At 71.3% G+C, this 57,671-nt stretch carries 48 protein-coding genes and 2 tRNA genes (1 of these 50 running past the window's edge); 12 read left to right on the forward strand and 38 right to left on the reverse strand.

Features of this window, described 5'->3' with window-relative positions:
- Window positions 1-322: 322 nt before the first annotated feature.
- The 18 genes from RM446_RS03560 to RM446_RS03645 all read right to left on the reverse strand — a co-directional run bounded on the left by RM446_RS03560 (window position 323) and on the right by RM446_RS03645 (window position 22,581).
- Window positions 323-589: a hypothetical protein gene (locus tag RM446_RS03560; RefSeq protein ID WP_311543629.1), complete on the reverse strand. Its 267-nt coding sequence runs from the start codon at window positions 587-589 to the stop codon at window positions 323-325.
- Between the two features lie 106 nt (window positions 590-695).
- Complete coding sequence (gene proB, locus RM446_RS03565; RefSeq protein ID WP_311543933.1) at window positions 696-1,832, reverse strand: glutamate 5-kinase; 1,137 nt, start codon at window positions 1,830-1,832, stop codon at window positions 696-698.
- Between the two features lie 162 nt (window positions 1,833-1,994).
- On the reverse strand, window positions 1,995-3,359 hold the full coding sequence (obgE, locus tag RM446_RS03570) for a GTPase ObgE (RefSeq protein ID WP_311543630.1): 1,365 nt from the start codon (window positions 3,357-3,359) through the stop codon (window positions 1,995-1,997).
- 141 nt (window positions 3,360-3,500) lie between these two features.
- Entirely contained in the window at window positions 3,501-3,767 is a 267-nt protein-coding gene (gene rpmA / locus RM446_RS03575) for a 50S ribosomal protein L27 (RefSeq protein WP_311543632.1), read from the reverse strand.
- A gap of 14 nt (window positions 3,768-3,781) precedes the next feature.
- On the reverse strand, window positions 3,782-4,102 hold the full coding sequence (gene rplU, locus RM446_RS03580) for a 50S ribosomal protein L21 (protein ID WP_311543633.1): 321 nt from the start codon (window positions 4,100-4,102) through the stop codon (window positions 3,782-3,784).
- A gap of 275 nt (window positions 4,103-4,377) precedes the next feature.
- A complete protein-coding gene (locus RM446_RS03585) occupies window positions 4,378-7,320 on the reverse strand; it encodes an Rne/Rng family ribonuclease (RefSeq protein ID WP_311543634.1) in 2,943 nt (980 codons plus the stop codon).
- Window positions 7,321-7,473: 153 nt separating this feature from the next.
- Window positions 7,474-8,244 carry a TIGR03936 family radical SAM-associated protein gene (locus RM446_RS03590; RefSeq protein WP_311543934.1) on the reverse strand — a complete coding sequence of 257 codons (771 nt, stop codon included), beginning with the start codon at window positions 8,242-8,244 and terminating at the stop codon, window positions 7,474-7,476.
- A 542-nt stretch (window positions 8,245-8,786) separates the two neighbouring features.
- Window positions 8,787-10,721 (reverse strand): TIGR03960 family B12-binding radical SAM protein, encoded by a 1,935-nt coding sequence (locus RM446_RS03595; protein ID WP_311543636.1) that lies wholly within the window; start codon window positions 10,719-10,721, stop codon window positions 8,787-8,789.
- A 145-nt stretch (window positions 10,722-10,866) separates the two neighbouring features.
- A complete protein-coding gene (rodA, locus tag RM446_RS03600; RefSeq protein ID WP_311543638.1) occupies window positions 10,867-12,045 on the reverse strand; it encodes a rod shape-determining protein RodA in 1,179 nt (392 codons plus the stop codon).
- 22 nt (window positions 12,046-12,067) lie between these two features.
- The gene (gene mrdA, locus RM446_RS03605; RefSeq protein WP_311543639.1) at window positions 12,068-14,248 is read right to left on the reverse strand and encodes a penicillin-binding protein 2; all 2,181 of its coding nucleotides are present in this window, start codon (window positions 14,246-14,248) and stop codon (window positions 12,068-12,070) included.
- Entirely contained in the window at window positions 14,245-14,790 is a 546-nt protein-coding gene (gene mreD / locus RM446_RS03610; RefSeq protein ID WP_311543640.1) for a rod shape-determining protein MreD, read from the reverse strand. The genes mrdA and mreD overlap by 4 nt, the downstream gene beginning before the upstream one ends.
- Window positions 14,787-15,782, reverse strand: a complete 996-nt coding sequence (gene mreC, locus RM446_RS03615) for a rod shape-determining protein MreC (RefSeq protein WP_311543641.1) — start codon at window positions 15,780-15,782, stop codon at window positions 14,787-14,789. Before mreC ends, mreD begins: the two co-directional genes overlap by 4 nt.
- Window position 15,783: 1 nt before the next feature.
- Window positions 15,784-16,818 carry a rod shape-determining protein gene (locus RM446_RS03620; RefSeq protein WP_311543642.1) on the reverse strand — a complete coding sequence of 345 codons (1,035 nt, stop codon included), beginning with the start codon at window positions 16,816-16,818 and terminating at the stop codon, window positions 15,784-15,786.
- Window positions 16,819-17,018: 200 nt separating this feature from the next.
- Window positions 17,019-17,429 carry a nucleoside-diphosphate kinase gene (gene ndk / locus RM446_RS03625; protein ID WP_311543643.1) on the reverse strand — a complete coding sequence of 137 codons (411 nt, stop codon included), beginning with the start codon at window positions 17,427-17,429 and terminating at the stop codon, window positions 17,019-17,021.
- A 222-nt stretch (window positions 17,430-17,651) separates the two neighbouring features.
- Window positions 17,652-18,026 (reverse strand): DUF4233 domain-containing protein, encoded by a 375-nt coding sequence (locus RM446_RS03630; protein ID WP_398694391.1) that lies wholly within the window; start codon window positions 18,024-18,026, stop codon window positions 17,652-17,654.
- Window positions 18,023-19,369, reverse strand: coding sequence for a bifunctional folylpolyglutamate synthase/dihydrofolate synthase (locus RM446_RS03635; RefSeq protein WP_311543936.1), 1,347 nt, complete (start codon window positions 19,367-19,369; stop codon window positions 18,023-18,025). The genes RM446_RS03630 and RM446_RS03635 overlap by 4 nt, the downstream gene beginning before the upstream one ends.
- A gap of 139 nt (window positions 19,370-19,508) precedes the next feature.
- Entirely contained in the window at window positions 19,509-20,927 is a 1,419-nt protein-coding gene (locus tag RM446_RS03640) for an LVIVD repeat-containing protein (protein ID WP_311543644.1), read from the reverse strand.
- A gap of 232 nt (window positions 20,928-21,159) precedes the next feature.
- Window positions 21,160-22,581 carry an LVIVD repeat-containing protein gene (locus RM446_RS03645; RefSeq protein ID WP_311543645.1) on the reverse strand — a complete coding sequence of 474 codons (1,422 nt, stop codon included), beginning with the start codon at window positions 22,579-22,581 and terminating at the stop codon, window positions 21,160-21,162.
- A 323-nt stretch (window positions 22,582-22,904) separates the two neighbouring features.
- Here RM446_RS03645 and RM446_RS03650 point away from each other — a divergent pair, with 323 nt between their 5' ends.
- Window positions 22,905-23,615 carry a DUF305 domain-containing protein gene (locus tag RM446_RS03650; RefSeq protein WP_311543646.1) on the forward strand — a complete coding sequence of 237 codons (711 nt, stop codon included), beginning with the start codon at window positions 22,905-22,907 and terminating at the stop codon, window positions 23,613-23,615.
- Between the two features lie 144 nt (window positions 23,616-23,759).
- Here RM446_RS03650 and clpX read toward each other — a convergent pair whose 3' ends face one another.
- The 5 genes from clpX to RM446_RS03675 all read right to left on the reverse strand — a co-directional run bounded on the left by clpX (window position 23,760) and on the right by RM446_RS03675 (window position 28,613).
- Window positions 23,760-25,040 carry an ATP-dependent Clp protease ATP-binding subunit ClpX gene (gene clpX, locus RM446_RS03655; RefSeq protein ID WP_311543647.1) on the reverse strand — a complete coding sequence of 427 codons (1,281 nt, stop codon included), beginning with the start codon at window positions 25,038-25,040 and terminating at the stop codon, window positions 23,760-23,762.
- Between the two features lie 252 nt (window positions 25,041-25,292).
- Window positions 25,293-25,952, reverse strand: a complete 660-nt coding sequence (locus tag RM446_RS03660; RefSeq protein ID WP_311543648.1) for an ATP-dependent Clp protease proteolytic subunit — start codon at window positions 25,950-25,952, stop codon at window positions 25,293-25,295.
- Window positions 25,953-25,999: 47 nt separating this feature from the next.
- Window positions 26,000-26,569, reverse strand: coding sequence for an ATP-dependent Clp protease proteolytic subunit (locus tag RM446_RS03665; RefSeq protein WP_311543649.1), 570 nt, complete (start codon window positions 26,567-26,569; stop codon window positions 26,000-26,002).
- A 309-nt stretch (window positions 26,570-26,878) separates the two neighbouring features.
- Window positions 26,879-28,312, reverse strand: coding sequence for a trigger factor (gene tig, locus RM446_RS03670; RefSeq protein ID WP_311543650.1), 1,434 nt, complete (start codon window positions 28,310-28,312; stop codon window positions 26,879-26,881).
- A gap of 226 nt (window positions 28,313-28,538) precedes the next feature.
- Window positions 28,539-28,613 (reverse strand) — tRNA-Pro (locus RM446_RS03675).
- A 113-nt stretch (window positions 28,614-28,726) separates the two neighbouring features.
- Here RM446_RS03675 and RM446_RS03680 point away from each other — a divergent pair.
- A tRNA-Gly gene (locus RM446_RS03680) sits at window positions 28,727-28,797 on the forward strand.
- Between the two features lie 244 nt (window positions 28,798-29,041).
- Here RM446_RS03680 and RM446_RS03685 read toward each other — a convergent pair.
- From RM446_RS03685 to RM446_RS03695, 3 genes are all read right to left on the reverse strand, one after another.
- A complete protein-coding gene (locus tag RM446_RS03685; protein ID WP_311543651.1) occupies window positions 29,042-29,419 on the reverse strand; it encodes a hypothetical protein in 378 nt (125 codons plus the stop codon).
- A 387-nt stretch (window positions 29,420-29,806) separates the two neighbouring features.
- Window positions 29,807-30,250, reverse strand: coding sequence for a hypothetical protein (locus RM446_RS03690; protein ID WP_311543652.1), 444 nt, complete (start codon window positions 30,248-30,250; stop codon window positions 29,807-29,809).
- 150 nt (window positions 30,251-30,400) lie between these two features.
- Complete coding sequence (locus tag RM446_RS03695; RefSeq protein ID WP_311543653.1) at window positions 30,401-30,838, reverse strand: DNA-binding protein; 438 nt, start codon at window positions 30,836-30,838, stop codon at window positions 30,401-30,403.
- A 198-nt stretch (window positions 30,839-31,036) separates the two neighbouring features.
- Between RM446_RS03695 and RM446_RS03700 the strand changes: the two genes are divergently transcribed.
- From RM446_RS03700 to RM446_RS03715, 4 genes are all read left to right on the forward strand, one after another.
- Window positions 31,037-31,540 carry an adenylyltransferase/cytidyltransferase family protein gene (locus RM446_RS03700; protein WP_311543654.1) on the forward strand — a complete coding sequence of 168 codons (504 nt, stop codon included), beginning with the start codon at window positions 31,037-31,039 and terminating at the stop codon, window positions 31,538-31,540.
- A 337-nt stretch (window positions 31,541-31,877) separates the two neighbouring features.
- On the forward strand, window positions 31,878-33,770 hold the full coding sequence (locus tag RM446_RS03705) for an ABC transporter ATP-binding protein (protein ID WP_311543655.1): 1,893 nt from the start codon (window positions 31,878-31,880) through the stop codon (window positions 33,768-33,770).
- 241 nt (window positions 33,771-34,011) lie between these two features.
- On the forward strand, window positions 34,012-34,647 hold the full coding sequence (locus RM446_RS03710) for a TetR family transcriptional regulator (protein WP_311543656.1): 636 nt from the start codon (window positions 34,012-34,014) through the stop codon (window positions 34,645-34,647).
- Window positions 34,648-34,751: 104 nt separating this feature from the next.
- A complete protein-coding gene (locus RM446_RS03715; RefSeq protein WP_311543657.1) occupies window positions 34,752-36,383 on the forward strand; it encodes an MDR family MFS transporter in 1,632 nt (543 codons plus the stop codon).
- A gap of 168 nt (window positions 36,384-36,551) precedes the next feature.
- On the opposite strand, the gene RM446_RS03720 is transcribed toward RM446_RS03715, so the two are convergent.
- The gene (locus tag RM446_RS03720; RefSeq protein WP_311543658.1) at window positions 36,552-37,187 is read right to left on the reverse strand and encodes a (2Fe-2S) ferredoxin domain-containing protein; all 636 of its coding nucleotides are present in this window, start codon (window positions 37,185-37,187) and stop codon (window positions 36,552-36,554) included.
- A 144-nt stretch (window positions 37,188-37,331) separates the two neighbouring features.
- On the opposite strand from RM446_RS03720, the gene RM446_RS03725 reads away from it, so the two are divergent.
- Window positions 37,332-38,135 carry an ABC transporter ATP-binding protein gene (locus tag RM446_RS03725; RefSeq protein ID WP_311543659.1) on the forward strand — a complete coding sequence of 268 codons (804 nt, stop codon included), beginning with the start codon at window positions 37,332-37,334 and terminating at the stop codon, window positions 38,133-38,135.
- A 106-nt stretch (window positions 38,136-38,241) separates the two neighbouring features.
- Here RM446_RS03725 and RM446_RS03730 read toward each other — a convergent pair whose 3' ends face one another.
- The 4 genes from RM446_RS03730 to RM446_RS03745 all read right to left on the reverse strand — a co-directional run bounded on the left by RM446_RS03730 (window position 38,242) and on the right by RM446_RS03745 (window position 42,257).
- Window positions 38,242-39,150: an IS5 family transposase gene (locus tag RM446_RS03730; protein ID WP_311543660.1), complete on the reverse strand. Its 909-nt coding sequence runs from the start codon at window positions 39,148-39,150 to the stop codon at window positions 38,242-38,244.
- A gap of 116 nt (window positions 39,151-39,266) precedes the next feature.
- Entirely contained in the window at window positions 39,267-39,533 is a 267-nt protein-coding gene (locus tag RM446_RS03735; RefSeq protein ID WP_311543661.1) for an antitoxin, read from the reverse strand.
- Between the two features lie 129 nt (window positions 39,534-39,662).
- Entirely contained in the window at window positions 39,663-41,006 is a 1,344-nt protein-coding gene (mgtE, locus tag RM446_RS03740; RefSeq protein WP_311543662.1) for a magnesium transporter, read from the reverse strand.
- A gap of 147 nt (window positions 41,007-41,153) precedes the next feature.
- Window positions 41,154-42,257 carry a PP2C family protein-serine/threonine phosphatase gene (locus tag RM446_RS03745; RefSeq protein WP_311543663.1) on the reverse strand — a complete coding sequence of 368 codons (1,104 nt, stop codon included), beginning with the start codon at window positions 42,255-42,257 and terminating at the stop codon, window positions 41,154-41,156.
- Window positions 42,258-42,560: 303 nt separating this feature from the next.
- Between RM446_RS03745 and RM446_RS03750 the strand changes: the two genes are divergently transcribed.
- The gene (locus tag RM446_RS03750; protein WP_311543664.1) at window positions 42,561-43,835 is read left to right on the forward strand and encodes a GNAT family N-acetyltransferase; all 1,275 of its coding nucleotides are present in this window, start codon (window positions 42,561-42,563) and stop codon (window positions 43,833-43,835) included.
- A gap of 81 nt (window positions 43,836-43,916) precedes the next feature.
- On the opposite strand, the gene RM446_RS03755 is transcribed toward RM446_RS03750, so the two are convergent.
- The 5 genes from RM446_RS03755 to RM446_RS03775 form a co-directional block, all read right to left on the reverse strand.
- Entirely contained in the window at window positions 43,917-44,393 is a 477-nt protein-coding gene (locus tag RM446_RS03755) for a ribose-5-phosphate isomerase (protein ID WP_311543665.1), read from the reverse strand.
- Between the two features lie 105 nt (window positions 44,394-44,498).
- Window positions 44,499-44,660, reverse strand: coding sequence for a hypothetical protein (locus tag RM446_RS03760; RefSeq protein ID WP_311543666.1), 162 nt, complete (start codon window positions 44,658-44,660; stop codon window positions 44,499-44,501).
- A gap of 111 nt (window positions 44,661-44,771) precedes the next feature.
- Window positions 44,772-46,199, reverse strand: coding sequence for an aldehyde dehydrogenase family protein (locus RM446_RS03765; protein WP_311543667.1), 1,428 nt, complete (start codon window positions 46,197-46,199; stop codon window positions 44,772-44,774).
- 66 nt (window positions 46,200-46,265) lie between these two features.
- Window positions 46,266-46,421, reverse strand: coding sequence for a hypothetical protein (locus RM446_RS03770; RefSeq protein ID WP_311543668.1), 156 nt, complete (start codon window positions 46,419-46,421; stop codon window positions 46,266-46,268).
- A gap of 220 nt (window positions 46,422-46,641) precedes the next feature.
- Window positions 46,642-47,280, reverse strand: a complete 639-nt coding sequence (locus RM446_RS03775; RefSeq protein ID WP_311543669.1) for a mycothiol-dependent nitroreductase Rv2466c family protein — start codon at window positions 47,278-47,280, stop codon at window positions 46,642-46,644.
- 268 nt (window positions 47,281-47,548) lie between these two features.
- Between RM446_RS03775 and pepN the strand changes: the two genes are divergently transcribed.
- Window positions 47,549-50,095, forward strand: coding sequence for an aminopeptidase N (gene pepN / locus RM446_RS03780; RefSeq protein ID WP_311543670.1), 2,547 nt, complete (start codon window positions 47,549-47,551; stop codon window positions 50,093-50,095).
- Window positions 50,096-50,204: 109 nt separating this feature from the next.
- Here pepN and malQ read toward each other — a convergent pair whose 3' ends face one another.
- Window positions 50,205-52,256 (reverse strand): 4-alpha-glucanotransferase, encoded by a 2,052-nt coding sequence (gene malQ / locus RM446_RS03785; protein ID WP_311543671.1) that lies wholly within the window; start codon window positions 52,254-52,256, stop codon window positions 50,205-50,207.
- A 151-nt stretch (window positions 52,257-52,407) separates the two neighbouring features.
- Here malQ and RM446_RS03790 point away from each other — a divergent pair, with 151 nt between their 5' ends.
- Complete coding sequence (locus RM446_RS03790) at window positions 52,408-53,706, forward strand: MFS transporter (RefSeq protein ID WP_311543672.1); 1,299 nt, start codon at window positions 52,408-52,410, stop codon at window positions 53,704-53,706.
- On the opposite strand, the gene RM446_RS03795 is transcribed toward RM446_RS03790, so the two are convergent.
- Window positions 53,627-55,051, reverse strand: coding sequence for an amidase (locus RM446_RS03795; RefSeq protein ID WP_311543673.1), 1,425 nt, complete (start codon window positions 55,049-55,051; stop codon window positions 53,627-53,629). The two genes, RM446_RS03790 and RM446_RS03795, sit on opposite strands and share 80 nt — an antisense overlap.
- Before the next feature lie 209 nt (window positions 55,052-55,260).
- Here RM446_RS03795 and RM446_RS03800 point away from each other — a divergent pair, with 209 nt between their 5' ends.
- Window positions 55,261-56,058 (forward strand): nuclease-related domain-containing protein, encoded by a 798-nt coding sequence (locus tag RM446_RS03800; RefSeq protein WP_311543674.1) that lies wholly within the window; start codon window positions 55,261-55,263, stop codon window positions 56,056-56,058.
- Window positions 56,059-56,302: 244 nt separating this feature from the next.
- A protein-coding gene (ilvD, locus tag RM446_RS03805; RefSeq protein ID WP_311543675.1) for a dihydroxy-acid dehydratase crosses the window boundary here: on the forward strand, window positions 56,303-57,671 show its 5' portion. The gene runs 494 nt beyond the window's last position; the window shows 1,369 of its 1,863 coding nt (coding positions 1-1,369); the start codon lies at window positions 56,303-56,305; the stop codon falls past the right edge of the window.

The following is a 57,671-nucleotide window of genomic DNA, read 5'->3' on the forward strand; positions in this document are numbered from 1 at the left end:
GGGGGTCCGCCTCCGGGGGGGCGCGGCCCCCCCCGCCCGCCCGCACGCCAGCCCTTCTTCCGCGTTCTCCGGACAACCGCCCTGCGCAGCCGGTACGGTGACGGCGCCAGATCGCTCGAGCTAGAGCTTAGGTGGTGTCGATGTCGGCATGTCCCAACGGTGGTGAACACGACTGGGTCCTAGGAGGGGATCGGAAGTTCCACTGCTCCAAGTGCGGAGCAGAGAGCGCTCGCAGACTCTGAGGCGCCGGCGGACGGCATAGCAGACCCTCTCCTGACCACGGAACGGGCCAACGGCCCCCGCGAGCGCCGGTGCACTCCGCTCAGCGCCCCAGTCCAGGCTCCTCCTCGACGGTGCGCCCGGCGGGGTGCACCGTCCCCTCATCCACAACGTCCCCCTCGGAACTGGCACGCCAGGTGACCGGGCCGCCGAGCTGGTCGGCGAGATCCTGCGCCCACCTCCGCAGCGGCGCGAACCGGTCGGGACCGGGATGGAGCACCGTCCTGCCCTGGTACGTCACCGCGCCAAGCGTGACCACGCGGCCGTCATGGCGCAGCTCGGTGTCGAACTCGTGCGTGGAGGACCTCATAGCCTGACACCCTACTGCGGGATCGCCGCAGGCCCGGGGCAACGCGCGGGATCCGATCCCCCGATACGGACCGCCGGAACGGCCTACCCGCAGGCCGGCCGCGCGGCTACCCGCGGCCGTGGCGCGCCCGCTCGCGCACCGCTCCCAGCAGGACCAGGTCGTCCCGGTGCACGATCTCACGCTCGTACCCGGGCCCGAGCTCGCGCGCCAGCCAGCGGGTGGACCGCCCCATCAGGTCGGGGATCTCGCCCGCGTCGAAGTTGACCAGCCCGCGGGCGATCGCGGTGCCCTCCTCGTCGCGCAGGTCCACCGGGTCGCCGGCCGAGAAGTCCCCCTCGACCTTGACCACGCCGGCCGGCAGCAGCGACGCCCGCCCCTCGGCGACCGCGCGCACCGCGCCCGGATCCAGCACGACGCTGCCGCGCGGCGTGGTGGCATGGGCCAGCCACAGCTGGCGGGTGGACGGGCGCCGCCTCCCGTGGGCGGCGAACAGCGTGCCGACGCTCGCCCCCGACAGCGCGGCGCGCGCGTCCGCCGCCGAGCTCAGCACGGTCGGCACCCCCGCCTCGGTGGCGATGCGGGCCGAGGCCACTTTCGTCACCATGCCGCCGGTGCCCACCCCGCGCCGACCGGCGCTTCCGATGTCGATCCCGTCGAGGTCGGCCGGGTCGGCGATGCGCGGGATCCGGCGGGCGCCGGGCCGCGCAGGGTCGCCGTCGTAGAGCGCGTCGACGTCGGAGAGCAGTACCAGCGCATCAGCGCGCAGGAGGTGGGCCACCAGCGCGGCGAGGCGGTCGTTGTCGCCGAAGCGGATCTCGTGTGTGGCCACCGTGTCGTTCTCGTTCACGATGGGCATGGCGCCGATGTCCAGCAGTCGGCGCAGCGTGCGCTGGGCGTTGCGGTGCTGGACGCGGCGCATCATGTCCTCGGCGGTCAGCAGCACCTGCGCGGCCGTGAGTCCGTGGCGGGCGAAGGCCGCGGTGTAGTGGGCGATCAGCAGCCCCTGGCCGACACTGGCGGCGGCCTGCTGGGTGGCCAGGTCGCGCGGGCGCGCGGCGAGCCCCATCGGGGCGATGCCCGCGGCCATGGCGCCCGAGGACACCAGCACCACCTCGGTGCCGGCGGCGCGGCGCTCGGCCAGGACGCCGGCCAGCTCGGCGATGCGATCGCGGTCGATGGTCCCCTCGGGAGAGGTCAGCGAGGAGGAGCCGACCTTGACGACGACCCGCCGGGCGCGGGTCAGTTCGGTGCGCTCGCCGAGCGCGTCGTTCCCTTCGGACGATGACGGATCTGACGGTGCGTTGCGCACGTCGCACTTCTTTCCATGGGTATCGGTCGTATCGGCGGCCGGGCCACCCATACCCCGCGCGACACGGGATCAGGACGCGTGCGGCGCCCCGCGCCCTCAACCCAGCCGGGAGTCGGTGCCGCGCGGGCCGATCGGTGTCTCGTCGGCGTCGATCGACGGGTCCCAGTCGAACACCACGGAGTCCTCCTCGTCGCCGATGTAGACCTCTGCGCCCTCGCTCGCGCCGGCCTCGGCGAGCGCCTCCTCGATGCCGAGCCGGTTCAGCCGGTCCGCGAGGTAGCCGACGGCCTCGTCGTTGGCGAAGTCGGTCTGGCGCACCCAGCGCGCGGGCTTGCTGCCGCGCACCCGGAAGGTGTTCTCGCCCAGCGGCACGACCTCGAAGCGCGCTTCCCCGATCTCGCGGGGGCGCAGCACGACGCGGCTCGGCTCGGGCTCGGGCCGGGCGAGGCGGGCCGCCTCGACCTGCTCGGCCATGGCGAACGAGAGCTCGCGCAGGCCTTCGCGGGCCGCCGCCGAGACCTCGATGACGCGCAGGCCGCGTTCGCGCAGCATCGGCGCGACCATCTCGGCCAGCTCGCGCCCGTCGGGCACGTCCACCTTGTTCAGCACCGCGATGCGCGGCCGGTCGGTGAGGTCGATACCGGTGGCCTCGCCATAAGCCGACAGCTCGGCCTCGAGCGCGTCGAGGTCGCTGAGGGGGTCGCGATCGGACTCGAAGGTCGCGCAGTCGAGCACGTGCACCAGTGTGGAGCAGCGCTCGACGTGGCGCAGGAACGCCAGCCCCAGGCCCCTGCCCTCGCTCGCGCCCGGGATGAGCCCGGGCACGTCGGCCACCACGAACTGGGTGGAGCCGGCCTCGACCACGCCGAGGTTGGGGATGAGGGTGGTGAAGGGGTAGTCGGCGATTTTGGGGCGGGCCGCCGAAAGCGCCGCGATCAGCGACGACTTGCCCGCGCTGGGGAAGCCGACCAGACCCGCGTCGGCGATGGTCTTGATCTCCAGGCGCACGTCCAGCGCCTCGCCGGCCTCGCCCTTGAGCGCGAAGCCCGGCGCCTTGCGCTTGGGCGAGGCGAGGGCCGCGTTGCCCAGCCCCCCGTTGCCGCCGCGGGCGAGGACCAGCCGGGTGCCCGGCCCGACGAGGTCGGCGATCACCTCGCCCGCGGCGTCGAGTACGACGGTTCCGTCGGGCACCGGAAGCACGGTGTCCTCACCGTCGCTGCCGGAGCGGTGCGAGCCCTGGCCGGGCGTGCCGTTCTGCGCGCGGCGGTGCGGCCTGCGCTTGTACTCCAGCAGCGTGGCGGTGTTGCGGTCGACCTCCAGGACGACGTCGCCGCCGGTGCCGCCGTTGCCGCCGTTCGGGCCGCCGAGCGGCTTGAACTTCTCGCGGTGCACGGAGGCGCAACCGTGCCCGCCGTCACCGGCCTTGATATGCAAGACCGCTTCGTCGACGAAGTCAGGCATGTGTCCTCTCCCCCGTACATACTCCTGCCCGACCAGCCTATTCGCTGCGGCCGCCCGCAGCGGGCCGGACTCGTTACACGCGTAAGGCGGGCCAGGTCGACCTGGCCCGCCTTACGCGTATCAGCTTCCGCGCCGCCGGCCCTATTCCGCGGGGGCCGGGGCGGGGACGATGTTGACGGCTTTGCGGCCGCGCCGCTTTCCGAACTCCACCTCGCCCGCGACCAGCGCGAACAGGGTGTCGTCGCCACCGCGGCCGACGTTGTCGCCGGGGTGGAAGTGGGTGCCGCGCTGGCGGATGAGGATCTCGCCCGCCCGGACGGACTGGCCGCCGAAGCGCTTGACGCCGAGCCGCTTCGCGTTGGAGTCACGGCCGTTCCGGCTGGACGATGCGCCCTTCTTGTGTGCCATCTCGCGCCCCTCCCCTACTTGTTCTTGTTCGACGCGATACCGGTGACGCGCACCTGGGTGTACTTCTGCCGGTGGCCCATGCGCTTCTTGTAGCCGGTCTTGTTCTTGTACTTCACGATGTTGACCTTGGGGCCCTTGGCCTCGCCGAGGACCTCGGCGGTGACGGCGTAGCCGCTCAACTCCGAGGCGTCGCTGATGACCTTGCCGTCGTCGACGACAAGCAGCGGCTCCCAGGTAAGGGTGGCGCCGGCCTCGTCGGAGACCTTGTCGATGGTCAAGACGTCGTCGACAGTCATCTTCTCCTGCCGGCCGCCCGCTCGCACGATCGCGTACACCGGGGAACTCTCTTCCTGCTCGTGTGGACCAGCCCCGCCGAGGCGGGGGCGGAAATGCGCTCAAAATCGACCTTCGACCAGCGCGCTCACACCGCTGCGGCGCAAGGTCGAGAAGTAGGTCTCGGGCGCGCGAACGATGGGGGCGCGCCGACGCACCGTCTTCTAGGTTACCACCGCTCGGCCGGGGCACGGCACGCTCGGCGGTTCGCGCGGAAGGGGCGCGGACCGGACCGGCGCGGGCCGGTCCGCGCGGCGGCGGATGCCGCCGGCCCTCCTCAGGTGGCCTCGGCCACCGCCGACTCGGCGGCGGCCGCGGTCTTGGTCCGCCGGGTGCGGCGCCTGCGGGGGCGCTGCTCGGCGGAGTTCTCGGAGTCGGCCGCCTCGCCGCCGGACTCGGTTCCGGCGTCGGCTCCGGACTCCGCCGAAGCACCGCCGCCGGAGGCCTCGGCCCCGGAGTCGGCGCTCGGCGCCGCGCCCTCCTGCGCGGAGGCGTCACCCTCCGCAGCGGAGGCCGCGGTGTCGTCCTTCTTGGTCCGGCGGGTGGTCTTGCGGCCCGTGGACTTGGTGCCGGACTTGGGGGCCGAGGCCGTCTTCGACTTGGCCGCGGTCTTGCCGGAGCCGCGCTTGCCCTTGGCGGGCGCCGCCTCCTCGACGGCGTCCTCGGCCTCGGCTGCGGCGGAGGCTCCCGCCGCGGGTTCCAGGTCTGCGAGGTCGGAGGCGGCCTCGGATGCGGGCTCGGCCGACTCGGCGGCCGGCTGGTCGGCGCGGTCCTTGTCGCCCTTGCCCTTCTTCTTGCGGCCGCCGCCGCTGCCACCGCCGTTGCCGTTGCCGTTGCCGCCCGGCTTGGCGCCGACGGGCTCGGTGGAGACCGTCAGGCCGCGGCCGCCGCAGTGCTCGCAGCTGTGCGAGAACGCCTCCAGCAGGCCCTGGCCCACCCGCTTGCGCGTCATCTGCACCAGTCCCAGCGAGGTGACCTCGGCGACCTGGTGCTTGGTGCGGTCGCGCGAGAGGCACTCCAGCAGGCGGCGGAGCACCAGGTCACGGTTGCTCTCCAGCACCATGTCGATGAAGTCGATCACGATGATGCCGCCGATGTCGCGAAGCCGCAGCTGGCGCACGATCTCCTCGGCGGCCTCCAGGTTGTTCTTGGTGACCGTCTCCTCGAGGTTGCCGCCCTGGCCGGTGAACTTGCCGGTGTTCACGTCGACGACGGTCATGGCCTCGGTGCGGTCGATGATCAGCGAGCCGCCGCTGGGCAGCCAGACCTTGCGCTCCAGCGCCTTGGCGATCTGCTCGTCGATCCGGTAGGCGGCGAACACGTCGCGCTCGTCGGTCCAGTGCGAGAGCCGCTCGGACAGGTGCGGGGCCACGTACTCGACGTAGTCGTGCACGGTGTCCCAGGCCTCGCCGCCGGAGACCACAAGGCTGGCGAAGTCCTCGTTGAAGACGTCGCGCACCACCCGGACCGTGAGGTCGGGCTCGCTGTTGAGCAGCGACGGGGCGCTGGCCGACCGCGACTTGCGCTTGATGGAGTCCCACTGCTTGGCCAGCCGGTTGATGTCGCGCTCCAGCTCCTCCTCGCTGGCGCCCTCGGCGGCGGTACGCACGATCACGCCGGCGTTCTCGGGCATGACCTTCTTGAGGATCTGCTTGAGGCGCGCGCGCTCCTTGTCGGGCAGCTTGCGGCTGATCCCGGTCATCGAGCCGTCGGGCACGTACACGAGGTAGCGGCCGGGCAGGCTGATCTGGCTGGTCAATCGGGCGCCCTTGTGGCCCATCGGGTCCTTGGTGACCTGTACCAGCACCGACTGGCCGGACTTGAGCACCGACTCGATGCGCTTGGGCTGGCCCTCCATGCCCGAGGCGTCCCAGTTGACCTCGCCGGCGTAGAGCACGGCGTTGCGGCCCTTGCCGATGTCGACGAAGGCCGCCTCCATGGACGGCAGCACGTTCTGCACGCGGCCCAGGTAGACGTTGCCGACGTAGGACTTGTGCGTCGCGCGGTCGACGTAGTGCTCGACGAGGACGTCGTCCTCCAGCACCGCGATCTGGGTGCGCTCACCGGTGCGCCGGATGACCAGGTCGCGCTGGACCGCCTCGCGGCGGGCCAGGAACTCCGACTCGGTGATGACGGGCGCGCGCCGGCGGCCCTGCTCGCGGCCCTCGCGGCGGCGCTGTTTCTTGGCCTCCAGCCGGGTGGAGCCCTTGACGGCCTGGACCTCGTCCTGGGCGGCCTTGCCGCTGCGGGGCTCGCGCACCCGCACGACCGTGTTGGGCGGGTCGTCCTGGGTCGCGTCCTCGCCGTCGCCGCTGGAGCGGCGCCGCCGACGCCTGCGCCGACGGCTGCCGGCCGCCGAGTCCTCGGCGGACTCGTCTTCGGCGGAGGAATCGTCGGCAGTGGCCTCGTCGGTGCGGGCCTCGCCGCCGTCGGACTCGTCCGCGGCGCCGGACTCGGCGTCCTCCTCGCCCCCGCGGGTGCGGCCGCGGCCGCGGCCGCCGCGGCGCCTGCGGCGGCGCGAAGGGCGCTCGTCGTCCTCGTCGTCCTCGTCGTCGGCACGGACGCCCTCGTCGTCCTCGGCCTGCCCGGCCTCCTCGGTCTCGGCCGCGGCCTCGGACCGCTCCGGCGCCGATCCGTTGCTGCGGGCCTTGGACTCCGGTGCGGCGGGGGCCACCGGCGGCTGGAACAGCACCATCGGCGATTGGAAGGCGCCGGACTCGGAGGCTTCCGGCGCGACGTCCGCATCGGCGCCGGAGGAAGCGGGCTCGGCTTCTCCGACGGCGTTGCCGCCGTCGGAGGCGTCGGCCGGTTCAGCGGCAGCCCGGCCCTCATCGGCGGGAGCGGCGGGGCGCGAGCGCGCGCCGGTGGTGCGGGTGCGGGTGCGCCGCTTGCGTGCCGGCTCCTCCGCCTGCGGCTGCTCGTCGGCCGCCGCGTCCGCTGCGGCGGGCTCCGCGGCGGGATTCGTGTCCCCGCCCTCCAGCGCCGACTGGCCGGCGACGGTGGTGAGAGGGCGTTCGGGCGGCGCCACCGGTTCGGGCTCGGGCGGCGGGCCGGCCGAGCGCAGGGCGCCGCTGCGGCGCGCAGGCCCGCTGACCTTCACCTCGCTCTCCTGCGGTGGCGCGAAGGTCGCGGCCTGGGACGCGGGTGTCGGCGTCGCTTCAGTCGTTTCAGTTGTGCCCTCGGCGCCTTCGGCGCCGGTGCTGGGCTCGTTGTCGAGCATCCGGGCGGTCTCCCGTCAAGTCCGCGGGCGCGGCGTGGGCGCAAGGCTTCGGCCGCTGCGCGCGCGGACTGTCGTCGCTATGTCGTCACCGGCAGCCGTTTACCGGGCTGGCCGGGGAAAGTCGTTTCGGGCCGCCCGCGTCCCCTAAGGAGCTCACGCATCGGACGCGCTCCGCGCGGGCGGGTTCGGCCGCGATGTGTCCATCGCAAGTCCGGCCGCGTCGGCCTGGGCATCCGCGGCGAGCGGATCGGCGATCGCGTCGGACTCATCGCTGAGCGGCCCCTGCGCCAGCCGGGTCATCACCGGCGATGACAGCGGCGCGAGGTCGGCCACCTGGCGAAGGCCTTTCACCACGTCGTCCGGTCGTACGGCAGGTGTCGTGTGCCGGACGACCATCCGAAGTATGGCATATGTCTCGTCTCCACCCCGTGTGGCGCGCCCGTCGACCCCCAGGTGGAGGACGGCCGCTCGGGCATCGAAGCGGCGGAGGCCCTTCTTCGTGGACCTCTCCACCTCGACGGTATCGGCCGCGATGAACGCGGCCGCCGCAGCCGCGGCGCCGTCGGGGCCGACGCCGGGCAGTTCCACCCGCCACTCCGACGCCTCCAGGCGGTCCGCGAGACCGCCCGGCGCCGCCGCCTCCACGACCTCTGCCACGTCAAGCCCGTCGGGCAGGGCGCCGTCGAGCCGGACGCGGACCTCGTCGCACGCAGCGGGCTCGGCCAGCGTGATCTCGAAGTACTCCGCCTCGCTGGCCACCCCGGTCGGGGCGGCGTTGACGTAGGAGATCTTCGGGTGCGGCGTGAACCCCGCTGAGAATGCGACGGGGACACCGGCCCGGCGCAGCGCCCGCTCAAGCGCGCGTGCGATGTCGCGATGGCTCGCGAAGCGCATCCTGCCGCGCTTGGTATAGCGGACTCGCAGCCGCGGTCCGGGGCGTCCGGTGGAGGGCGGGGTGGTGCCCTCGGTTGCGGGGGGCAGCTCTTCTCCTTTCCTCGGTAACTCCGCGGTGGGCCAGCCGATTCCTCCCTGACTCACCCACCTGGGAGATTCACGTCCTACTTCAGACTACGGTGCCCGCCAAGGGACCCGCGCCAGCGGTGCGGGGCGGGGCGGGGCCTCTACTGGCCGGATGACCCGACGACACTGTGACGGCCACCGCGCCGCGATCTGGATCACCCACGTATGTGCTGTTCCCACCCGCTGACCGGTTGAAAAGCGTTCGCCCTGCTTCGCTCACGCGGGTGCCGCGCGGGCGCCTCACGCCGTACTCCCGGCTGACCTGCGATGACGCTCAGGCCAGAAATTTCTTCGAGGAAATCGCGCAGCCATGCAAACCTTCTGCGCCACCCGTCCGTCTTACATCACGTATGGCCCGGCGCGAGCGGGGCGCCGGGCCATACCTCGCACTCGCCCCTCATCGCAGAGCATGCGGCCCGGCGCCCCGCATCGCGCGCCAGGAGGCCTCACACCACCGTCAGCGGCAACGAGCGCCCCGGGGCGCTCGGACCGATCTGGATCTCGGTGCCCATGGTGGGGCAGACCCCGCAGTCGTAGCAGGGGCTCCACCGGCAGTCGTCGACCTCGACCGACTCCTCGCCGTGCAGCGCGTCCTGCCAGTCCTGCCACAGCCAGTCGCGGTCGAGGCCGGCGTCCAGGTGGTCCCAGGGCAGCACCTCGTCGGCGCCGCGTTCGCGCACGGTGAACCAGTCCAGGTCCACCGGCTCGTCGGCCAGCGCCTTCTCGGCGCACTCGGCCCAGCGCTCATAGGAGAAGTGCTCGCTCCAGCCGTCGAATCGCCCGCCGGCGCGCCAGGCCTCCTCGATGACGCGGCCGACCCGCCGGTCGCCGCGCGAGAGCAGCCCTTCGATGACGGAGGGCCGCCCCTCGTGGTAGCGCAGGCCGATCGCCTTGCCGTAGCGGCGGTCGGAGCGCAGTTCGGCCTTGAGCTTGTGCAGCCGCGCGTCGACCAGCTCGTAGGGGGTCTGGCCCGCCCACTGGAACGGGGTCTGCGGCTTGGGCACGAACCCCCCGATGGAGACCGTGCAGCGGATGTCGGTGCGCCCGCTGACCTCGCGACCGGTGCGGATGACCTCCTTGGCGAGGTCGGCGATGGCGAGGACGTCCTCGTCGCCTTCGGTGGGCAGCCCGCACATGAAGTACAGCTTCACCTGGCGCCACCCGGCGGCGTAGGCCGCGGTGACGGTGCGGATCAGGTCCTGCTCGGTGGCCATCTTGTTGATGACCCGGCGCATCCGCTCGCTGCCGCCCTCGGGAGCGAAGGTCAGACCGGAGCGCCGGCCGTTGCGGGTGAGCTCGTTGGCGAGGTCGATGTTGAAGGCGTCGACCCGCGTCGAGGGCAGCGACAGACCGGTGTTGGTGCCCTCGTAGCGGTCGGCCAGCCCCTTGGCGACGTCGCCGATCTCGGTGTGGTCGGCGCTGGACAGCGAGAGCAGCCCCACCTCCTCGAACCCGGAGGAGCGCAGCCCCTGGTCCACCATCTCGGTGATGGTCTCCTTGCTGCGCTCACGCACCGGGCGGGTGATCATCCCGGCCTGGCAGAAGCGGCACCCGCGCGTGCAGCCGCGGAAGATCTCCACGCTGTAGCGCTCGTGGACCGACTCCGCCAGCGGCACGATCGGGTTCTTCGGGTAGGGCCACCTGTCGAGGTCCATGACCGTGTGCTTCTGCACGCTCCAGGGCACGCCCTCGCGGTTGGGCGTGTAGGAGGCGATGCGCCCGTCGGGGTGGTAGGCCACGTCGTAGAAGCGCGGCACGTACACGCCGCCGCCTTCGGCAAGCCGCAGCAGCAGTCCGTCGCGCCCGCCGGGCCGGCCCTCGCGCTTCCATTCGCGGACGACCTCGGTGATGGCCAGCGCGATCTCCTCGCCGTCGCCGAGGACGACCGCGTCGAGGAAGTCGGCGATGGGCTCGGGGTTGAACGCCGAGTGCCCGCCGGCCAGCACGACGGGGTGGTCGTCGGTGCGGTCGGCCGCATGCAGCGGGATGCCGCCCAGGTCCAGCGCCGTGAGCATGTTGGTATAGCCCATCTCACTGGCGAAGCTGATGCCGAGGACGTCGAAGGCCGCGACCGGCCGGTGGGCGTCGACCGTGAACTGGGGCACGCCGTGCTCGCGCATCAGCTGCTCCAGGTCCGATCCGACGGCGTAGCTGCGCTCGGCGAGCACGCCTTCACGCTCGTTGAGGACCTCGTAGAGGATCTGCACGCCCTGGTTGGGCGCGCCGACCTCGTAGGCGTCGGGGTACATCAGCGCCCAGCGGACCTCGGCGTCGTCCCAGTCGCACACGACGGAGTTGAGCTCGCCCCCGACGTACTGGACCGGTTTCTGCACACGTGGAAGCAACGCTTCCAGCTGCGAAAAAACGCTTTCGATGGGCATCGTGGTTCCCCTGCGTCGGCTCTCGCGGAATCTCTCTTTCGAGCTTCCCAGCTTAGCCACCGGACGCGGGCGCACTCTGCAGTGCGCAGGCCGGGCGGAGCGAAAGCGGTGCCGGGCGGAGTACGGCGCGGTGGCGGGACGCGGCTCAGTGGACGCCGCGTTCGCGGGCTTGCACGTTGAGCACCAGCCCCAGCACCGCCATATTGGCCACGGCCGCGGTGCCGCCGTAGGAGACGAACGGCAGCGGGATGCCGGTGATGGGCGCCACGCCGAGGGTCATGCCGATGTTGATCAGACTCTGGAACCCCAGCCAGGTCGCCGCGCCGATGCACAGCAGCCGGGCGTAGGGATCGCCGCTCCGGCCGGCCGTGCGCAGGATGCGCCACATCACGAACGCGATCAGCCCGATGATCGCGACGCCGCCGACGAAGCCCAACTCCTCCCCTGCCACGGTGAAGATGAAGTCGGTGTGCTGCTCGGGCACGAACCGGCCGCGGGTGTGCTCGCCTTCGAGGACGCCCGTGCCGTTGAGCCCGCCCGAGCCCACCGCGATCATCGACTGGTTGGCGTTGTAGCCGGTGCCCCGCGGGTCGGCGCTGGGGTTGAAGAAGGTGGTGAAGCGCTCCATCTGGTAGTCCTTGAGCAGGCCGAACCACCACACGCTGAACGCCGCGAGCAGGCCGCAGCCGACCAGGCCGCCCACCCACCGCACCGGCGCTCCCGACAGCAGCAGCATGCCCATGTAGGTGCCCGTGAGCACCATGGCGGTGCCCAGGTCGGGCTGAGCGAGGATCAGTCCCAGCGGCGCCGCCAGCACCAGCAGGCTGAACAGCACGTCGCGGGACGTGGGCGCGAACTCGCCGTCGCGGGGTTCGCCCAGCAGGACGGCCACCGCCAGGAGCAGGCCGAGCTTGGCGAGCTCGCCGGGCTGCATCTGCAGGCCGGCGACCACCAGCCAGGAGCGCGAGCCGTTGATGGTCTCCCCCAGCGGTGACAGCACCAGGGCCAGGCCCAGCACGGCGGCGAGGTAGACGAACGGCGCGTAGGCGCGGGAGACCCGGAAGTCCACGGCCGCCACCACCAGCAGCGCAACCGCGCCGACGGCCAGGTGGCCGACCTGGCGCTCGACGTAGCCCAGTGCGCCGTCGGGGTCGGACGGGTCGTAGGTGGCCGACCAGACCAGCAGCACGCCGATCCCCGACAGGGCGGCGACGGCGAGCAGCATCGGCCAGTCGAGCCGGCGCGGTGCGGTGGTGGCGACGAAGCGCCCGGCGCGTCCGGCCAGAGTCGGCGGGCTCGGTTGCGGGCTGGGAAGTGTGGTCATCGGCTACCGCCAGCGGTCGTCATCAGTGGTCGTCGAGCTGGTCGACGGAGCCGTCCGCGCGGACGTCGGGCAGCTTCGAGGGTGGTGCGCCGGAGGGCAGGGCGGGCCCGCTCGGCGCGCCGCCGTCCTGCTCGTCCCCGCCGGTGGCGGAGAAGCCGTAGATGCCTTCGTAGATCTTGCGCGCCACCGGCGCCGCGGCGGCTCCGCCGGTGCCGGCCTGCGGGATCAGCACCACCACCGCGAACTGCGGGTCGTCGGCGGGGGCGTAGGAGGCGAACCAGGCGGAGTCCTCGCGGTTCTGCATGGTGGCCGTACCGGTCTTTCCGGCGACGGAGACCTCGCCCTGCGGGAACCCGCCGAAGGCGCCGGCCGCGGTGCCCTCCTTGGGCACCTGGGTCAGCGCGCGCTGGATGTACTTCAGGGTGCGGTCGTCCATCGGCAGCTCACCTGCCTTGACGGGCTCGATCTCGTCGACCCGCTCACCGTCGGCGGAGAGGAAGGCGCGGCCCACCCGCGGCTCGTAGACGGTGCCGCCGTTGGCGATGGCCGCGTAGGCGCGCGCCAGCTGGAGCGGCGTGAGCAGCATGTCGCCCTGGCCGATGGCGCGGTTGATGGCGTCGCCCGCACGCCAGCGGTCGCCGTCGAGGCAGTGCTCGCGGGCCAGGCGCTCCAGGTAGGCCGCCTGGGCGGGCTCCTCGTCGTCATAGCCCTTCTTCGCCATCTTGCAGCTGTGCTCGCGGGTGTCCTTCCAGTACTCGTGCTTCCACGCGCGGTCGGGGACGCGCCCGCTCGACTCGTGGGGCAGGTCGATGCCGGTCGGCTTGCCGTACCCGAAGCCGTGCGCCATCGCGGAGACGGGGTCCTTGCCGCCCTGTTTGGCCCCGTTCCTCTTATAGTCGTGGTACATCTCGTCGCCGAGCTTGTAGAAGACGGTGTTGCAGGAGACCACGATGGCCTTGTGCAGGTCGATGGTCCCGTAGCCGCCGCCCGCGAAGTTCTGCCAGGAGCGGCCGGCCAGGCCGATCGAACCCGGGCAGCTATAGGCGCCGTGGAGTGGCGATCCGCTCTCGACCGCGGCGGCCAGGGTGGTGGGCTTGAACGTGGATCCCGGCGGGAACTGCCCCTGGAGCGCGCGCGAGACCAGCGGCTCGGCGGCGTCCTCGCTGAGGAGCCTGTCGTAGGTCTCGGCGTCGATGCCGCCGTTCCACACCTCGGGGTTGTAGGTGGGCCGGCTGGCCATGGCGACCACACCGCCGGTACGCACGTCCAGGACCACCGCCGCGCCGGAGTCGGTGGGCTTGCCCTGCGCCTGCGCGCCCTCCACGGCGCTCTCCAGCGCGTCTTCGACGATCTGCTGCACTCCGGTGTCGATGTGGGTGACCAGGTGCATTCCCGGCTCGGACGGAGCGTCCTTGAGGACGCCGCTCACGTCGCCCTGACTGGAGACCGACAGGATGCGGGTGCCGGAGTCGCCGCGGAGCCGCTCGTCGTAGACGGCCTCGACGCCGCCGCGGCCGACCCGGTCCACGCCGCTGAACTCGGCACGCAGGTCCTCGCGGGCCTCGAACTCCTCCTGGGTGATGGGCTGGAGGTAGCCGAGCATCTGCGCGGCGAGCTCGTCGTGGGGGTATTCGCGCACCGCCATCTGCTGGGCGGAGATGCCGGGGAACTCGCTCTTGCGTTCCATGATCTGCAGGGCCACGCGCGGGTCGACGTCCTCTGCCAGCGGGATGGGCTGGTAGGGCGAGCCCTGCCAGCAGGGGCGCCCGGTCTCGGGCCCGCACAGGCGCACGCGCCCGCTCAGCTTCTCGTAGGGGAGCTCGACCAGCTTGGCGACCTTGCGCAGCACAGCGGCACCGTCGTCGTCCTGGTTGAGCAGGGTGTGGAAGTCGGCGGTGACCGTCAGCTCGGTGCGGTTGGTCACCAGAGGACGGCCGCTGGAGTCGAGGATGCGGCCGCGCACCGCGGGCTGGATGAGCTTCTGGGTGTGGCTGGCCAGGGCGAGCTCGCGGTAGTGCTCGGCCTGTGGCACCTGCATGTACCACATGCGTGCGGTCAGCGCGGCGAACAGCACCAGGACGAGCAGCTGCACCGCGACCATGCTCGCCCGGCGGGCCGTGGGCGGACGCACGGGGCCGGTCTGCGGCCGGGGGCTCCGATGCCGCCGCCCGCTGAGCATCCTGCGCCTGCGGTGTGGGCTCATCTCGCCCTTCCCTTCGCGCTGATCCACGGAGTGGGCAGGTCGGCGTAGGGGTCGAAGGTGACCCGCCGCATCAGCGGCGTCACGGGCCCCAGGACCAGCGGGCTGAGAAGGACTGTCAGTGCGGCTCCGATGAGGACCTGCCACAGGGCGTCCGGCAGCGCGGCGCGGGGGTCGCCCAGGACGACTGCGATGAGCAGGAACCCTGCGGGCACGGCGAGCGCGGTTGCGGCCGCGGCCAGGTAGGGGCCCAGGCCCGAGCGCGCGCTGGAGTCGTGGATCCGTGCCACCAGGTAGCCGGCCAGGCACAGCAGCAGCGCGGTCCGGCCGACCTCGTGGTCGGCCGGCGGCAGCACGTCCACCGCCAGCCCTGCGGCGAATCCGGTGACCGCCCCGGCGGCCGGCGTCGACCACAGCGCGATCGCGACGACGGCGAGCAGTACGACGTCGGGCGCCACGCCCCAGGGCAGCGGCAGCCGGTTGATCACGACCGTCTGGACGAGCACGGCGGCCAGTACCAGCAGCGCCGAAACCGTCGCCTTCATCGTCCGTCCTCCTCGCCGGAACCGGACCCGCCGTCCGCGGCCTCGTCTCCGTCCCGCTGGTCCTGTTCGTCCTTCTTGTTCTTCTTGTCTCCCTCGTCACCCGGTGCCTCGGACGGCGGGTCGGGCAGGAGGGAGTCGCGGGGGTCATCTTCGGGTCCGGCCACGATGACCCCCACGACGTCCAGTGAGCCGAAGTCGACGGCGGGCTCGGCTCTGCCCGTGCGGGTGAGCCGTCCCGGCGTCTTGTCGACCGATGTGATGGTTCCGACGGGCACGCCCGGCACGTACGGAGTGCCCTCGAGCGAGCCCAGGGTGACGATGCGCTGTCCGGTCTTCAGCCGCGTGTCCGCGCTCATCAGCTCGAAGCGCAGCGGATCTCCGTCCCCCGACCCCTCGGAGCCCCCGTCGGCGACCCCGATCTCGTGGGAGTCCTCCAGCCGGGCGCCTACGGACGAGGCGTGGTCGGTCACCAGCACGACGGTGGAGGTGCCGGCCCCGGCCCGGACGATCCGGCCCACCAGGCCGTCGCCGCTGACGACGGTCATGTTCCGGCGGACGCCCTGATCGCGCCCCACGTCGAGAGTGACGGTGTCGGAGAACCCGCGCGCGGTCACGCGGGTGACCGCCTGGGCGGGCACGATCTCGTACCCGCCCATTCCAGACAGGTGCAGCAGTTCGTCCAGCTGCGCGGCGCGCTCGGAGTCGTACTCGCGGGTCTGCAGCCGCGCGCGCAGCGCCTCGTTCTCCTGCTCCAGGTCCTCGGCGCGCTCGGCGGCGCCGAAGGCGGCGGCGGCCGTCCGGTAGACGCCGCCGATCGGCGCGCCCGCGACCGAGACCCCCGCCGAGACCGGGCGGAAGGCGACCTCGCCGACCGTTCGCGCCGCGCTGGTGACAGGGTTGGCGCCCTCCCGGGAGTCCAGCACCACCAGCACGAGCGAGAGGGCGGCGAGGATCCCCACGACGAGCCGGGCCCGGGATCCGTCGTGGCGCATGTCAGCGCCGCCGCTCGGGGACGAGGACCTGGCTGAGCCGTTCGTAGTTCTCCACGCAGGTGCCCGAACCCACCGCCACCGAGTCCAGCGCGTTCTCGGCCACGTGGATGGGCATGCCGGTCTCGTGGCGCAGCCGGCCGTCGAGCCCGGCCAGCAGCGCGCCGCCGCCCGTGACCGCGACGCCGCGGTCCATGACGTCGCCGGAGAGCTCGGGCGGGCACTTGTCCAGCGTGGTGCGCACCGCATCGACGATGCTGGTGACCGGCTCCTCGACGGCCTGGCGGACGTCGCCCGCAGACATCACGACGGTCTTGGGCAGACCGCTGATCAGGTCGCGCCCGCGCACCTCCGCGTGCAGCTCCTCACCGCCGGTGGGAAACGCCGAGCCGATGGCGACCTTGAGCTCCTCCGCGGTGCGCTCGCCGATCATCAGCGAGTACTCCTTCTTGACGTAGGTCATGATCGCCTGGTCGAGCTCGTCGCCGCCCACGCGGATGGACTGCGACGTCACGATGCCGCCCATGGAGATGACCGCGACCTCGGTGGTGCCTCCGCCGATGTCGACGACCATGTTCCCGGTGGGCTCGTGGACGGGCAGCCCGGCGCCGATCGCCGCGGCCATGGGCTCTTCGATGATGTAGACCCGCCGGGCGCCCGCCTGGTAGCCGGCCTCCTTGACCGCACGGTGCTCCACAGCGGTGATCCCGCTGGGTACGGCGACGACGATGCGCGGCTTGGCGAAGTGGCGGCGGCGGTGGATCTTCTGGATGAAGTAGCGCAGCATGCGCTCGGTGATCTCGAAGTCGGCGATGACACCGTCCTTGAGGGGCCGCACCGCCGTGATGTTGCTCGGCGTGCGTCCGATCATCTGCTTGGCGTCGATGCCGACAGCGACGATCTTCCCCGTGGAGGAGTTGAGTGCCACGACGGAGGGCTCGTTGAGCACGATCCCCCGGCCGCGGACGTAGACGAGTGTGTTGGCTGTCCCGAGGTCGACCGCCATATCGCGGCCCAAGAAGGCGAGGTTATTGTTCATGAAGCGTCCTCAGCGGCACCAAACGGGTGAGGCCCCCACGGGGCGGTCAATACGGACTCGTTCCAGTACGGATATGGATCCAGTACCCGTATCGTAACTCTGCGCAGTCATCCGACTACGCAAACACACCGATCGGATCAGGTGCTCGCACACCAAAAAAGCGCCGGGCACAGGCCCGGCGCTTGGGGACGCGACGTCGCTCAGACCCCCAGATCGGGGAAGAACAGCTTGATCTCGCGCTCGGCGGAGTAGGTCGAGTCCGACCCGTGCACGATGTTCTGCTGGACCTCCAGCGCGAAGTCGCCGCGGATGGTGCCCGGGCCCGCCGATACGGGGTCGGTGGCGCCGGCCAGCGCGCGGAACGCCTCGACGGCGCGCTCGCCCTCGACGACCATGGCCACCAGCGGCCCGCCGGTGATGAACTCCACCAGCGATTCGAAGAACGGCCGCTCGGCGTGCTCCTCGTAGTGGGTCTTGGCGGTGTCGGCGTCCAGCGTACGCAGGTCCATCGCGACGATCCGCAGGCCGCGGCGCTCGATGCGGGAGATGGTCTCGCCGATGATGCTGCGCCGCACGCCGTCGGGCTTGATCAGAACAAGGGTCCGCTCCACGGTGGTGACACTCCTCGGAAATCGGTGCGCAGGTCTCGGGGGGGATGCGGCGGGGTCGACACGTGGCTGCGTCCGACGCGCGGCGATGCGGCCGCCCCTGGCCGTGGCAACCTTATCGCGTCCGCAACGCCCGCGGAGCCGCTCCGCCAGACCCCGGACCAGCGCGGACCGGGGCGGTGCGGCCGCGCCCGCGCGGCCCTCCGACCCGCGGCGCGGGCCGGACTACCCCGCTGCGCCGGCCTCGCCCGGGCTCTCCTGCTGCGCGCGGCGCGCCTGCGCGGCCTCCTGGGCGTCGGTGCGCCGACCCAGCATCACGGCCGTCACCCACAGCGCCAGGAAGAGGACGCCCAGCACCGCCAGGCCCGGCACGACGAACCCCGTGGCCAGGAACGCCGCCTGCAGCACCCAGCCCGCGTAGTGGGCCCAGGCGAACCGCTGCAGCATCGACAGCACGAGCGCGCCCAGGGACAGCCCGCCCCACACGCCGCCGGCCGTGGCCGGCGGAATGCCGACGATCTGGACGGCCACCGGGACGGCCAGCAGGATGACGATGAACTCCAGGGAGAGCACCATCGCGCACATCCGCCGCATGGTCATTCCCCCTTGATCAGGTGGCGGGCGTCGCCGGCCGTGACGACCGAACCGGTGATCAGCACGCCGGCGCCACTGGGCTCGCCGTCGGCCTCGGCGAGCGCGATCGCGGTGTCGATGGCGTCGTCGAGGCGCTCGGACACGTGCACCCGCTCCGAACCGAAGACCGGCTCGGCGATGTCGTGCAGCTGCTCGGACGTGAGGCTGCGCGGCGAGGAGTTGGTGGTCACCACGACTTCGGCGAGCAGCGGCTCAAGGGGCTCCAGGATGCCCTCGACGTCCTTGTCGGCCATGATCGACAGGACGCCGACGAGCCGGATGAACCCGAACTCCTCCTGCACGGCCTCGGACACGGCGGCCATCCCGGCCGGGTTGTGCGCGGCGTCGACCAGGACCGTGGGCGTGGTGCGCAGGACCTCCAGGCGCCCCGGGGACTCGACCCCGGCCAGCGCCTCGGAGACCAACTGGGGGTCGAGCCGCTCGTCGCCCTCGCCGGGACCGGCGAACGCCTCGACCGCGGCCACCGCCACAGCGGCGTTGCCGGCCTGGTGCGCGCCGAACATGGGAAGGAACAGGCCCTCGTAGCCGCCGCGCAGCCCCTTCAGCGAGAACTGCTGGCCGCCGACGGCGATCCCGCGGTGGGCGACGCCGAACTCCAGGCCTTCGCGGGCCACCTGCGCTCCGATCTCGGAGACGTGGCGCATCAGCACCTCGGCTGCGTCCAGCGGCTGCTGGGCGAGCACGGCGATGGAGTCGGGCTTGATGATGCCCGCCTTCTCCTCGGCGATGCCCTCGACGGTGTCGGGCAGGAACTCGGTGTGGTCGACGGCGATGGGCGTGACCACGGCGACGTCGGCGTCGGCAACGTTGGTGGCGTCCCAGGTGCCGCCCATGCCCACCTCGACCACGGCGACGTCCACCGGGGTGTCCGCGAACAGGGCGTAGGCCATGCCGGTCAGCACCTCGAAGAACGACAGCGGGATCTCGTGGGAGGCGTCGACGAGCTCCACATAGGGCCGGATGTCGTTGTAGGCCTCGACGAAGCGCTCCTCGGAGACCGGCTCGCCGTCGACGACGACGCGCTCGCGCATGGTGCGCAGGTGCGGGCTGGTGTAGCGGCCCACGCGCAGGTGGCGCTCCCGCAGCAGCGCGTCGATCATCCGGGCGGTGGAGGTCTTGCCGTTGGTGCCCGTGATGTGGATGACCCGGTAGTTGTGCTGGGGGTCGCCCAGCATGTCCATCAGCGCGCGGATCCGCTCGGTCGAGGGGTCGATGTCGGTCTCGACCCGGCGGGCGGTGATCTCGGCGACGATCCGGGTGTACTGCTCGTGGATCCCGGCCTCACTCACGGCGCGGCCGGCGTTTCGACTGGTGTGCACACACGACCACCCTACTCACCGCCAGCCGTGTCGGCGCCCGGCGTGCGGCGGCCCGCCGTCCTCCGCTGAGGACGGCGGGCCGGGCGGGTCGCGCGGGTCCCGGTCCGGTCTAGCGGCCGGGGCGGTAGCGCGGCTGGCTCTGCGGGTTGAACTCGTCGTAGGTGACCTTCTCGGCCTTCCTCAGCCGGCGGTCCGTCAGCTTCAGCACGTCCAGGCCCCGGACGATGTCGGAGGAGTAGGCGTAGCCGTTGTAGTAGTAGGTGGACCAGGTGTCGTTGCCGATCACGCCGGCCTCCTCGTCCGGCGCCACGTCGAAGTAGCCGATCTCGCGCGGGTTCTCGGGGTCGTTGAAGTCGATGACCGAGATGCCGCCCTGGTACCAGGACTGCACGAAGTAGTCCTTGCCCGGCACCGGGATCAGCGACCCGTTGTGCGCCACGCAGACCTGCTCGCCCTGGTGGCGGTCGATCTTGAAGTAGCTGGCGAACTCCAGCCGCGGATGCTTCTTGCCGCCCTTGAGGGAGTAGATCGCGTCCGCGCCGCGCTCGGGCCCGATCTCCTCGGTGCAGGTGGGCGCGCCGCCGCCGCCCAGCTCATCGGTGAACAGCACGGACCTGGCGTCGTTGGTGAACGTCGCGGAGTGCCAGAAGGCGAAGTTCTCGTCGCGGACCGTTTCGGTGACCTCGGGCTCCACCGGGTCGCTGATGTCCAGCATCACGCCGTCGCCCATGCAAGCGGCGGCGGCGACGTCGCGCTTGGGGAAGACGGTGATGTCGTGGCAGCCCTGGGTGGGCAGCAGCAGCCCGTCCTGGTCCTCGTTGCCGCCCTTCGGGAAGATCACGGGCTCGTTGACCACCGAGGCCGACGCCGGGTCGTCCTTGGGCACCTCGATCACCGAGATCTTGTCGTGCGGGGGCTTGCAGTTGGGATAGGAGTCGGAGGGCGAGTAGGAGGAGACGTAGACGTAGTCGGTGTCGGCGTCGCCGGGCACGAGCGTGTTGGTGTGCGAACCGCAGTCCGTGCGCACCGCGCCCACGTACGTCGGCGCCGTCTTGTCGGAGAGGTCGAAGATCCGCACGCCCTCGAACGCGTCGGCGTCCTCCGGTGTACTCGCGGGCGCGCCGCACTCCTCGCTCTCCCGCGGATAGTCCACGGAGTAGTACAGCAGGTCGCCGCTCACGGAGACGTCGCCCTGCCCTCCCTCGCAGAGCACCCGGCTGGCGACCTGCGGGGACTTGGGATCGGAGATGTCGTAGACGATGAAGCCGTTGTAGTTGCCGTCGATCGCGTAGTCGCCGGTGAAGGCCAGGTCCGAGCCGACGCTGTCGACCGGGGCCTGCAGCGGGACGTTGGCGAGGTGCTCGACGTTGTCGCTGGAGGTGTCGTCGGCTGCCGCGGCCGGTGCCAGGGCCGTACCCAGCAGCAGCGTTGCGGCGGTGGCGGCCAGGCCGGCGGTGAGGCGGCCGCCTCGGCGCCACCTCCGGCGTAGGGCTGACGGGGGGACGGGGGATGCGGGTCGCATCGGCATGGATCACTCCCGGTGGTTACCTGCACGGGGCGGGTCCGTGCGGGCGGTGGCCCGCTGTCGGGGGACGGACTCGCCGGGACCGCGGGCAGGGGGCGGGTGGGTGGCGGCGATGGGGGCGCCGCCGCCACCCAACCGACCGCCCTGCCGGCGGCAACGCGGAGCACGGCCCGCCGCTGGTGGCCGGGGACCGTGCTCGCGCCGTACTCGGGCGACGGGCGCAGAGCCGGAGCGGTCAGCGACCGGGCCGGTACTTGGGCTGGCTCTGCGGGTTGAACTCGTCGTAGGTGACCTTCTCGGCCTTCCTCAGCCGGCGGTCGTCCAGTTCCAGCACGTCGAAGCCTTGCTGGATGTCGGAGGAGTAGACGTGGCCGTTGTAGTAGTAGGCCGACCAGGAGCCGCCCAGCTGCAGCTCGTCCCGGTCGAGAGGTCCGCGGTCGAAGTAGCCGATCTCGCGCGGCTTCCTGGGGTTGTTGAAGTCGATGACCGAGACGCCGCCCTGGTACCAGGACTGCACGAAGTAGTCCTTGCCCGGCACCGGGATCAGCGACCCGTTGTGCGCCACGCAGTTCTCGGTGTCGGTCTGGTGGCGGTCGATCTTGAAGTAGCTGGCGAACTCCAGCCGCGGATGCTTCTTGCCGCCCTTGAGGGAGAAGATCGCGTCCGCACCGCGCTCGGGCCCGATCTCCTCGTTGCACGTGGGCGCGCCGCCGCCGCCCAGCTCATCGGTGAAGATCACCGAGCGGGCCGTGTTGCTGAAGGTGGCCGAGTGCCAGAAGGCGAAGTTCTCGTCGCGGACCGTTTCGGTGACCTCGGGCTCCACCGGGTCGCTGATGTCCATGATCACGCCGTCGCCCATGCAGGCGCCTGCGGCCATGTCCTTGCGGGGGAGCACGGTGATGTCGTGGCAGCCCTGGGTGGGCAGCAGCAGGCCGTCCTGGTCCTCGTTGCCGCCCTTCGGGAAGATCACGGGCTCGTTGACCACCGAGGCCGACGCCGGGTCGTCCTTGGGCACCTCGATCACCGAGATCTTGTCGTGCGGTGTCTGGCAGTTGGGATAGGAGTCGGAGGGCGAGTAGGAGGAGACGTAGACGTAGTCGGTGTCGGCGTCGCCGGGCACGAGCGTGTTGGTGTGCGAACCGCAGTCCGTGCGCACCGCGCCCACGTACTCGGGTGCGGCCTTGTCGGAGAGGTCGAAGATCCGCACGCCCTCGAACGCGTCGGCGTCCTCCGGTGTACTCGCGGGCGCGCCGCACTCCTCGCTCTCCCGCGGATAGTCCACGGAGTAGTACAGCAGGTCGCCGCTCACGGAGACGTCGCCCTGCCCTCCCTGGCACAGAACCTGGCTTACGACCTGCGGAGACGTGGGATCGGAGATGTCGTAGACCATGAAGCCGTTGTAGTTGCCGTCGATCGCGTAGTCGCCGGTGAAAGCGAGATCGGAATTGAAGGCGCCGTAGTTCGCGAACGGCCCTTCCTTGGCGAGGTTGGCGATATGTTCGACGTTCTCGCTGGTCGAAACTTCGTCCGAGTCCGCGACCGCCACCGGCGCCAGCGCCGCCGCGGCGAGAGCGGCCACCGCGGCACCGGCGACGACCGCACCGGTGCGCCGCGCGCAAGCGCTCCCTAGCAGGGAAGGCCGGGGGGATGTCGACATGTGCCCTCCTAATCCGAAGCATCCCGAATCTTAAGAAAGCTACCCATACCCCGACCGGGTTGTACAGAGCACCTTCCTCGCGAATCCCGGAGTCAACACTCCGCGATCTTCGGCGGGGATACATTTCACATACCGCCACTTTTATACCGGAAAGCGGCGTTGACGTGGCGAAACAACGCCGATCAGCGACGGGAATCCTCCTCCCGAGAGGCCCGGGATCGGCGGCGATCGCGGCGGGCACTCTGGACAAGCCGTCTGCGCGGTGAGTAGACAAGCACTGGAGCGGCACCCTCGACGCCGCCGTCCCCGTGGAAGGAGCCCCCGTGCGGAACCGGGTCTTGGCGGCCGCAGCCGCCGTCCTCCTCACCGGCCTCGCCGCCTGCACCGGCGGTGACCAGTCCGCCGACGGCCCGCCCGTCCTCGCGCCGGGGGCGCCCGGCGAATCCGCCTCACCGGCATCCCAGCAGCAGATCGACGCGGCCGTGGAAGGCCTCAAGCACAACAAGGCCGACATCAGCTACGTCGCGCTGATGATCGGACACCATGAACAGGCGCTCGTCATGACCGACCTCGCCGAGGAGCGGATGGAGAACTCCGACCTCAAGAAGATCGCCGACCGCATCGAAACCTCGCAGGGCCCCGAGATCGAGGCGATGGAGGCGTGGCTGGACGAGAACGTCTACGGCTCCGGCGAGAACGACCCCACCCCGGGCGCCTGTGCGGCCGAGCACGGCCACCACGGCGACGGCGGCGGCCAGGACCGCGGGAAGGGCGGCTGCCCGGTCGAGGTGAAGCACGCCGACATGGCCGGTATGGCCAGCCAGGGGGAGTTGGATGCGCTGAAGGCGGCCGACGGCGCGGAGTTCGACGCGATGTTCGTCGACCTGATGACCACCCACCATGAGGGCGCCATCTCCATGGCCGAGGAGGCCACGCTCGAAGGCAAGGACCCGGTGGTGCTGCGGATGGCCAACGACGTCATCGCCGAGCAGACCGCCGACATCAACCGCATGGACGAGGTCCTCGACGGCTGATCCGCCCCCGCTGGGGCACTCGGCGCGCCCGCACCGGCCTCCGGGATCGGGCGGCGCCCGCCGCCGAGACGAGACGAAACGGCGGCGGGCGGGTCCCCCGAGGGGAACCCGCCCGCCGCCGTGTGGCTGTGGGTGCGGAGGCGCTCAGGCGCTCTTCTCCTCGCGCTCGGGCCCCCGCTTGGTCCGCGGCACGATGGTCGGGTTCACGTGCTCCAGGACCGCCTCGCGGGTGATGATGACCTGGCCGACGTCCTCACGGCTGGGCACCTCGTACATCACCGACAGCAGCACCTCTTCGATGATGGCGCGCAGCCCGCGTGCACCGGTGCCGCGGATGATGCCCTGCTCGGCGATTGCGTCCAGCGCGTCGTCGCTGAACTGCAGCTCGACGTTGTCCAGCTCGAACAGCCGCTGGTACTGCTTGACCAGCGCGTTGCGCGGCTCGGTGAGGATGCGGATCAGCGCCTGGCGGTCCAGGTTGTGCACGCTGGTGATGACCGGGAGACGGCCGACGAACTCGGGGATCATGCCGAACTTGAGCAGGTCCTCGGGCATGATGTCGGTGAACTGGTCGGAGGCGTCCTCACCGCTGTCCGCCGAGGGCCGCAGGACCGCGTTGAAGCCCATGCCCTGCTTGCCGACGCGGGACTCGATGAGCTTCTCCAGTCCGGCGAACGCGCCGCCGCAGATGAACAGCACGTTGGTGGTGTCGATCTGGATGAACTCCTGGTGAGGGTGCTTGCGCCCGCCCTGGGGAGGCACGCTGGCGGTGGTCCCCTCCAGTATTTTCAGCAGCGCCTGCTGCACGCCCTCGCCGGAGACGTCGCGGGTGATCGAGGGGTTCTCGCTCTTGCGCGCGACCTTGTCGACCTCGTCGATGTAGATGATCCCGGTCTCGGCCTTCTTGACGTCGTAGTCGGCGGCCTGGATCAGCTTCAGCAGGATGTTCTCGACGTCCTCGCCGACGTAGCCGGCCTCGGTGAGCGCGGTGGCGTCGGCGATGGCGAAGGGGACGTTGAGGATCTTGGCCAGGGTCTGGGCGAGCAGGGTCTTACCCGACCCGGTGGGCCCCAGCAGCAGGATGTTGGACTTCGCGATCTCCACGTCCTCGTCGCGCGGGCGGTCGCCCTCGGACTGGACGCGCTTGTAGTGGTTGTAGACGGCGACCGAGAGCGCCTTCTTCGCCTGTTCCTGGCCGATCACGTAGGAGTCGAGGAACTCGTAGATCTCGCGCGGCTTGGGCAGGCTGTCCCACTTGAGCTCGGTGGAGTCGGCGAGCTCCTCCTCGATTATCTCGTTGCACAGATCGATGCACTCGTCGCAGATGTAGACGCCGGGGCCGGCAATGAGCTTCTTCACCTGCTTCTGGCTCTTGCCGCAGAACGAGCACTTCAGCAGGTCTCCACCGTCGCCGATGCGTGCCACCCAGCCACTCCTTAAAACGTAGGCCACCCCGTCATCGGCCACCCGGCGGTGCCGCGCAAGCGGATGACGTGCCCTGTGTTCGAGCAAGCTACCGCTTCTGCAGGATATGCCCTTCGAGCGAACGATGGGCGGGGCGATCTGTGCGTCGTTTCTCCGAGACTAAGCGAAGCAACGGACCGGCATCACCACACAGCGGTCGCACGGCGTGTGGTGGCCGGCCCGCCTCGGACGCTCGCCGCCCCGGCGCGCCCCCTACTTCAGGGACGTCTTGCGGTAGGGCAGGACGTAGTCGACCAGCCCGTACTCCTTGGCGCCTTCGGCGGTGAGGATCTTGTCCCGCTCGATGTCGCGGGAAACCTGCTCCTGGGTCTGTCCCGTGTGCCGGGCCAGCGTCTGCTCCATCTGCTCACGGATCCGCATGATCTCGTTCGCCTGGATCTCGATGTCGCTGGCCTGGCCGTGGGTGCCCTCGGTCGCGGGCTGGTGGATCAGCACGCGGGCGTTGGGCAGGCAGCCGCGCTTGCCCTTGGTCCCGCCGGCGAGCAGCACCGCGGCCGCGGAGGCGGCCTGGCCGATGCACACCGTCTGGATGTCGGGGCGCACGAACTGCATCGTGTCGTAGATGGCCATCAGGGCGGTGAAGGAGCCGCCCGGGGAGTTGATGTACATCTGGATGTCGCGGTCGGCGTCGATCTGCTCAAGCGTGATGAGCTGCGCCATGATGTCGTTGGCGGAGGTGTCGTCGATCTGCACCCCGACGAAGATGATCCGCTCTTCGAAGAGCTTGTTGTAGGGGTTCATCTCCTTGACGCCGTACGACGTGCGCTCGACGTAGGACGGCAGGATGTAGCGGCTCTGCGGGCTCATCGGCGCCATGCCGCCGCCGTAGGGGCTGGGGTTGTACTCGGTCATGTTCTGGCCTTCCACAGTGCACCTGTCCACACGGATGGGTTCGCCGGTCACCCGGCCTGCGACTGCTCCCCGGTCACATCGACGGTTCCGTCGAGCACCTCGTCGATGAAGCCGTAGTCCTTGGACTCCTGAGCGGTGAACCAGCGGTCGCGGTCGGCGTCCTTCTCGATCTGCTCCTTGGGCTGGCCGGTGTGCAGCGAGACGCGCTCGAAGAACATCCGCTTCACGTACAGCAGCTGGTCGGCCAGGATGCGGATGTCGGAGGCGGTGCCCCCGATCCCTCCGGAGGGCTGGTGCATCATGACGCGGGTGTGCGGCAGCGCGTAGCGCTTGCCGGTCGCGCCGGCGCACAGCAGGAGCTGGCCCATGGACGCCGCCATCCCCATCCCCACGGTGCGGACGTCGTTGGGGATGTACTGCATGACGTCGTAGATGGCCATGCCGGCGGTAACCGAACCGCCGGGTGAGTTGATGTAAAGCGTGATGTCGCGCTGGCGGTCCTCGGCCGACAGCAGCAGCAGCTCGCCCACGATGCGGTTGGCGATCTCGTCGTCGACCTGCTGGCCGAGGAAGACGATGCGCTGGCGCAGCAGGCGCTGAGACGTCTGCTCGTACATCGAGGGAATAGGCGACTCGGGCGTACGGGCGTCGATTCCCTGGGACTCATTGAAGGTCGGCGGCACTCTCGTCACCTGCTCCGGACTCGAAACGGTTGCGACGCCTGCGACACTAACGCCCGCTGCGGTTAGGCTCGCACGATTGGTGGGCCTGTTCGCTTTGAGCGCAGGTGGCCGCGGCGCCTGCCTGGACTTTCCGCGAAGAGCGAACGAGCCCCGCGCCGACCCGAGCGGGCGGTGCGGGGCTCGAACGCCCGTGATGGAACAACCGCGGTGCCTCTCCCCGGGTGCGAGGGGGAGGCAAGCGGGCTACTTCTGCTCGGCCTCGGCGCTCTCGCGGACCTCGGGGCTGTCGGCCTCGGTCTCCAGCTCCTCGGCGCCCTCGGCGACCGCGGCCTCGGCGGCCGACTCGGTCTCACCGGCGCCGGCCTCGTCCTCGGCCTCGCGCTCGACCACGTTGCCGGACTCGTCGGTGATGGTGGCCTTCTCCATCACCAGGTCCAGCGCCTTGGCGCGGACGACCTCGGTGTAGGCCACCTGGATCTGGTTGGACTCCACGAGGTGGTTGGCGAGCTGGTCGGGCGAGACGCCCATGCGCTGGGCCTGCTCCACGACGTACTCGGTGAGCTCGCTGTTGTCGGCAGAGAGCTCCTCCTCGATCGCGATCTGGTCCAGGATGAACCCGGCCTTGACCGCGGAGGTGGCGCCCTGCGTGAGCTCCTGCTCGAACTCCTCCTCGGACTGGCCCTGGGACTCCAGGTAGGACTCCTTGCTCAGACCGCCCTGGGAGAGCTGCTGCTCCAGGCTCTGGTTGCGGCGGTCGACCTCCTCGCCGACCACGGAGTCGGGCAGCGGGATCTCGACCGACTCGACCAGCTTCTCCAACGCCCGGTCGCGGCCCTGGTTGAGCTGCTGCAGGCGGCGGACCTGCGCCATCCGCGAACGGATGTCGGCGCGCAGCTCCTCCATGGAGTCGAACTCGCTGGCCATCTGCGCGAACTCGTCGTCGAGCTCCGGCAGCTCCTTGACCTTGACGCTGTGCACCGTGACGGTGACGTCGGCGTCCTGGCCCTCGTACTCGCCACCGACGAGCTTGGTGGAGAAGGTGGCCGACTCCTCCTCGGACATGCCCTCAAGGGCGTCGTCGAGGCCTTCGAGGATGGTGTTGGTGCCGACCTCGTAGGAGAGGCCCGTGGTCTGCACGTCCTCAAGCGGCTCGCCGTCGACGGAGGCGGAGAGATCGATGGAGACGTGGTCGCCCTGCTGGACCGGCCGGCCGGCGCCGACGAGGGTGGAGAAGCGCTCGCGCAGGTTGTTCACCTGCTCCTCGACCTGCTCCTCGGTCGCTTCGGCGTCGTCGACGGTGACCTGCATGCCCTCGTACTCGGGCACATCGAACTTGGGTCGGACGTCGACCTCGGCCGTGAAGGCGAGCTCGTCGTTGTCCTCCAGCTTGGTGACCTCCACATCGGGCTGGCCGAGAGCGAAGATCTCCTCCTTCTGGATGGCCTCGTTGTACAGCTCCGGGACGGCGTGGTTCACCGCTTCGCTGATCACCGCTCCGCGCCCGACGTGCCGGTCGATCAGCCGAGCGGGCGCCTTGCCGGGGCGGAAGCCCTTGATGCGCACCTGCTTGGCGAGCGACTTGTAGGTCACGTCGAAGGCATGCTCAAGTTCCTCGAAGGGAACCTCGATGGTCAGCTTGACCCGGGTCGGGCTGAGCTCCTCGACATCGGTCTTCACGGGGCGGTACTCCTAGATTTCCGGCAGTTTTCCGGGACGACCCGGCACGCAGGGCACACTCCCCGACCACCGGACTGACGTACCGGCAGGCCGGCGCAGGCTGTGTCACCGAGCTGCGGGGCCTGAGCCTGGCTTTGACGTTTTCCTGCTGATCGTGCCAAGTCTAGGGCAGTCAGAGCGGCCCTCACGGCGCACGCGGCACACGCCCGGGCCACGAGTCTTCTCGTCGGGGAGGCGGGATTCGAACCCGCGGCCTCATGCTCCCAAAGCATGCGCGCTAACCAAGCTGCGCTACTCCCCGTGAACCTCGCGCCGGTGCGCGCGAAAACTTGGCACAACCCGCGCTGCGAAGACTGTAGTCTGGTCTCCGTCGGCCCCAAGAGTCTAGAGGAAACTCCGGGGCACTGGCGCCACGCGGGCGTAGTTCAATGGTAGAACTCCAGCCTTCCAAGCTGGCCATGCGGGTTCGATTCCCGTCGCCCGCTCTGACAGCCGAAGGGCCAGGTCAGCCGGGAGAACCGGCGCGCCTGGCCCTTGGTCGTGGAGGGTGCGTGCGCGGTCGCCGGGCGAACGAATCGGCACCCACGAGCCGTAGTCGGCAAGGAGTTCGGCGGGCACGAGTCCGGCTCCGACGCCGAACCCGTGTCCAGCACCGTGATCACCGGAGTGAGCGCCGCCCTCGTCCGGCGCGGCCGGGCTCCGCGAACTGCGACCGGTGGGGCTTCGCGATCAGAGCACCGGATTCGGTTCGGGCGTCGGCCGCTGGGCCCTCGCCGCCCTCATCTTCCTACGGCCGAACCAAGCCAGGAACGCGCCGATGATCAGCAGCGGGCCTGCGACCAGCCAAGCCATCGACACCGCGATGAAGCCGCCGAGGCCGGAAAGGAGGAGCAGCAAGGCCGCGGTCTTGGACGCTCCTCTGGCCAATGCCCCACCCACGATTCCCACAACGCCGATGAACACCGCTGCGAAGCCGAGGCCGACGACCTCTCCGGAACCCTCGGCCTCGAATGCCGCGCCGAGGCCGCCGGCCAGCAGCGCGAGCAGCGCGCTGATGATTCCGAATACGCCTCCGACGATGCCCAGGACCAGCGCTGTGGTCAGCATTCCCGGAACGCCTGCCTTGCTTGCCATGACGGCCTCTCTCCCCGCCTCCGCCCGCCTGCATCGGGCGCCCTCGACACTGCCGGCCTGAGGGACTTCCTTCCGGTTTCCGGGCCGGAGACTCGCTTCTCACTCCCAACCCTCCTCGGCCGAGAACGGCGCGGACACCATGGCGGCGAACCGGTCTCCCCAAAGGAGAGCAATCCCCAAGGGGCGGAAGCGGCCGCGCTCCCCCGTTCGTGCGGCAGAGGCGGCATCTGTGTCGACGAGCCGTATTCCTGGAGATCGCGCCTGCGTGACCGCCGAACCGTTCATGGGCCCGAAGCCGGGCGTGCAACCGTCGACCCTCCCGAGGGGAGCTCCCCGGCAGGTGCGGTGCCGCGTCCCCGATCAGGGTTCCGTTCCGGGGCCGCCCTTCGGTTCGGTGGGCGGGCGATGCGTGGTCTCCTCGCTCGTGTGACCGCTGCCGAACCAGGCGAGGAGCGCGCCGACGATCAGCAGCGGTCCGGCGACCATCCACGCAGTCGACACCGCGAGGAAGCCGCCGACACCGGAGACCAGAAGCAGCAGAGCGGCGGTCTTGGACGCACCTCTCACCAGTGCGCCGCCGATGACCGCCGCGACGCCGATGAACCCGGCGGTGAACGCGAGTCCGACGAAGTTCCCCGGGCCCCCGATCTCGAAGGCCGAGCCGAGGCCGCCGACGAGCAGCGCGCCGAACCCGCCGATGAGGCCGATCACGACCCCGATGCCGCCTAGGACCAGCGCGGTGATCAGCATGCGGGGAGGGTGCGCCTTGTCCTCCATGATCGCCCCGCCCCTGCACGCCCGCATTAGCGGCTCCTCCGCGATGCCTTTCCGGCTTCTAAGCCACTCTCTTTCAACCCTCCTCGGGCTGGAGCGGCGCGGCTACCATCGCAGCGAACCGGTCTCCCCAAAGGAGGACAATCGCACGAGGGATTCCGGAGGCGCGCGGCAGCGGCCTCACTCGGCCGTTCTGTCGTTGAGGCGGACGTGCCGTTGGCGGGCCGCCTGCGGCGTGCTGAGACCGAGGCCGAAGGCGATCTCGTGCCAGGTCATGTCGCGGCCGCGGGCCATGGTGAGCAGGCCCGACTCCAGGGCGTCGAGGTCGGCGCGCGTGCGCGGGGCCAGGGTGAGGGCGGCGTGGACGTCGGTGTGGTCCAGTTCCGGTTCGCCCGGTTCGCGGAAGGCGGTGCCTGCCGCGAGGTCGTGAACGCGGCGGACGGCGTCGAACGGCTCCATGACCATGGTGTCCTCCTCCCAGCGGCGGCGGGCCTCGCCGACCGCGTGGCGCCGGGTGATGTGGAACAGGGCGGTGTACTCGCGCTCGCGGCGGACCGCGCCGGCGGAGGACGGGGGCAAGGTGAAGGCGGCCGCGGGGTCGTTGCTGTTGCTGGTCATGAGGTCCCGTCCGAATCTTTTGGAGGCGTCGGTTGGCGTCCGACACGTCGGACGACGCATTGAACACCATGTTTTCAACATACCGCTTTGAACGTCTCGTTTGCAACGGAATACCGGGCCGCGCGGATATGTTGTCTGTGCGGGCGGAGCCGGATGGGTAGCCGACCGAGGTAGCTGTGCCGGCCGTGAAGGTGAGTGATGACGAACCCCGATCCGCTGCAGGTGCCCTCTCTTACGATGCGCTGGTTCTCCCGGCCCGACTCGCCTGCCGCACCTGTCGTGGTCACCGGCGCGTTCGACGTGCTGCACGTCGGGCACGTCCGGTTCCTCTCCGACGTGCGGCGGCGCCGGCCCGAGCTTCCCCTGGTCGTGGGGGTCGAGGACGACGCGCGTGTGCGCGGGTGGAAGGGCCCCGGCCGACCGGTGAACCCCGACGACGAGCGCGCCGAGGTGCTGTCCGCGCTGAGCTGCGTGGACGGGGTCTTCGTGATCTCCGGCCCCGGCGATGTCACGAGCTGGGACGCCTACGCCGACCTCCTTCGTCCGCTGGGCATCACGGCGCTGGCCTTCACCGACGGCGACCCCCATACCGAGGCCAAGCGACGCGGCGCTGCCGCGCTCGGGACCGAGGCGTGGGAGATGCCCATGACGCAGGGCCGGTCGACCAGCGCGGCGCTGAGCCGCCTCTCAGGGTCCTTGTAGCTTCCGAGCGGCTTCCAGACTCCCGGACTCCAGGGCTCCCAGTCCAGGAGTCCGGCAGCCCCGAGGTCGAGGGCCAGAAGTCCTCGGGACGCCGCCGCGCCGCCTTCGGCTCCCCGCGCGGCTCGCCCATCAGGCCCGGCGCGCTGCGCCGCGCGGGCGGGCCGGTACCCTCCCCACGCCCCCGCATCCGCGCGGAGCGGCGGGGAAGCAGGTATGTGTCTACGGTGTTGACACATCCGTACGAGCACCCCCGCGACATCCCGCGGCCTGCGGTAGGAGGCGTCGGGAGTGCGGCCGAGACGGATTGGAACGGGGTAGCGCGATGATGACGGGCGGTATGGGCGGCGGCCCCCCGATTTACCGGTCGCTGGTCAACGACGGCAGCGCCAAGCGCAGCAGCCTGCCGCCGGGCACCGTCCGGCGCATCGCGGGCTACGCCCGGCCGCACTGGCGCGCGATCGTGTTCTTCCTGCTGGCGACCTCCGTCAGCTCCGGCATCGTCGTCGCCAACCCGCTGCTGCTCAAGACCATCATCGACCGGGGCGTATCGCAGCAGGACACCTCGCTGGTGGCCATGCTGGCCGTCGGAGTCGCGCTGCTGGCGGTGTTCGAGGCCGGGCTCGGCCTGACGAGCCGCTGGCTGTCCTCGCGCATCGGCGAGGGCGTCATCTACCTGCTGCGCACCCAGGTGTTCCGGCACGTCCAGCGCATGCCCCTGGCCTTCTTCACCCGCACCCAGACCGGTTCGCTCATCAGCCGCCTCAACACCGACGTCGTGGGCGCCCAGCGCGCGATCACGTCGGTGCTGCAATCGGTCGTCTCCAACCTCATCAGCGCGGTCGCCGTGATCACGACGATGGTCCTGCTGTCGTGGCAGATCACACTGATCGCGCTGCTGCTGGTGCCGCTGTTCCTGCTCCCGGCGAAGCTCATCGGACGCAAGGTCGCCGAGATCTCCCGCGACGGGATGGACCTCAACGCCGGCATGAGCTCGCTGATGACCGAGCGGTTCAACGTCGGCGGCGCGATGCTGGTCAAGCTCTACGGCCGCCCCGAGGAGGAGGGCGACGCATTCGCCGAACGCGCCGCGCGTGTGCGCGACGTCGGTATCGCCCAGGCGGTCTACGGCGGGCTGCTGTTCACCATGATCGGGCTGATCACCTCGCTGGCCACCGCGGTGGTCTACGGCGTCGGCGGCAACCTGGTCATCGGCGGTGCATTCGAACTGGGCACGCTCGTCGCCATGACGACCCTGCTCACGCGGCTCTACGCGCCCATCACGGCGCTGTCGAACGTGCACGTCGAGATCATGACGGCGCTGGTCAGCTTCGACCGCGTTTTCGAGGTCCTCGACCTGGAGCCGATGATCGCGGAGAGCCCCGACGCCCGCGACCTGCCCCACGGCCCGCTCTCGGTGGAGTTCGACGGCGTCACCTTCCGCTACCCCACCGCCGACGAGTCGTCCCTGGAGTCGCTGGAGCTGACCCCGCAGGCCGAGTCCACCGCCGACACCCAGGTGCTCAGCGACGTCTCCTTCACCGCCGAGGCCGGCCGGCTCGTCGCTCTGGTGGGCCCCTCGGGCGCCGGCAAGACGACGCTGACCCACTTGGTCTCGCGGCTGTACGACCCGCTGGAGGGCTCGGTGCGCATCGGCGGCGTCGACCTGCGCGAGGCGACCGACCGCTCACTGCGCGACGCCACGGGCGTGGTGACCCAGGACCCGCAGCTCTTCCACGACACCGTCGGGGCCAACCTGCGCTATGCGCGCCCGGACGCCACCGACGAGGAGCTGGTCGAGGCCATGCGCGCCGCGCAGCTGGAGAGCCTGCTGGCCAACCTGCCCGACGGCCTGGACACGATGGTCGGCGACCGCGGCTACCGCCTCTCCGGCGGCGAGAAGCAGCGGGTGGCGATCGCGCGCCTGCTGCTCAAGGCGCCGTCGGTGGTGGTGCTCGACGAGGCGACCGCGCACCTGGACTCGGAGTCGGAGGCGGCGGTGCAGGAGGCGCTGCGGACCGCGCTCGCCGGGCGCACGTCGCTGGTGATCGCGCACCGGCTGGCGACCGTGCGGGAGGCGGACCAGATCCTGGTGCTGGAGGACGGCCGGATTCTGGAGCGGGGCACCCATGAGGAGCTGCTGCGCGAGGGCGGCCTCTACACGGCGCTGTATCGGACCCAGTTCGCCTCGCAGGAGAAGGAGGAGCGGGGCGCCGCCGCCACGCGCGCCTGAGCGCTCAGCGCCCCGCAGCGGCCCCGCGCCTCCGCCGAGCGGAATGAGGCCGCTGCCGGTGCATGCGCCTGTGCGCCCCGTCGGCCGCCGCGCGCCGCCACCGTGCAGCACCGGGTCCGGACACACACGGACAGAGAGATACACGTCACGCATTAATTCACTTTGCGCATTTTTTCATATAGTGCAATGATTGAGGAGACGACGTAGAGAGCATCCGGCACTCGACCGAGGGGGTGGACCGATGGGCCTGCGCGAGCGCAAGAAGGCGACCACGCGGCGCGCGCTCCAGCGAGCGGCGGTCCGCTTGGCGGTCGAACACGGCTCGGAGCACGTGACCGTCGACGACATCGCCGCCGCGGCAGACGTCTCCAAGCGCACGTTCTTCAACTACTTCTCCTCCAAGGAGGAGGCGATCGTCGGGGACGGTCCGCCGCGCCCGGACGACGAGGCCCGTGCGATCTTCGTCGCCCGCGGCCCCACCGGCGACCTGCTGGACGACCTGAAGATCTTCCTGATCTCCCCGCTGGCCGGCTCCGACGCCGAGGACCTGGGCCAGCGGCTCGCCGACGTCCACGAACGCAAGCGCCTCGTGCAGCACGAACCGCACCTGGCGCCGCGGGTCATGGCCGCCTTCGCCGACATGGAGCGGTACGTGGGCGAAAGCGTCGCGGAGCGCCTCGGCGAGGACTCCGATGACATCCGCCCGCAGATCGTCGCGTCGCTGGGGATCACCGCCATGCGCTTCTCCATGCGCCGCCTGCACACCCACGCGGCCTCCGAGGGCTCCGCGGGCGCCCGGGACGACGTGTCCGAGCTCCGCGGACTGTTCGACCAGGCTTTCGACGCGCTCCGGCGCACGTTCCGCCCGGCTGCCTAGAACACGCACCGGTCTCACACGCAGCGGGCGGCCGACGCCCCTGCCTGGCGGGGGCGTCCGCCGTCCACACAAGATCCGACCAGGGGAAGCGAGAGAATCCGCCGATGACATCGACTCGGGGGCAGCAGCCGCCCGGTCCCGCAACGGAGCAGGACTCCGGGGGGCCGTTGCCGCGGCGCAAGGTGATGTGGGTCTTTTTCGGGGTCATGCTGACGATGCTGCTCGGCGCCCTGGACCAGACCATCGTCTCCACGGCCCTGCCGACCATCGTGGGCGAACTGAACGGCCTGGAGCACCTATCCTGGGTGGTCACCGCCTACATGCTCGCCGCCACCGTCGGGATGCCGATCTACGGCAAGGCCGGCGACCTCTTCGGCCGCAAGGTCGTGTTCCAGTTCGCCATCATCGTGTTCCTCGCGGGTTCGGTGCTGTGCGGCATCGCCCAGGACATGAACCAGCTCATCCTCTTCCGCGCCCTGCAGGGCATCGGCGGCGGCGGGCTGATGATCAGCGCGCAGGCCATCATCGCCGACATCGTCTCCGCCCGCGACCGCGGTCGCTACATGGGCCTCATCGGCGGCGTCTTCGGCCTCGCGTCGGTCGCCGGCCCGCTGCTGGGCGGGGTGTTCACCGACCACCTCTCCTGGCGCTGGATCTTCTACATCAACCTGCCGCTGGGCGCCGCCGCGCTGCTGGTCACCAGCATCGTGCTGAAGCTGCCCCGGCCGTCGGGCCCGCGCCCCAGGCTGGACTACGCGGGCACGCTGCTGCTGGCCGCGGCCAGCGTGTGCCTGGTGCTGGTCAGCAGCTGGGGCGGCACCGAGTACGACTGGTCCAGCCCGGTGATCATCGGCCTGGGCGCCGGCGCGGCCGTCGCCGCTGCACTGTTCGTGCTCGCGGAGCGCCACGCGAACGAGCCCATCATCCCGCTGCGCCTGTTCGCCGACCGCGAGTTCGTGCTGACCTCGCTGGTGGGCATCACCGTGGGGATCGCGATGTTCTCCACGGTCTCCTACCTGCCGACGTTCCTGCAGATGGTCAACGGCGCCAGCGCCACAGAGTCGGGCCTGCGGATGATCCCGATGGTCGCGGGCATGCTGACCGCCACCATCACCACCGGCCAGATCATCAGCCGGACCGGGCGCTACAAGGTCTGGCCGATCGCCGGAACCGCGGTGATCATGGCCGGTTTGCTGCTGCTCTCGCGGATGGACGCCGACACGTCCTACCTGTACAACGCGTCGGCCATGCTGGTGCTCGGCCTGGGAGTCGGCATGGTGATGCAGAACCTGGTGCTGATCGTGCAGAACTCGGCGCCGCAGCGCTACCTGGGCACGGCCACCTCGGCCACCAACTACTTCCGCCAGATCGGCGCCTCGCTCGGCATCGCGGTGTTCGGCTCGATCTTCGTCAGCCGGCTCAACGACGAGGTGGCCGACATGCCCGCCGCCGGGTCGCAGTTGCAGGCCGGAGGCGGCGGGGCGGGGCTGAGCTCGCTCACCCCCGACATGCTGGAGCGGATGCCCGAGCAGGCCCAGCAGCTGATCGTGCACGCCTTCGCCGACGCCCTGCCGCCGATCTTCATCTACGGGGTGCCGGTCGTGCTGTTCGGATTCGTGCTGGCGTTCTTCATCCGCGAGAAGGCACTGGCCACCACCGTGGGCGCCAGCGGAGGCGAGGGGGAAGGCGGCGCCGAGAGCGCGCCGAAGCCCGCCGCGGCCCCGGTCGGCGACTAGCTGCGGGAGCCGCGGGGTGGGAGTCCGCTGCGGACGGCCGGAGGCGCCGCAGCGGACCCGCGAACGGATGCGGGGCGGACGCCGGGCACGCGGCCGCCCCGCATCTCTTCTCGCGAGGGGCACGTCCGACCGGGTCGGGACGTGCGGGCAGGGCGTTCCGGCGGGAGACTACCGCTTGGCCTTCTTGGACTTCTTGGCCTTCTTGGCCTTCTTCGCCTGCCCGTCCCTCGCGGGCTTCTCGTCCTCCGTGCCGCTCTCCGCATCCACCGGAGCCGCCGCTCTATCCGTCCCGGCGGCCTCGCCGCGGCTCCCCTTCGCCTTGCCCTTCTTGTCCTTGACCTTCCGGGCCTTGGCCTTGCCGTCTTTCTCGGCCTTCTTGGCCTGCTTGTCTTTTTTGTCCTTCTTCGCCTTCTTGGACTTCTTCGGCTTCTTCGGCTTCTTGGCGTCCTTGGACGTGACACGCTCCGCCAGGGACTCCGGAAGCGCCGCGGTTCCGGGCCCGCCCGCGCGGATCCAGTCGTCGAGGTCGTCGATCAGCCGGTCCTCGGTGAACTCGCCGAGCCAGACCGGGCGCCCACCCCCCTCGCGCCCCTCCGTCGAGGGCTGTACGACCACGACGTTGGCCTGGAAGCACGGCCCCAGGCAGGTGCTCGTGCGCACGGGAACATCGCGCCCCGCGCCGTCGCGCAGGCCGCTCAGCCGTTTCAGCTGGCCCTCGTGGTCGACGCCCGGCCGCTTCTCGGTCGTACCGCAGCAGCAGCCGCGGCACACGATCAGGCGGCAGGGTCGGCCTGTCGGGGTCACCGGTGTCTGCTCCTCCTCGGCCGGCGGCGGTGGCCGTCCGCGACTCCGGGGGTTCGCGGAGCGCGGCCGTCGACACCACGGTATCCAGACATTTCAGGCAGAGGTCGCGCCGCCGGCATCGCCGCACGCCGCTACCCTGGACCGGTGACCTCCCCGACCTCGCCCGTCCTCGCAGCCGAAGGCGTCGACGTCGCCCGCTCCGGCAAGAAGCTCCTCGACCAGGTCAGCATCCTCGTCCGCCCCGGAGAGCACTGGGCCCTCCTCGGACCCAACGGCGCCGGCAAGAGCACGCTGCTCAGCCTGCTCAGCGCCGAGCAGCACCCCACCCGCGGCACCGTCGAGGTGCTCGGCCGGCGACTCGGACGCACCGATGTCCGCGAGCTGCGCCGCCACATCGGCCACGTCAACCCGCGCCACGACCTGCGCTCCGCGCTGAGCGGTCGCGGTATCGTGCTGACCGGCGCCACCGGCAGCATCGAGCCGCCGCCGCGCTGGCGCCCCTCCCCCGAGGAAGCGGCCCGCGCCGACGCCCTCATGGAGACGATGGGCGTGGGAGCGCTGCGTGACGACACCTGGCCGACGCTCTCTCAGGGCGAGCGCGGCCGGCTGCTGATCGCCCGCGCGCTGATGCCCTCCCCACGACTGCTGCTGCTCGACGAACCGGCCTCCGGGCTCGACGTCGCCGCCCGCGAGCAGCTGATCACCGGCATCGACGACCTGCGCAGCGAGCACCCGGAGCTGGCCACCGTGCTGGTGACCCACCACCTGGAGGAGTTGCCCGCCTCGACCACGCACGCCCTGCTGCTGCGCTCCGGCCAGGTCGTCGCGTCGGGCGAGGCCACGGACACGCTGGCCACCAAGCCGGTCACCGCCTGCTTCGACCACCCCATCGCCATCGAGCGCCGCGGCGGCCGGTGGAGCGCGCGGGCCGACGACGCGCCCGCCTGAGCCGGCTCTGCCCGGGTCCGGGAGCGGCCGCGCACACGACGCGGCCGCGGACGGCGGGTCGTGGTCCGCGACCGCCGCGGTACGGCGACGGGCGCCTAGGCCCTGTTTAAGAAGGTGTCGCTGCGAGGTCCCGCAACCATATGTCGATCACTGCGACCTGGATCGTGGCCTCGTAGCGCAGGGCAAGCTTGTCGAAGCGGGTGGACACCGCGCGGAACTGCTTGAGCCGCCCGATCCCGCACTCCACGGCATGGCGCTGCTTATAGGCCTCCCGGTCCACCCTCGGCGGCCGGCCGCCCGCCGACCCCTTCGCCTTGCGATGGCACCGCTGATCGCGGGGCTCGGCGATGGTCGCCGAGATCTTCCGCCGCCGCAGGTAGGCCCGGTTGGCCCGCGAGGAGTAGGCCTTGTCGGCCAACACCCGCTCAGGCCGGATACGCGGGCGCCCCGGCCCGGTGCGGGCCACACGGATGCGCTCCAGAACCCGCGCGAACTGCGGGCTGTCGCCGCGCTGGCCGGCTGTCAGGACCACCGACAGCGGTTTGCGGTGCTGCTCGCCGGCCAGGTGGAGCTTGGTGGAGAACCCACCGCGCGAACGCCCCAGAGCGTGGTCGCCGGGTTCGTCGCCGGGCGGCTCGGCCTGGCGGCCGGGACTGCGGCGCGCCCCGGCGGCGTGCGGGTGGGCACGACAGGTCGTGGAGTCGACCGCCACCGTCCAGCCGATGAGCCCGGCGGCATCGGACCAGCCCCGCAGCTTGGCCGCGATCAGCGCCCAGATCCCGGCGCGCTGCCAGCTCCGCAGCAGGTGGTAGACCGACTGCCAGTGGCCGTAGCGTTCGGGAACGTCGCGCCAGGGCACACCGGCGCGGGTGCGCCAGCGGATGCCGTCCAGCAGTTGGCGCCGTGTCCATGTCGGCGGCCTCCCGCCTCCGGGACGCGGGGGCAGCAGCGGTTGCAGGACCCGCCACTGCTTGTCGGTGAGGTCTTTGCGTCCTCCGATCGGTACCCTGGCCACCGAGGTCTCCGTGTATATGGGCTGCTTGGTCGTTGTCCCATTTACCGGAGACCTCGCTTGTGCGCAGTCCCGACATGCCGGGCAGCCCCGATCAACCCGGGCTTTTTAAACAGGGCCTAGCGCTGCCCCTGATCGCCGGAGCCGCCCTGTTCGCCGGAACCGTCCTGCTTCCGGTTCTGCTTCTCGTCGTCGGACAGGTACTCCGTCGCCTTGTCCCCGGCCTTGTCGATCTTGTGGTCGTACTTGCCGCCGGTCTTCTGCTTGGCGAAGTCCTTCACCTTGTCGACGCCGTGCTCGATCCTCTCGCTCTGCTCGCCGACCTTGCGCTTCAGCCTGTCGAACGCGCTGCCTTCGGACATGTCGCGCACCCCCTGTTCGGACACGTCGCGGACTTGTCCGGTCGCTTTCCGCGATACCCGGTCAGCGGCGCGTTATTCCTCCTGCACAGGCGTTTCCGCAACCGTCGGCTCCGGTGGGGCGCGCACGCCGGCCGTTCGCCGCCGCGGTCCCTGTCACACGCCGAGGATCAGCCGCGCCACCGTGAAGTAGATCAGCAGCCCGGTCGCATCGACGAGCGTCGAGACCAGCGGCGCCGACACCACCGCCGGGTCCACCCCCACACGGCGGGCCAGCAGCGGCATCGTGCTGCCGATCACCGCCGCCCAAGTGCAGATGGCGATCACCGAGACCGCGACGACCACCGCGATGCGCGCGCCCACCAGCGCCGTGCCGATGAGCATCGCGATCGCGGCGAGCATCAGCCCCAGCAGGAGGCCGACCCGCGACTCCTTCCAGGCCACCTTGGGCAGGTCGCGCAGTCGCACCTCGCCCACCGCCAGTGCGCGCACGATCGCGGTGGCCGACTGGGAGCCCACGTTGCCGCCCGTCCCGGTCAGCATCGGCACGAACAGAGCGAGCGCGGTCACCTGCTCCAAGGTCGCCTCGAAGCCCTGCATGACGTTGACCGTCAGCGTGGCCGCGACGATCAGCAGCAGCAGCCACACCGATCGTGCACGGGCCAGGCGCACGACGCCCGCGGCGACGTAGTGACCGGCCACCGGGCTGGCGCCGGACTGGCGGGCGATGTCCTCGGAGTCGGCCGCCTCGATCAGTTCCAGCGCGTCGTCGAACGTGAGCAGTCCCACGAAGCGCTCCTCCGAGTCCACCACCGGCAGCGCGACCATATTGGCCTGCTGCATCAGCCGAGCGGCCTCCTCGGCCGGCTCGGTGGCGCTCACCCGCGGCACCAGCACGTCGACGATGTCCTTGACGAGGCTTTCGTCGTCGCTGATCACCAGGTCGCTGAGCTGCACCGTGCCGGCCAGGCGGCGGCCGTCGTCGACCACCGGCAGCGTGTAGACCGTCTCGGCGTCGGCGCCGTTGGCCCGCACCACCTCCAGGGCGCGCCCGACGGTGAGGTCGCGGTGCAGGATGACGGTCTCGGGGGTCATGTAGCGCCCGACCGAGCCCTCCGGGTAGCCCAGCAGGGCCGCGGTCATCTTGCGCTGGGCAGGACTGAGGCCGGCCAGGGCGCGGGTGGCGATCTTGGCGGGGGCCTCGCCGATGAGCCGCGCCCGGTCGTCGGGGTCCATCGACTCCAGCAGCTCGTGGAACGCCGTGGCGCGCAGCCCCAGCAGGATCTCCTGCTGGTGTACCGGGTCGAGCTCCTCGAAGACCTCCAGCTCGCGGTCCTTGTCCAGGAGCCGGAAGGGCACCAGGGCTATATGACTGGGCACGCGCTCCAGCTCGTCGGCGATCTCGTAGGGCTGGTGCTCGGCCAGCCACAACCGGATGCCGGTGAGGTCGTTGGCTTCGACCAGCTCGGTCAGCTCCGCGGCGGAGTCGTCTTCGGCCATGCTGAGCACCCCCTCCTGACGAACGCGAAAACTCCGCTGGGGCGCGGGGGCCTCTGGACACGGCAACGAGGCACCACTCGTCTGCCCGGGGAACACGACGACCCTACCGCCGCGGGCGGGCGGTGGGGGACATCGCCCGCGGCGGGCTCAGTCGCGCCAGATGACCACGAGCGCGGTGTCGTCGTTCTTGCCCTTGCTGAGCGAGTTGACTATGGTCTCCGCGCCGGCGCCGAAGCCCTGGAGCGCGGCGGTGTCGGCGGCGCCGAGCAGGCGGTCCACCCCGGCGTCGAGGTCCTCGCCGGGAGTCTCGATCAGCCCGTCGGTGTAGAGCATGATGGCGTCGCCGGGGCGCAGCCGCCCCTTGACCGGGGTGTACCGGGTCTCGGGCATCACGCCCAGCACGACACCCTTGGCCTCGGTGGAGGACCACCGCCCGGCGCCGTAGTCGAACTGCATCGCCGGCGGGTGGCCGGCCGAGGCGAGCAGGTAGTCGCCGCTCTCCAGGTCCAGGCTCAGGTGGACCGCCGTCACGAAGCCCTCCCCGAGGGCCGTGCGGATGAGGTGGTCGTTGCAGTGGGCGAGGAACTCGCCGCTGGGCACCGCCGAGATCAGGCCGCTGAAGGCGCCCGATAGCAGCAGGGCGCGGGTGCCGGCGTCGACGCCCTTGCCGGAGACGTCGACCACCGCGGCCTCCAGGCGGTCGCCCTGGCGCATGGAGACGACGAAGTCGCCACCGAAGGAGGAGCCGCCGGCCTGGCGCAGCACCGCGGTCCCACCCCAGCCGTGCGGCAGGGCGGGCAGTTCGCCCTGGGCGCACAGCCGGTCGCGCAGCTCCAGCAGCATCCGCTCCCCGCTCAGCCCTTGCATGCCCAGGCGCTCGCGCACGCCCGAGAGCAGGTAGGCCACCACCGCGGTCGCGCCGATGGTCACCAGCAGTCCGGGGCCCACCTGGGAGAAGTCCAGGCTGAAGGCGGTGAACAGCAGCACCGCGGCGTCCACGGCCAGCAGGAACGCCAAGCTCTTGCGTTTGAGCAGCAGGCCGCCGGCCACCACGGTGACGATTACGGCGCTGGGCGGGAACCATCCGGACGGTCCCCACACCGCGCCCACGCCGATGCCGACCGCCAGCAGCACCAACGTGATCAGCACCAGCCGGTAGCGGAAGAGCACCTTGCGCCGCAGCAGCGCCACCACGCGCTGCCACAGGGAGCGCACATGGCGGAGGGCGCGGGCGGTGGGCTTGGCGTTCATTGTGCCCGCACTGTAGCGCGCACGGCCGTCCCCGGCACGCCGCCCCTGCTGCGCCGGTGCCGCTGGCCCCGGTATGGGACCAACCGATATTCCCCCAGCTGACATACCGATTCCCGTATACAATCCCGCACATTCCAGTATGGGCAGATCACGGCCCGTCCGTCGGGCCGGTCAGGAGGTCCCAGGCGATTCGAGTCGAAATCACAATCCGGGGCGGGCGGAAAACCGGCTGCGGTCCGGTCACAATCGGTGAGAGAAAAACCGCTCGCGCCGGGAAAGCGGACGGTGATAGGGACAGTGGACATGTCCTTCTCCCGTGAATCCTCCGCTCACGAGGCGGAGCCGGACCCGGTCGCGCGGTGGGACGTCCGGGTGCCCGAGGAGTCCGAGCTGCCCGCCGTCGCCCACGTCGTCCGCGAGGCGATGCTGATCGCCGACTACGACTTCGAGGAGGTGCGGGAGTCGATCGAGCGCGACCGCGCACTGGCGGCCTTCGACGGGGCGCGGCCCGTGGGCACCGCCGGAGTCCACTCCTTCACCATGACCATGCCCGGCGGCCCGCGCCGGGTCGCCGCGGTCACCGGCGTGGGCGTGTGGCCCACACGCCGGCGCCGCGGCGTCCTCAGCGCGCTGATGAGCAGGCAGCTCGCCGACATCCGCGACCGGGGCGAGGACGTGGCCGCGCTGTTCGCCTCCGAGGGAGGCATCTACGGCCGCTTCGGCTACGGACCGGCGGCCGGGGCCGTTGACTTCGACGTGCACACCCGCGAGGCCGCGCTGCGGCCCGATGCGCCGCGCGACCCGGCCTTGCGGCTGCGCCTGGCCGGCGCCGACGATGTGCGCAAGGAGCTGGAAGAGGTGCACAAGGCCGCCGCGGCCCAGCGCGTCGGCGAGTTCCAGCGCAGCGCCGCGTGGTGGGACAAGCTGCTGCGCGACAAGCCCGAGGACCGCCGCGGCCAGAGCGCCCTGCGCTGCGCTGTCGCCGAAGACGACGCGGGCCCTCTGGGCTATGTCCTCTACCGCACCACGCAGCTTTGGAGCGAGCACGGCGCCGCGGAAGGCGGCCTGCGGGTGAAGGAGGTCTACGCCACCGCGCCGGCCGCCGCCACCATGCTGTGGGAGCACGTGCTCACCCGCGACCTGGTGCTGCGGGTGTCCCACGACATGGCCCCACCCGACGACCCGCTGTTCCACCTGCTGGCCGACCCCTACCGCGCCCGCAGGCGCCAGGTCGACAACCTGTGGATCCGGCTGGTCGACCTGCCCGCCGCGCTGGAGAAGCGGACCTACGCGGCCCCGGTGGACGCGGTGATCGAGGTCGGCGACCGCCACTGCCCGTGGAACGCCGGCCGCTGGCGGCTGAGCGCCGACACCACCGCCGCCCGCTGCACCTCGACCGAGGCGGCACCCGACGTCAGCCTGGACGTCGCGCACTTGGGAGCCGCCTACCTCGGCGACACCCGGCTGGGCGGCTACCTGGCCGCCGGGCTGATCCGCGAGGCGACTCCGGGAGCCGTGCACCGGCTCGACACCGCGCTGCACCGCTCCGACCGGCCACACTGCGGCAACATCTTCTAGGACCGGCACAGCACCGCTGATCTTGTAGCTATCGTGAAGTAAAACGATTTCCAGTGACGATAGCTACAAGATCGACGGGGTTCAGCCTCCGCCGGGCAGCGGCGGCAGCTCACCCGAGCGCTCGTAGGCGCCGAGCATGTCGATGCGCCGGGTGTGGCGGTCCTCGTCGCTGTAGGGCGTCTCGAGGAACACCCGGACGAAGGCCTCGGCTTCCCGCTCGGTGTGCATGCGGGCCCCGATCGCGACGACGTTGGCGTCGTTGTGTAGCCGCGCCAGGCGGGCGGTCTCCTCGTTCCAGGCCAGCGCGGCGCGCACGCCGGCGACCTTGTTGGCCGCGATCTGCTCGCCGTTGCCCGAGCCGCCGATCACCACGCCGAGGGTCCCGGCGTCGCCCGCCACTCCCTCGGCGGCGCGCAGCACGAACGGCGGGTAGTCGTCGGCGGGGTCGTAGCCGGCGGGGCCGGCGTCGGCGACCTCGTGGCCCTGCTGCTTGAGCCAGGCGACGAGGTGCTCCTTCAGCTCGAATCCCGCGTGGTCACTGCCAAGGTATACGCGCACGTCTTCCAGTTTCCCATGAGAAGCGCCCGTCCCCGGCGCGCAGGCGCCGGTCGCGGGCGTGCGGACAGCGGGGCCGTCTCCGGGCGGCCCGGCCGCCCGGATCGGTCACAGCCCCTGGAAGAGCGACTCGCCGGTGGCGACCGTGGCGATGCCCATCCCCATGGCGGCGAAGACGACCAGCGAGACCACCGCGATGACGTTGGCCAGGACGATGGCCTTGACGTCCTTGCTCAGCGGGCCGGCCTTCGACTCCGTCAGCTTGCTCAACTCGCACCTCGAATCGGACGACCGGACACAGGGCGCGACGACGCCCACCGGGCGCCCCGCACCGCTGCCGATGGTGCCATACGCCCGCGGCCGTTGCGCACCGGGGAGGTGTTATCGCTGTATGCCCTTGACCTCGCAGAACTCCTCGATGCCGTGCAGGCCCCACTCGCGGCCCACACCCGACCGGCGGTAGCCCCCGAAGGGCAGCCGCGGCTCCACGCCCGCGCCGTTGATCTTGACCTGGCCGGTGCGCAGCCGCCGCGCCACCGCGAGCGCGCGGTCGGGATCGGCCGACCACACGGCACCGGAGAGCCCGTATTCGGTGTCGTTGGCGATGCGCACGGCGTCGTCCTCGGTGTCGTAGGCGATCAGCGCCAGGACGGGGCCGAATATCTCCTCCTGGGCGATGCGCATGCCGCTGCCGACGTCGGCGAAGACGGTGGGCCGCATGAAGAAGCCGCGCTCGCGGCCCTCCGGGGCCTCGGTGCCGCCGGCGACCAGCCGGGCACCTTCCTTGACGCCGACCTCGATGTAGTCGCGCACGCGTTCGCGCTGGGCCGCGGAGACGACCGGGCCCATGCGCACGCCCTCCTCGAAGGGGGCTCCCGGCTCGTACTTGCGCGCGGCCTCGGCGGCCAAGCGCACCGCCTCGCCGTACTGCTCGCGCGGGACGAGCATCCGGCTCAGCGCGTCGCAGCTCTGCCCGGTGTTGCGCATGACGTCGGCCACACCGTTGTTGACCGCGGAGGCGAGGTCGGCGTCGGGCAGGATCACGTTGGCCGACTTGCCGCCCAACTCCAGGGCGACCCGCTTGACCGTCGCCGCGGCCACCTCGCTGACCCGCGTGCCCGCCCGGCCCGAGCCGGTGAACGAGACCATGTCGACCCGCGGGTGCGCGGCGAGGGCCTCGCCCACCACCGGTCCCGTGCCCGAGACGAGGTTGAACACGCCCGCGGGCAGCCCGGAATCGTGCAGGGCCTCGGTCAGGGCGTAGGCGGCCAGCGGCGCGACCTCCGTCGGCTTGAGCACGACGGTGTTGCCCGCCGCCAAGGCGGGGACGGCCTTGAGCACGATCTGGTGCAGGGGGTAGTTCCACGGAGTGATGGCGCCGACCACGCCGTAGGGCTCGCGCACGACGAAGGACTCTCCCTCGCCCGCCTTCTCACCGGCGAACAGCCGCTCGCCGTGGGCTTCCACGAGTTGCAGGAAGGTGTGGAACATCAGCAGCGGGAAACCGGTCTGCACCTTCTGCGCGAACTTCAGCGGCGCGCCGATGTCGGTGGCGATGGCCTCGGCGACGCTCCCGGCCCGCTCCTGGAGCAGCTCCAGGGCGCGGGCCAGGTGCGCGCACCGCTCGGTGTAGGGCAGGGCCGACCAGGCGGGGAAGGCGGCGCCGGCGGCCTCGACGGCGCGGCCGACGTCGGAGGCGTCACCCGCCGGAACCGCGTCGACGACCTCCTCGGTCGCGGGGTCGATGACGTCGATGGCGCCGCTGGAGGCCGAGGGGGTCCAGGCGCCGTTCAGGTAGAGGGAACGCATGGCATCCACTTTCCCAGAACGGCGTTCTGGTACTCGGCCTTCGGGTGTGTTCCGGGATCGGCGGTTTCACCAGTGCGGCGGGCGCTCCTCCAGCAGCCGGTCGGTGTTGTCGTCGCGCTCGTCGCCCCAGCCGGGCCCGTACTCGTCCCTGGTGGTGTCGGGGAGGATTTCCAGGTCGTCCTCGCCCAGCTCCACCACGCGCTCGTCCTCGGGTGCACTCATCCCCAGGCCTTCCCGTCCGTTCGTCGGTCTCTGCGGGTCGACGCCGCCGAAGCGCGGAAAGTTCCGCGCCCGCGGGTACGGCCCATCGGTACTGTCCGCCGCGGCCGCGTGTCCCCGGCCGACTCGCGGTCACCTTCGGCCGGGCGCACCGTCCGCCGCCGTGCGGCGACGGCCGACCCGTGGACAGGGCTCCTCCTCCGGCGCAGCGGTCCGTGCGCCGCTACTCGGCGTCGAAGACCGGCTCGCGGTCGCGGCTGCGCTTCAGCTCGAAGAAGCCGTCGGTGCCGGCGACCATCCGCACGCCGTCCCACAGCCGCGCGGCGGCCTCGCCCTTCGGCGCGGGGGTGACCACGGGGCCGAAGAAGGAGACGCCCTCCACCGAGATCACCGGGGTGCCGACCTCATAGCCCACGCGCTCCATGCCGTCGTGGTGGGAGCGGCGCAGCTCCTCGTCGTACTCGGCGGAGTCGGCGGCCGCGACCAGCTCTTCGGGCAGCCCGGCCTCGGCCAGGGCGGCACGGTAGGTCTCGGTCGTGCGCGGTTCCTTGCGGAGGTGGAACCGGGTGCCGAGGGCCGTGTAGAGCGGGCCCAGGACCTCGTCGCCGAACCGCTGCTCGGCGGCGATGGCGATGCGGACCGGCCCCCAGCCGTCCCGGAGCAGCCGTGCGTAGCCCTCGGAGACGTCGCGGCCCTCGTTGAGCACGCTCAGACTCATCACGTGCCAGCGCGCCTTCACCGGACGCATTCTCTCGACCTCCAGCAGCCAGCGCGAGGCCAGCCACGCCCACGGGCACACGGGGTCGAACCAGAAATCGGCGGTGACGGTCTCGCCGCTCGCCTGCTCTTCACTTCCACTCACCGGAAATCTCCTCGCCGCCTGGTCGTACACGATCGCCGCGGCGCCTGCACGCTGCCGGCCGCACAACCGTCGCGCGGCCGCGAGCGAGCCCGCCGCCAATCGGCTGCAACCTCGGCGACCGGTTCCGCATTCCACCGCTGCCCGTGGCAGGATCGGACCCGGCAAGCATTGCACCCCTCGGTTCCGGCGCGACCGCACGAGACAGCGATGCCGCAACGGGGAACAAGCGATTCCGGCCGGCGACGACGGCGGCCTGAAGGGAGCGGATGTGGCGGGCAATCTGACACGCGAGGAGGCACGGGAGCGGGCTCGCGTGCTCACCGTCTCCTCCTACACCGTCGAGCTCGACCTCACCGGCAGCGACCAGACGTTCGAGTCACGCACGGTGGTCGGATTCGACTGCTCCGAGCCGGGTGCCGAGACCTTCATCGACCTGACCGCACCCAGCGTGTCCTCCGTCGTGCTCAACGGCGAGGCGCTGGACCCGGCGGAGGTGTTCGACGGTGGGCGCATCAGGCTGCGCGGCCTGCGGGAGACCAACGAGCTGCGGGTGCTGGCCGAGGCGGCCTTCATGCGCACCGGCGAGGGCCTGCACCGCTTCGTCGACCCCGTCGACGGCCGCACCTACCTCTACACCCAGTTCGAGACGGCCGACGCACAGCGCATGTACGCCTGCTTCGACCAGCCCGACCTCAAGGCCGCATTCGAGCTGACGGTCTTCGCCCCGGCCGACTTCGAGGTGGTCTCCAACAGCGCCCCCGACGTCGCGGGCGAGGCGGTCGAGGACCCGGCCGGCCCCAAGTCGCGGTGGCACTTCCCCGCCACGGACCCGGTCTCGACCTACATCACCGCGCTGATCGCCGGCCCTTACCACGTGGTACGCGACGAGCACGACGGCATTCCGCTGGGCGTCTACTGCCGGGCCTCACTGGCCGAGTACCTCGATGCCGACGCGATCCTCGAGGTGACCAAGCAGGGCTTCGACTTCTACCACGGGCTGTTCGGGCTGCGTTACCCCTTCGGCAAGTACGACCAGCTGTTCGTGCCCGAGTTCAACGCCGGGGCGATGGAGAACGCCGGGGCCGTGACCTTCCTGGAGGACTACGTCTTCCGCTCGCGGGTGACCGACGCCCGGTACGAGCGCCGCGCCGAGACCATCCTGCACGAGATGGCCCACATGTGGTTCGGCGACCTGGTCACCATGCGCTGGTGGGACGACCTGTGGCTGAACGAGTCGTTCGCGACCTTCGCCAGCGTCTACTGCCAGGTCAACGCCACGAAGTGGCCCGAGGCCTGGACCACCTTCGCCAACGTGGAGAAGGCGTGGGCGCTGCACCAGGACCAGCTGCCCTCGACCCACCCCATCGCCGCCGACATCGCCGACATGCAGGCAGTCGAGGTCAACTTCGACGGCATCACCTACGCCAAGGGCGCCTCCGTGCTCAAGCAGCTGGTGGCCTATGTCGGCGAGGACGCCTTCTTCGCCGGGGTGCGCGCCTACTTCGCCGAGCACGCCTGGGGCAACACCGTACTGGCGGACCTGCTGCGCCACCTGGAGCGGGCCTCCGGACGCGACCTGTCGACCTGGTCGCGCGAGTGGCTGGAGACCGCCGGGGTCAACACCATGCGCGCGGAGTTCGAGGTCGGGCCGGACGGCGCGTTCACCTCGTTCGCGGTGCGCCAGGAGGCCGCGGAGGAGCACCCCACGCTGCGCTCCCACCGGCTGGCGATCGGCCTCTACGACCGCACCGGCAAGGGCATCGTCCGCCGCGAGCGCGTCGAACTGGACGTGGCCGGCGAGCGCACGGAGGTGCCTGAACTGGTCGGAAAGACCCGTCCCGACCTGGTGCTGGTCAACGACGACGACCTCACCTTCACCAAGATCCGGTTGGACGAGCGCTCGCTGCGCACCGTGGTCGAGGGCGCCGGCGAGATCGCCGAGTCGCTGCCGCGTGCGCTGTCGTTCTCCGCGGCCTGGGACATGACCCGCGACGCCGAGATGGCCGCCCGCGACTATGTGCGGCTGGTCGTCTCTGGCATCAGCGGTGTCAGCGACGTGATGGTGGTGCAGTCGCTGCTGCGCCAGGCCGTCGCGGCGCTGCACAACTACACCGACCCGGCCTGGCGCGAGCGCGGGTTCGACCTGCTCGCCGGCCGCCTGCGCGACCTGCTCACGTCGGCCGAGCCGGGCGGCGACCTGCAGCTGGCCTACGCCAACGGATTCGCCGAGGCCGCCGTCGGCGGCGAGCACCTCTCGCTGCTGCAGGGACTGCTGGACGGGGCGATCACCGTCGACGGCCTGACCATCGACACCGACCTGCGCTGGACGCTGCTGCGCCGGCTGGTCGCCGCCGGGCGGGCCGGCGAGAAGGAGATCGCCGCCGAACTCGACCTGGACCCGACCGCCACCGGCGAGCGCCAGGCGGCCGGCTGCCGCGCTGCGATCCCCTCGCCCGAAGCCAAGGCCCGGGCCTGGGACCGGATCCGCTCGGGCGAGATGGCCAACGCCGAGTTCCGCGCCACGCTCTCCGGGTTCAACGAGCACTCTCAGCGCGAGTTGTACCGGCCCTACGTCGATCGCTACTTCGACCTGCTGGAGCAGGCCTGGCGCGAGTGGACGGGGGAGTTCGCCCAGACGTTCGCGGAGATGGCCTACCCCCGCCACCTGGTCGAGGAGGAGACCCTCCGGCGCACGGAGGACTACATCGAGAAGCGGCAGCCCGCTCCGGCGCTGCGCCGCCTGCTCGTCGAGGGCGCAGCGGGCGTGCGCCGGGCGCTGGACGCCCAGCGCTGCGACGCCCGGGCCGCCGACTAGCCAGACCCGTTGATCTTGTAGCCATCGTGAAGGAATGCGATTTCCATTTGCGATGGCTACAAGATCGACGTGATGTGCCGGTTGCCGCCGCGTGGCCGCTCGGCCCGGCTCAGGACTCCAGGAACGACGGTTCGATCAAGGGGCGCAGCGTCCGGCGGGCCTGCTCGGCCAGGCGCGGGTCGGCAATCAGCTCGTCGAGCAGGACCGGCTCCCCCTCGGCCGTGGTCAGCGGGATGCGCCAGTTGGGGTAGGCGTCGCTGGTCCCCGGCTGGTTCTGCATCCGCCGGTCGCCCACCACGTCGGCCAGCGAGATCCCGATCATGTGGGCCGGGGTTCGCACGAGGTAGGCGTGCAGTGCCGAGACGACCGAGACGGGCTCGGAGAGCAGGTCGACGTCGGGCTCCAGCAGGCCGAGTTCCACCAGGCGGTCGCGCCAGGCCGCGACCTGCGCCTCGGCCTCGGCGCGTTCGGCGGCAGCCGAGCGGCCGAGCAGCCCCAGATGGTCCCGGAGCTCCACGTGCTCGGCCGAGAGGTAGGAGGCCACCGGCGGCAGGTCGTGGGTCGCCACGGTGGCCAGGCAGTCGGTGCGCCACTCCTCGGGGCGGCGGGGGCTGCCGTCGTCCCGGCGCTCGAACCACAGCACCGACGTCCCCAGAACGTTGCGTTCGCCGAGGTGATCGCGCACCCACGGCTCGACCGTGCCCAGGTCCTCGCCCACCACGGTGGCGCCGAACTCGTGTGCGGCCAGCAGGAGACTGCCGACCATGCCCTCGTGGTCGTAGCGCACGTAGGTGCCCTGGTCGGGCGTGGCCCCCTCGGGCACCCACCACAGCCGGAACAGGCCCATCACGTGGTCCATGCGCAACCCGCCGGCGTGCCGCAGCCCCTGGCAGAGCACCTGTCGGAAGGGCGCGTAGGCCCGCTCGGCCAGGCGGACCGGATGCCACGGCGGCTGGCCCCAGTCCTGGCCGTACTGGTTGAACTCGTCGGGGGGCGCGCCCACGCTGACGCCGGGCGCCAGGGAGTCGGCGTACATCCACGCGTCGGCTCCGCCGGGCTGCACCCCCACCGCCACGTCGTGCACGATGCCCACGGCCATCCCGGCGGCGCGCGCCCCGGCCTGTGCGGCGGCGAGCTGGTCGTCGAGGATCCACTGCAACCAGCGGTGGAACTCCACACCGGGCCAGCGGCGCAGCGCTTCGGCGCCGACCTCGTGGCTGGAGACGTCGCGCAGCTCCACCGGCCAGGAGCGGTAGTCGCGGCCGTGCTCCTCGGCCAAGGCGCACCAGGTGGCGTACTCGACGAGGGCGGCGCCCTCGCGGGACAGGAAGGCCTGGTAGGCGGCTTCGCGGGCGGGTGCGCGCGGCACCTGGAACAGCATGCCCAACGCGGCGCGCTTGGCGTCCCAGACGGCGTCGCGGTCGAGGAGGTCGGCGGTGCGGGCGTGCTCCCGCAGTGGCCGCGCCAACCGCTGGATGGACTCGCGCTGGGCGGGCTCCAGGGCCGCGTACTCAGGGATGTCCTCGATGCGTATGTTCAGCGGGCCGCCGTAGCGGCGGCTGACCGGGAAGTAGGGCGAGGGCTCGATGGGGCTGACGGGCTCGGTCGCGTGCAGCGGGTTGACCAGGGTGAAGTCGGCTCCCAGGTCGCGCGCGCTCCAGTCGGCGAGCTCGGCGAGGTCGCGCAGGTCGCCCATGCCCCAGGAGGCGCGCGAGCGCAGCGAGTAGAGCTGGGCCATCATGCCCCATACCCGCCGCTCCCCGGGGCGGGGGTCGAGCCGGTCCGGCACCACCAGCAGCGGGGCCTGCTGGCGCACCGCCCCGTTCTCGACGTGCAGGGTGTGCCTGCCCAGCGGCAGGCTCGGGCCGGGTTCGCTCCAGCCGCCGCCGGCCTTCTCCACCCAGCAGCGCGACTGGTCGGGCAGCGGCAGCTGCGGAGGTCGGCCCACCCGGGCGACCACACACGGGGGCAGCAGCCGTGTGGCCTGGCGTGCCCAGTGCTCCTCCAGGGCGGTGCGGGGCGAGGAGGCGTCCACGCCCATCGAGCCCAGCACATGGCGCAGCGTGTCGACCGGGACGTGCACACGGCCGCCGCGCCAGTCCTCGTAGGTCGTAGCCACGCCGTATTCTTCGGCCAGCCGGGCCAGCTCCGCATCGCTCACAGACAACGATAATGCCGCACCACGCGGATTCGTGGCGGCTGCGCCATGCCCGCTCCGCTTTCCCAGCAGGCGAATGTGAGGTTTGCCTGGAAAGCGCGTTAAATTCCTATTGCCACTTCTTCAGCTACATTCTCCCGATACGATGCCGACGATGTTCTCCACCTACCGCCGACTCTTCGCGGTCCCCCATGTGCCGGCTCTGCTGTTCTGGTCGCTGTGCGCGCGGCTCCAGCTGGGCGGCCTGCCGATCGCGGTGACGTTCCTGGTGGCAGGCTGGACGGGCTCCTACGGCCTGGCGGGGCTGGTCTCGGGCGGGCTGACGGTGGGAACGGCGGTGGCGGGCCCCCTGCGCGGACGGCTCGCCGACCGCCGCTCCAAAGCGCGGCTGATGATCACCTCGGCGGCGGTCTACGGCGCCGGGCTGGCCGCCCTGGCGCTGCTGCCCGCCGAGCTGTGGTGGGCCTCGGTGCCGCTGGCGCTGGCCACCGGGCTGTTCCAGCCCCCGGCGACCCAGATCGCACGCTCGATCTGGCCGCGCATCACCTCCGGCCCGACCCGCCAGACCATGTTCGCCGCCGAGGCCACGCTGCAGGAACTGCTGTTCATCGCCGGGCCGCTGCTGGCCGCGGTTACCGTGGCCTGGGGCGGCGGCCGCCTGGGGGTCGCGGTGATGGCGGTGCTGCCGTGCCTCGGCGCCGCCGGCTTCGCGTGGAGCCTGCGGCGCGCGGGGCTGTCGAAGCCCCTCCCCGCCGTACCCGCCGGAGCGGACGCCGACCCGGCGCACGGCGCGGCGCGCTCGCTGCTGCTGCGCCCGCGCATCGCGCTCATCCTGGGCATGACGGCGCTGCTCGCGGTCGGCCTGGGCGCGGTAGACCTGACCATGGTGGCCTGGGCGCGCGAAATGGGGTCTCCGGGCTACGCCGGGGCGCTGATGGCGGTCTACGCAGCGGGGTCGGGCGTGGGCGGGCTACTCTCGGGCGCCTTCACCGGGCCGCCCAGGTTGGCGAGGCGTGCGCTGGGCACGGCGGCGGGCGCGGCCCTGCTCGTCCCGCTGCTGCCGCCGCTGCTGCACCTGCCCTCGCCGTGGCTGCTGACGCCGGTGCTGTTCGCGGGCGGCCTGGCCATCGCGCCGACCCTCGCCGCGGTGACCGAGCGCCTGGGCGACGCCGCGCCCGCGAGCCGCAGGGGCGAGGTCTACGGCTGGCTCACCTCCGGGATCACCGCGGGGATCTCCCTCGCGGCGCCGATGAGCGGCTGGCTCATCGACGCGGGCGGGATCGCCGCCGGCGCCGCGGGCGCGGCGACCGCGGCGGGCCTGGCGGCGCTGGCCTCACTGGGCCTGCGCTCGACCGCGACCGGTCCAGGGGCCGTCACGCGTTCCACACCGGCGGCCGGCGGTCCGCCCACGGACGCACCGCCTCCAACTGGGCCGCAAGCGACAGCAGAGTAGGCTCGCCGCCCGGCCGCCCGGTGAGGGCGACGCCCACCGGCAGCCCCTGCGCGGTCCAGTGCAGGGGGACGCTCACGGACGGCTGGCCGGTGATGTTGGCCGGCGAGGTGAACGGCGCATACTCCGTCATCAGGCGCATCTCCTCGGCAGGGTCGTCGCCGAAGTGGCCCACCTCGACCGGGGGCGCGGCCGTGACCGGGCTGAGCACGGCGTCGTAGGGCAGCACCCGCGGCAGGAGCGCGCGCACGCCGTTCTGCAGCCGGGCGACAGCGCCCATGTAGTCGGCGATCGAGGACCGGGCCGCGCGCTCGCGCAGATGGCGCGTGAGCGGGCGCAGCCGGTGCTCCTCGGCCGGGTCGATCCGCTCAGCGGCCGCCATCGCCGCCCAGACGAGCGCGAAGTCTTCCAGCAGGGCCGCGTCGGCGGGCGGGTCGATCTCCTCGACGTCGTGTCCGAGGCCGGCCAGGAGTTTGGCGGTCTCCTCGCAGGCGGTCTGGACCTCGGGGTCGACGGGCGCGCCGGGCACCGGGGAGGAGCGGTAGCCGGCGATGCGCAGCCGGCCGGGCTCGCGCAGCGCGTGGCCGAGGAAGGTCTCCCCCGCCCCCAGCGGCGGTGCGGTGAAGTAGTCGCCGGGACGGTTGACCGAGATGATGTCGAGCACCAGGGCGGCGTCGGCGACCGTGCGGGCGATCGGCCCGGCGGTGGCGAGCCCGATGAAGTCCGGCCTGACCGGGCCCTGGGTCACCCGTCCGCGGGTGGGCTTGATCCCGAACACGCCGCAGGCGGCGGCGGGGATGCGGATGGAACCGCCGCCGTCGCCGGCGTGGGCGGCCGGGGCGAGCCCCGCGGCCACGGCGGCGGCCGCGCCGCCGCTCGACCCTCCGGCCGAGCGGGAGAGGTCCCACGGCGTGCGTGCGGCCGGAACGAGGTCGTTCTCGGTGTAGCAGGCGCAGCCGAACTCCGGGGTGCTGGTCTTGCCGGTGAACACGGCGCCGGCCGCGCGCAGCTCGGCGACCACGTCGGAGTCGGTGTCGGCCACGCGATCGGCGTAGACGGCCGAGCCCGAGGTGTGCGGCAGTCCCGCCACGGCGTCCAGGTCCTTGATCGGAATCGGCACGCCCAGCAGCGGAGGGGGTTCGCCCGGCGTGTCGGAGAGCGCCTCCTCCTCGGCCTTTCGGGCCTGATCTCGCGCGGATTCACCCGTAACCGCAATGAACGCCCCGAGTTGCCCGTCGAGGCGGTCGATGCGTGTGAGGTAGTGCTCCGCAATCTCCACCGGGGAGAGCTCGCGGCGGCGGACTGCCTCGGCCTGCTGGATCGCCGTAAGCTCGTGGATCTCGGCCATGGGATCAGAGCGTAGTCCGCACCATGCGGTGTTAGAACCGCTCGGCCAGGGGATGCTGTCGACGGTGCCTCTCTAGAGAAGCAGGGGGAAGGACTGTCTTTCCCCGGAGCAACCCTGCGCACACGTGAGAATGCACCAGAGGACGGGAAAGTAAAGTGTGAGATTCGATGTACTAGGACTCGCATATGGATCGAACTACTCTTTCCAGCGTGGATTCGGCAACCCCAGTCAACGGCGCCGCGCAGCAGAGCCGCTCCGGTTCGCCCTTCAGTAGTTCCCGCGATACGAGTTCCCGGGGCACCGGCACGTCTCAGACCACGGCCCGCAAGACCTACGGTGCGCTGACCTCGGCATCGGGTCGGCGCTGGCTGGTGCGGGGCGGTGCCGCGACAGCCGTCGGCGCGGCCGGCGGCTTCCTCACCCAGGACTGGCGGATCGGCGCCACGTTCGCCGCGGCCGCGCTCGTCGCCCTCATCGTCCATTCCTCCCGGCGCTACTCCGAGGTCCCGCGCTGGCGCAGGGCCTCCGCCGCTCAACGCCGCACCGAAGCACAGTTGCGGGTGATGAAGCGCCTGGGCTACCGCGTGCTGCACGCCCGCGGCATCCCCGGCGGCAACGGCCAGATCGACCACTTCATCGTGGGCCGGCGCGGCGCGTTCGCCATCGACTCCGAGGCCTGGGACAAGCGCCTGCCGCTGCGCAACAAGCTGGAGAAGCTCTACCACGGGAAGTTCTCCAAGAACGAGCGCATCGACGAGGCGCTGGAGGAGGCCCGCACCGCCGAGCGCCTCATCGCCGAGCGCCTCGGCCGCGACATCCGGGTGCGGCCCTCCCTGGCGATCTACGGCCCCACCCTGCCTTGGGACAGCCACAACCTGCGCGGCGTCGACGTCATCGCCGGCACGAAGGTCCGCAAGTGGCTGCGCGGCGGCAACGACCGCCTGACCGACAAAGAGATCGAGCAGATCGCCGACGCCGCCGAGAACGTGCTGCCGGCCCGCTATTGAGCCGCCGGCGCCTCCATGGGCCGGCCCTCCCATCGACCCGCACCGACACCTCCCGAACGCGCCGGACCGCCGAGGTCCGGCGCGTTCCTGCGTCTGCGAACCGTGCTCCCCAACGCACTCCCTCGACTCGTCTCACCATACGGACACCCGATCTTTGGCACCGAGACGTTTCCGGTCCTCGGCGGGGCTACCATCGGAGGGGAACACATGTCGTCAACGCCCCTGGCGTCGATGGGAGCACCCCATGCCCGCGCTGCGCTCACGCACCGTCACCCACGGCAGGAACATGGCAGGCGCGCGCGCCCTCATGCGCGCGTCCGGCGTGGAACGCGAGGACTTCGGCAAGCCGATCGTCGCGATTGCCAACAGCTTCACGCAGTTCGTTCCCGGCCACGTCCACCTCCGCGAGGTCGCCGACGTCGTAGCCGGATCCGTGCGCGAGGCCGGCGGGGTTCCCCGGGAGTTCAACACCATCGCCGTCGACGACGGCATCGCCATGGGCCACAGCGGCATGCTCTACTCGCTGCCCAGCCGCGAGGTGATCGCCGATGCCGTGGAGTACATGGTCAACGCCCACTGCGCCGACGCGCTGGTGTGCGTGTCCAACTGCGACAAGATCACGCCGGGCATGCTGCTGGCGGCGATGCGGCTGAACGTCCCCACCGTGTTCGTCTCGGGCGGGCCGATGGAGGCCGGCAAGGCGACGGTGGTCAACGGCACCGCCGTCACCGAGCGCAAGCTGGACCTGATCGACGCGATGGTCGCCTCGGCCGACGAGAGCGTCTCCCAGTCCCAGCTCGACGAGATGGAGGAGGCCGCCTGCCCCACCTGCGGCTCCTGCTCGGGCATGTTCACCGCCAACTCGATGAACTGCCTGACAGAGGCCATGGGACTGGCGCTGCCGGGCAACGGCACGGTGCTGGCCACGCACGTCGACCGCAAGCGGCTCTACGAGGGCGCCGGGCGCAAGGTCGTCGACGTCGCCCGCCGCTACTACCAGGAGGACGACTCCTCGGTGCTGCCGCTGTCCATCGCCTCGCCGGCGGCGTTCGCCAACGCGATGGCGCTGGACATCGCCATGGGCGGCTCCACCAACACCATCCTGCACCTGCTGGCCGCGGCCACCGAGGCGGGCGTGAAGTTCGGCCTGCCCGACATCGACGAACTCTCGCGCCGAGTGCCCTGCCTGTGCAAGGTCGCGCCGAACACCGACAAGTACCACATCGAGGACGTGCACCGAGCGGGCGGAATCCCCGCCATCATGGGCGAACTGGCCCGCGGCGGACTGGTGGACACCTCGGTGCCGACCGTGCACGGCGCCACCCTCGGCGAGTACCTGGCCCACTGGGACATCACGCTCGACACCTGCGACGAGGACGCCCGGGACCTGTTCCACGCGGCGCCCGGCGGCAAGCGCACCACCAAGGCCTACTCCCAGGACACCCGGTGGGAGACCCTCGACACCGACCGCGCGGAGGGCTGCATCCGCGACGTCCCTCACGCCTACAGCACCGACGGCGGGCTGTGCGTCCTCTACGGCAACCTCGCGCCCGACGGCGCCATCGTCAAGACGGCGGGCGTCGAGGAGGAGCTCTACACCTTCACCGGCCCCG

Source organism: Streptomonospora wellingtoniae (genome assembly GCF_031845375.1).
Taxonomy (GTDB): Bacteria; Actinomycetota; Actinomycetes; order Streptosporangiales; family Streptosporangiaceae; genus Streptomonospora; species Streptomonospora wellingtoniae.

Excerpts from the sequence above, each read along its gene's own strand:
- mgtE (WP_311543662.1), bottom strand. The coding sequence starts at position 41,006 with ATGGCCGAAGACGACTCCGCCGCGGAGCTGACCGAGCTGGTCGAAGCC.
- RM446_RS03685 (WP_311543651.1), bottom strand. The coding sequence starts at position 29,419 with ATGCTGACCACAGCGCTGGTCCTGGGCATCGTCGGAGGCGTATTCGGA.
- RM446_RS03700 (WP_311543654.1), top strand. The coding sequence starts at position 31,037 with ATGACGAACCCCGATCCGCTGCAGGTGCCCTCTCTTACGATGCGCTGG.
- RM446_RS03690 (WP_311543652.1), bottom strand. The coding sequence starts at position 30,250 with ATGCGGGCGTGCAGGGGCGGGGCGATCATGGAGGACAAGGCGCACCCT.
- RM446_RS03710 (WP_311543656.1), top strand. The coding sequence starts at position 34,012 with ATGGGCCTGCGCGAGCGCAAGAAGGCGACCACGCGGCGCGCGCTCCAG.
- mreC (WP_311543641.1), bottom strand. The coding sequence starts at position 15,782 with ATGCGCCACGACGGATCCCGGGCCCGGCTCGTCGTGGGGATCCTCGCC.
- RM446_RS03715 (WP_311543657.1), top strand. The coding sequence starts at position 34,752 with ATGACATCGACTCGGGGGCAGCAGCCGCCCGGTCCCGCAACGGAGCAG.
- RM446_RS03770 (WP_311543668.1), bottom strand. The coding sequence starts at position 46,421 with ATGAGTGCACCCGAGGACGAGCGCGTGGTGGAGCTGGGCGAGGACGAC.
- RM446_RS03665 (WP_311543649.1), bottom strand. The coding sequence starts at position 26,569 with ATGTACGAGCAGACGTCTCAGCGCCTGCTGCGCCAGCGCATCGTCTTC.
- rodA (WP_311543638.1), bottom strand. The coding sequence starts at position 12,045 with ATGACCACACTTCCCAGCCCGCAACCGAGCCCGCCGACTCTGGCCGGA.
- RM446_RS03645 (WP_311543645.1), bottom strand. The coding sequence starts at position 22,581 with ATGTCGACATCCCCCCGGCCTTCCCTGCTAGGGAGCGCTTGCGCGCGG.
- RM446_RS03560 (WP_311543629.1), bottom strand. The coding sequence starts at position 589 with ATGAGGTCCTCCACGCACGAGTTCGACACCGAGCTGCGCCATGACGGC.
- RM446_RS03765 (WP_311543667.1), bottom strand. The coding sequence starts at position 46,199 with ATGCGTTCCCTCTACCTGAACGGCGCCTGGACCCCCTCGGCCTCCAGC.
- rpmA (WP_311543632.1), bottom strand. The coding sequence starts at position 3,767 with ATGGCACACAAGAAGGGCGCATCGTCCAGCCGGAACGGCCGTGACTCC.
- RM446_RS03660 (WP_311543648.1), bottom strand. The coding sequence starts at position 25,952 with ATGACCGAGTACAACCCCAGCCCCTACGGCGGCGGCATGGCGCCGATG.
- RM446_RS03585 (WP_311543634.1), bottom strand. The coding sequence starts at position 7,320 with ATGCTCGACAACGAGCCCAGCACCGGCGCCGAAGGCGCCGAGGGCACA.
- RM446_RS03640 (WP_311543644.1), bottom strand. The coding sequence starts at position 20,927 with ATGCCGATGCGACCCGCATCCCCCGTCCCCCCGTCAGCCCTACGCCGG.
- RM446_RS03750 (WP_311543664.1), top strand. The coding sequence starts at position 42,561 with ATGTCCTTCTCCCGTGAATCCTCCGCTCACGAGGCGGAGCCGGACCCG.
- RM446_RS03630 (WP_398694391.1), bottom strand. The coding sequence starts at position 18,026 with ATGACCATGCGGCGGATGTGCGCGATGGTGCTCTCCCTGGAGTTCATC.
- mreD (WP_311543640.1), bottom strand. The coding sequence starts at position 14,790 with ATGAAGGCGACGGTTTCGGCGCTGCTGGTACTGGCCGCCGTGCTCGTC.
- RM446_RS03795 (WP_311543673.1), bottom strand. The coding sequence starts at position 55,051 with ATGGCCGAGATCCACGAGCTTACGGCGATCCAGCAGGCCGAGGCAGTC.
- RM446_RS03595 (WP_311543636.1), bottom strand. The coding sequence starts at position 10,721 with ATGCCCATCGAAAGCGTTTTTTCGCAGCTGGAAGCGTTGCTTCCACGT.
- RM446_RS03705 (WP_311543655.1), top strand. The coding sequence starts at position 31,878 with ATGGGCGGCGGCCCCCCGATTTACCGGTCGCTGGTCAACGACGGCAGC.
- mrdA (WP_311543639.1), bottom strand. The coding sequence starts at position 14,248 with ATGAGCCCACACCGCAGGCGCAGGATGCTCAGCGGGCGGCGGCATCGG.
- RM446_RS03695 (WP_311543653.1), bottom strand. The coding sequence starts at position 30,838 with ATGACCAGCAACAGCAACGACCCCGCGGCCGCCTTCACCTTGCCCCCG.
- RM446_RS03745 (WP_311543663.1), bottom strand. The coding sequence starts at position 42,257 with ATGAACGCCAAGCCCACCGCCCGCGCCCTCCGCCATGTGCGCTCCCTG.
- RM446_RS03790 (WP_311543672.1), top strand. The coding sequence starts at position 52,408 with ATGTTCTCCACCTACCGCCGACTCTTCGCGGTCCCCCATGTGCCGGCT.
- obgE (WP_311543630.1), bottom strand. The coding sequence starts at position 3,359 with ATGCCTGACTTCGTCGACGAAGCGGTCTTGCATATCAAGGCCGGTGAC.
- RM446_RS03620 (WP_311543642.1), bottom strand. The coding sequence starts at position 16,818 with ATGAACAATAACCTCGCCTTCTTGGGCCGCGATATGGCGGTCGACCTC.